Below are 52,884 nucleotides of genomic sequence, written 5' to 3'. Positions count from 1 at the left end.
GCATATCCACAAACCGCTTGTGGGGAATAGAAACAAAATGTTGATTATTGACTTTTCCCAGACAAACTGCTTGTTTCCACAAAGGATTCAAACCAATTACTAGCGTACCTATACGATGAGCCACCAAAGTTTCCACCACCAGTTTACTAGCATGGTGCAAATAATTATCTACTTTTTGGTTGCGCTTGCGTGTGAGACTTTTAATCCTCGAAGATGTGGTACGATTACCCCGCAGCGATGATTGTAACATTGAGCGATGCTTATTGTAAAAATAATTGATTTACTTGAGCGGTCGTCCGTTAATCAGTAGAGGGGCAAAACCCAACTGATTTGATGTTAACGTTGCCAAGTTATTCACTCCTAAATCTATTGCTGCTACCGCATCACCCTCAACAGTTGACGGGGTGGACTCTTGTTGTTCATAAACTACCTCAATTGTGTAACAATTGCATTTCGGAACTATCCGTACCTGACGAATAGCAGCAGTTTGCACTTTTGTTTTGACGCGGATGTTAGTCATTGATAGACTAATAATGCCGCGCCGCAGCTGAACTTTGCTGATGGCTTGCGCTGTATAAATTAGCATATTTCTCCCGGTTTTTTTATCTTTATACTTGGGCATTTTTGGTCGCCCTAAAAACTTTTGATTACCCGCCACATATGCAGAGATTGCTGACCAAAACGACTGCCAATTCTTGTCTATTAACATTAAAATTTGCTTACTTACTTTAGCTGGCAACGCTTTATATTGCGGCTGGGCTTGCATCAGTTTTTGCAGGGCATTGTAATTGAGATCCCCCCAGCCATAAAAATAATTCTTTCTCAGAATATAGCTCGCTGCATTATAAATATTTTTTGACTTAAAACTCAGGTCGTCTATTTCTGAAAATAGGGGATGGGTTGATTTGATAATGTGTCTTTCAACCAGTTGCATGGAAAACCTAAAAGCTGGTCAACCAAAACACTTATAATTTTACAGGTTTTAGTTACCGCGTTGGCAGAACTTTATTTAAGTTTTACAACGATTCTCCGCCGCCCCCCAACAGTAGCCGCCGCCACTCTTGCGTCATAAATGCTAATAATTGTAAATAAATGCTAAGATTTTAAGTGACTTGTTACAATACATTATCCCTGCTGATGTGCCGTTCCCGTCCTACCATCGTCAACAGAACGATCTGCCCAAACTCAAAGAGTCTTGGACAGCATTGAAAAACGTCGATTCTCAAGTGCTGCAAACGACGATTCGCCGCCTGCATGACACTTGGGAAGCTTTTCAAGCACGGGGGCATGGATTCCCACGCTTCTTGAAGTTTGGACAATTCAAGTATGCTTGTGTTTCCACAGTTCAAGACAAATCCCATTGCTGGGGACAACATCAATCTGCCGAAGATTGGCAATGTCCCCATGAGCTTGTCTCGTCCTATTCCTGATGGATTCAAGGTCAAGCAGGTGCGGGTATTGGCGAAAGCGCACAGAACGCAATGGTATGTGGTGATTTCGATTCAGTCTGATGTCTCTGTTCCTGATATCCCCTTCCACGGAAGATCTATCGGGATTGACTTGGGACTGGAACGATTCGCAACGGTGTCGGATGGTAGCTTTTTTGAGCGCCCCAAGTTTCTCAAGTCTCAACACCGCAAGCTGAAATTGCTGCAAGGTCGAGTAAGTAGAAAACAGAAGCGTTCTGCCAACTGGGAAAAAGCGCAAATCAAGGTCGCTAGATGGCATCATCACATTGCCAACACTCGCAAAGACTTCCATCTCAAAACCGCGCATAAGCTCTGCGATCAAGCTCAGACCATCTTTGCTGAAGACCTCAACACGGTTTTCCTCAATCGAGGAATGCTTCGCAAAGACTGTATTGATGCATCGAGGAGTGCGTTCCTAAGCTTGCTGGAATGGGTGTGTTGGAAACGAGGCGCATTCTTCATGCGTGTCAATCCCAACGGTACATCCCAAACTTGTCCACAGTGTGGTGCAACGGTGCGGAAATCTCTGGAGGTCAGAGATCATCATTGTTCTGAATGTGGTTATCAAACTCATCGGGATCATGCTGCTGCTGAGATGGTGTTATTGCGTGGATTGAACTTAGTACCCGTGGATATTCGGGGAATGGAAACTGTCTGTGCAGGCGTACTACCGGGGTCAAAAATGGCTAGGCAAGTGCCGAAATCTCGCAAGGGAGTAACCAGAAAGCCTAAGAAGTGATTCTTGGGAATCGCCATCATTACGGTGGGGAGGATGTCAAACTTTGTGAAGGGGGAAGGCTAGGTTGAAAGCTGCCCTATCTTGGGATAAGGACTCTTGTCCTTACTACGAACGGGGAAATTATTATGGCAGTTGGGAAAGATACTCTTTGGGAACGGTTCTTAGCGCCAGTGGTGCGGCTATTGATCGATGAGAAGGCGTTGCAGCAGTTCTATGAGAGCATTGATTGGGAGAAAGAAAGCTCGCGCATACGCAATCCGACTCTCACCTACCCTTCCTACTACAGCAGCCAAAACTTCCACGGTATCGAACGCGGATATCTCAACCCAGGCGCTGCGGTATCATACGATCCGGTTACCCAGTACGTCCTACCACCCAACGAAACCTGGGTGCGCCAAGGCTTAATCGACGCCATCGGGGGAAAACCGCGACGCATATTAGACTTAGGCTGCGGTACGGGTTCCACCACGCTACTGTTAAAACAAGCCTTCCCCCAAGCAGAGGTGATTGGTTTGGACTTGTCGCCCTACATGCTGGTAACGGCTGAATATAAAGCCAAAAAAGCCCAACTCGATATCCAATGGCGTCACGGTAATGCGGAGGAAACTGGGTTACCCAATGCTGCGTTTGATGTGGTGACGGCTGCGTTATTATTCCACGAAACGCCACCGGCGGTAACTAAGGCAATTCTGCGCGAGTGTTTCCGACTACTCGTCGCGGGGGGACAAGTCTTGATTTTGGATGGAAATCAAAAAACTCTGCGCTTAGTGGATTGGCTAAATGATATTTTTGAAGAACCTTATATTAAGGATTATGCGGCGGGTAGCGTCGATGCCTGGATGGGGGCGGCGGGATTTGAGGCTGTTTGCACCCACGATGTGTGGGGACTGCATCAACTCACCCAAGGAATCAAACCCATTCCCGGACAAACAGCATCAGCTGCATCTTCAACATACATCCCATTTGATTCTGAGGGTTTTGCAGCCCCAGCTTTTTAGCACATCGGCATGAGTTTAAAGGCGGTTTTATTCGATTTCAACGGTGTCATTATCAAGGATGAGCCGATCCACGAGCAGCTGATCGAACAGCTTCTGATTGAGGAGAATCTGCGACCTAAACGGGGAGAGTTTCGGCAATATTGTTTGGGTAGGAGCGATCGCGCCTGTCTCAACGATATCCTACTCCGTCGCGGTCGCTTCGTCTCGGATGCCGTCCTCAACGCCTTAATCGCCCGCAAAACTCAAGCCTACCAAAGTCTGTTACAGACAATGTCCCAATTACCCATCTCTCCGGGCTTAGAAGATTTTATTTTAAAGCTACAAGCGGCTAATCTTAAACTCGCGGTCGTCACCGGCGCTCTGCGTGCGGAATTAGAAATAGTATTGAATCGCACTAATATTGCTCAGTATTTTTCTGGAAGCGTGACGGGGGACGACCTAATGGTTAGCAAGCCCGCGCCGGATGGTTATCTGCTGGGAGTCGAGCGGCTGAATCAAATGTATCCCGATCTCAACTTGCAACCGTCCGAGTGTTTGGTAATAGAAGATACCCAAGTCGGGATTACAGCGGCGAAGCGTGCGGGGATGGATGTGGTTGGGATAGCAAATACTTACCCGTTTCACATGCTGCAACGTCAAGCTAACTGGACGGTGGATTATTTTTGGGATCTGGAATTAGACCGGATACAGGAAGTTTATTCCCGCCACGATCCGCAGCCCAGTATAACCGAGTGCTAGAATACAGAATGCCAGTCAGTTGATTTTAGATTGAATCTAAATTCGACAAGGGGGATTAGCTCAGTTGGTAGAGCGCTGCGATCGCACCGCAGAGGTCAGCGGTTCAAGTCCGCTATCCTCCATTGATTTCATACCAAACCATCTAAAGTCTACTAAAAGTCTACTAATGTAAGTATTAGCGACAAAAGAGCGTCGTTGTGCCAAGGGTTAATCCCAGTGGGAAGGGTCGGAATGTTTATGATTATGATTCTGACTTGCTGGGATTGACGGTGATGGAGTATTTGCTGGAATATCATCAGCTTGTAGACAAGGCTACCAGGCTATAATCAAACAACTTAAGGCTTAGCTCTTAATTGCAAGCGGAGAACTACAAAATGGCCGAATTGGTTTCTCAGCCGACGTCAATCCAGTCAGTCTATACGTTGTACAGGGAAGATAAGCTGTATGTAAACCGTCGGTACCAGAGAAAATTGGTTTGGACTCTCGAGGAAAAGCAGAAGCTAATCGAGTCAATTCTTAAAAAATACCCTGTACCAGCGATTTTAATTGCGGAGCGGGATAGCTCGCCGGGAACCTACGAAATTATTGATGGCTTGCAAAGACTGCAAGCTATTATGGCATTCATCGAAACGGCATTCTCTACTCCAGATGGAAAGTACTTCGATCTTCAGTACTTTCCAACAGCGAAGAGCCGTGCAGATGAAGGCTTGTTTGTACCGAAGAAGGAGGCAGATTCGTATCTCTCTCAGAGAGAAGTCAGCACGATACTGGACTACACTCTTGCCTTCTCAGTGATGCGTAATGCGACAGAAGCAGAAATAAACGACGTTTTCAATAGGGTTAACACGTATGGACGTCGCTTGAGTGACCAAGAAAGACGTCAGTCTGGTGTACAAAACGATTTTTCTAACATGGTTAGAGAAATTGCTTGCACTCTTCGAGGAGATCAGTCCGCCGATATTCTTCCACTTAAGTCGATGCCATCTATCAGTATCGATCTACCGATGACGAAGCACGGTTATGAAGTTCAGGCTAATGAAGTATTTTGGGTGAATCAAGGTATCCTGCGCTCAACTGACTTGCGAGACAGCATGGATGAACAATGCATTGCGGATATAGCTGCGTGCATTGTGGGTGGAAAGATCATCGAGCGCTCAAAAGATGCTCTTGATGAAATCTACAAGCTTGGAAGCTCGGAATCAGAACGAGTCACAGATGCGCTTGAGATATACGGCAGCAAAAAATTTGCTGAGGAATTCAAATACTGTGTTGATGAAATTATTAAGGTTTGTAATCAGGGTGGGACTGAAAAACTCAGGAGTATTGTATTTAGCACGAGAACAACTAACCCTTTTCCATCTGTTTTCGCAATCCTTGTAATTGCCTTTCACGAGTTAATAATTAAAGAGGGTAAGAAGATAATAGATTATTCAGGCATTAGAACAAACATTGTGGATCTGGCTGATAGGATAGCCACAAGCCGAAAGGGTACGTCACCTGACGAGCGGCGCAAAAATGTAGATCAAATCAAAGGGCTTATTGGAAAGTTTTTCATTGAATCAAATATTCGAGCTCAGATTTATGGAAATCATGCTACAACTGATATTGAGAGTGCCATCAGAAGAGCAGAGATTGAACTTTCTGATTATGAGCTAAAACAGGGAATGCTTTTGCTTTCTAATCAACGCAAAATTGATAAAGAAATTATCGATAAGGTCATCAAGACTATCTGTGCGATTGCTAACAATGGACCAAACAGAATCGGTAAGGTGATTATTGGTGTTACTGACAAAGATGCTGATTCGACTAGGATCAAGGCTCTGGATGGCATAGAGCCTAAGAAAGTAGGAAAGCGATTTGTTGTTGGAGTTAATCGAGAAGCAAAGGTTCTCGGAATATCGGTAGAAAACTATTTCTCGAAATGGAAGGATGCGATAAAAAATTCTGAAATATCTCCGTCGCTAAGGGATTCAGTTTTGTCAAATATGGATTTCAATTCATTTTACGGCTTAGGTATTATTATCATCACTATTCCGCCTCAGAAGGAACTTTCGTATGTTGGAGAAGAAATCTACTGGCGTAATGGTGACGCGACTGAGCTTGCAAAGACGCCAAAACAAATCGCTATGTTAGCGCAGCGCTTCTAAGATTCACATGAGTCCAAGCCAACCTAGTTTGGTTTATCCGAACAATAACCCTGAACTATTGAATCAGTAAAAGAGTTATGATCGCGCTTAATATTTCGCTTCCTGAGACAATTCAATCGTTTGTCGAGCAACAAGTCGCTAAGGGAGGTTACAGCAATGCTTCGGAATACATCCTGCACCTGATTCTGCAAGAACAAGCCAAAGCTGCACGAGTTGAGGCATTATTACTGGAAGGTTTGGATAGTGGCGACCCGATAGAAGCGACAGATGATTGGTGGGAGCAAAAACGCACTCAGTTGATGCAAGGACTTCAGGAAACTCAGGAATGACCAAACGCATTGTCATCACGCCAAGGGCAAGCCAAGATATAGACGAACACTTTGCTTACATTGCCCAGAACAACTCAGATGCAGCCTTGCGATTTTTTGATGCAGTACGTCAGACCTGTGCTAGATTAGCCCAAATGCCAGGGATGGGTCGGTCTTATCCAGTAACTAATCCTCGTTTAGAGGGCTTGCGGAAGTGGTCAGTTAAGGGATTTGAGAAGCATCTGATTTTTTATTTATCTTTTGATGACTACATTGAAATCGTGCGAGTTCTGCACGCCGCACGGGATATTGAAGCGATTTTATAACAACAGGAAGGTGAATAAATACGACAGTGGTGCGATGGCTTGTCGATCAAGAAGTATAGCGACTGTATAACTCAGTACGCCATCCGGTAATTCAGAACAAACGTACTTACTCTAGGAGTATATTATCCCATCTGCTGTAAAAGATGACATATTAATATTTTAAATAAATAAAAATAATTTTAGAACTTAGGCACGACGATCTTATCACCAAAGTTTCTTGCTAGGATCTCTCGTTGCCAAACCGACGATTTTTCATAGAAACTTTGGTGTTTGCGTAAGTCCTGAATTTGTTAAAGCCGAGCGGTAGCTTGAGTTTAAACAGCTATAATACTTACTGCGTAAGCATTCCAGCGATTTTAGCCTCAACGACATTAATGTGTTGGGACGACAAATAAGTTTAGGACTTACGCACCCTGCGCCAAAAACAAAGGTGATGCGTCAATCTCTAGTAGAGACGTTACATGTAACGTCTCTACAATTAAACCCAGGATTTTTCGGATCGCCCCTTGTTTTTTTGCGTAAGTCGTGAATTTGTTAAGCAACACCTACTCTGGCAAAAAGCATAGGACCGACATCCAGGGGCTGCTTACTTTCTCTTTCTTCCGATAGAAGTTAGAGTAAACAGCAATCGTTAATGTAACTAATGAAGACAACTAAACCAATGTTCCATAGCTCCCGACTTTAAACTGTCCGGGAAACCCTTCGCCATTCCTGGCGATAAAAACCGGCTAATTGTCAAACAAAAATAAATGAAGAACCAGTATGATTTCTGCGACGAATATACTTTAGCAGAAACAGCCGAAAACCTTGCTAAAAAAGCTGTGAAGTTAGGATTGATCCAGAGTTTTGTCGTCCGGGTTTTTGCCGATAGCTGGCAATTTTACATTCCCAAGGAAAACGAATCCGAACCCCTGACGCCAGAACAAGCATACCTATATCTGAAAAGATTAGTGGAACAGGCTATTGAAGAGGATGCACCGGATGCGGGGACACTAAGGACGCGGGGACACCACATGGTAGGAGGGAGGGGATTCCAACTTTGAACAATTTTCTGTTTCTAGCGCGTTTAAATTCAGGAGGATCGGAGCGGGAGCTTCGCTCTTGAGAATGGAGCACTCTTAGCGTTTCCCCAACTCCTTTGTCTGGGCGTCTTCTTGGTCAGGGAACTAAGGTCGGCGCTAATTCTAAAAATTAGAAAATTGCCAAAAATCGCGACAAAAATTAAGGTTTTGGAGAAGTATTGATGATGGAATTAAAGCGGATCGATCGGCAGGTTGTTGCAGTCGTTGGAGCTTCCAGCGGCATCGGGCGCGCAACAGCTTTTGAGTTTGCCAGTAGAGGTGCAAAAGTAGTCGTTGCTGCTCGCAACGAACAAGGATTGAAATCGTTGGTAGAGGAGATTCAAAGCATTGGCGGCGAAGCGGTGGCAGTTGTTGCGGATGTGGCGAATTTCGAGCAAGTAAATGCGATCGCCGACAAGGCCATCCATGCATACGGGGGACTCGATACCTGGGTACACTGCGCCGCTACCGGCGTCCTCGCCATGTTCGATCAGATAACCCCAGAAGAATTTCAGCGCGTTATCGATGTCAACTTGATGGGGCAAGTATACGGGGCAAAGGCAGCACTACCTTATCTCAAACAAGAAGGACGCGGCGCATTAATCTGTATTTCCTCAATGGAAGGTACGCGCAGTTTGCCGCTGCAAAGCCCCTATTCCGCCGCCAAACATGCTTTAGAAGGCTTTCTCGAATCTTTGCGCGTCGAACTGATGCACGAAAAAATTCCTATTAGCGTTACGACCATACGCCCTGCGGTAATTAACACCCCCTACTACAACAAAGTTCGCACCAAACTAGGCGTTAAACCTACAGGAATACCGCCCTATTATGACCCCAGATTGGTTACCGATGCTATCCTCTACGCCGCCGAACATCCAATTCGCGATTTTATCGTTGGAGATGTGGGCAGAATATTGGATGCATTACAACGAGTTTCGCCGCCACTCGTGGATAATTTGTTACTGCTAATCAGTTTTGCGGGACAGCGAACAAACGAGCCAAAATCCGAAGATGCGCCCGATAATTTATTCGAGCCAATTGATGGATACAACCGCATTTATGGTGATTTTGGTAAATTAGTAATACCGAGTTTGTCAGATTGGTTGGTTAAGCTAATACCGTAAAACCACAAATAAACCGGGTTTATCTATACTAAAAAACCCGGTTTATGGCTCTAAGCTAATACCGTAAAACCCATCAAAAAAGGAGAAAGAAATGAAAGCAGTTTGCTGGCATGGGGCGAACGATGTGCGGGTTGAAACAGTACCCGATCCAACAATTGTCAACCCGCGAGATGCCATTTTAAAAATCACATCGGCAACGATTTGCGGTTCGGATTTGCATATTTACGACGGCTACATTCCCACAATGAAAAAAGGTGACATTATCGGTCATGAATTTATGGGAGAAGTCGTCGATATTGGCAGGGAAGTCAAGCAGTTAAAGAAAGGCGAACGCGTGGTTGTTTCTTCGATTATCGGCTGCGGTCAATGCTGGTTTTGTCAGCAACAAATGTGGTCGCTGTGCGATAACTCCAACCCCAACGCCTGGATGCAAGATAAAATTTACGGCTTTGGCACATCGGGCATTTTCGGCTACTCCCATGCCTTTGGCGGCTATGCAGGTGCTTTCGCCGACTACGTGCGCGTACCATTTGCCGACTATGGTGCAATCAAAGTTCCCGAAGGCATTCCGGATGAAAAATTACTGCCTATTTCCGATGCTTTTCCCACGGGTTACATGGGGGCAGAAATGTGCGATATTCAACCCGGAGATATCGTAGCAGTTTGGGGTGCAGGCCCGGTGGGATTATTCGCGATGAAAAGCGCTTACATGTTAGGTGCAGAACGAGTTATCGCCATCGACCGAGTTCCAGAACGCCTGCAAATGGCTAAAGAATTCGCCCATGCAGAAACAATTAATTACGAAGAAATTGATGCAGGCGAAGCACTTAAAGAAATGACCGGCGGACGTGGCCCCGATGCCTGCATTGATGCCGTAGGATTAGAAGCACACGGCATGGGTTTAGAAGGATTTTACGACGAAGCAAAACAGGCGGTAAGATTAGAAACCGATCGCCCTACCGTACTGCGACAAATGATGGTAGCTTGTCGCAAAGGCGGCACTCTTTCTATCATGGGTGTTTACAGTGGTTTTGTAGACAAAATCCCGATGGGTGCAGCTTTTAATAAAGGCTTGACCTTCAAAATGGGGCAAATGTTCGGTCAGAAATACATGGCGATGTTGCTGGGTCGAGTTTTAGAAGGTGAAATCGATCCATCCCAAGTTTTTACCCATCGCTTATCCCTAGACGAAACGAAACACGGCTTTGAAATTTTTAAGCACAAAAAAGACAACTGCATCAAAGTCCTGTTGAAACCAGGCTTGTAGTAACCCTGAAGCGGTAATGGGTAATGGGTAATGGGTAATGGGTAATTGTCAAGAGTAAGCGCGGGTTTTACCTGCTAGAAACCGGGTTTCTGTGCAAAATTGTTGAGCAAGGAAAGAGATCTAGGTCGAAACTTTGGTGATGCTCTCGTTAAAGCGGTCCCTACTGCCAATGAATCCAATTACCAATTACCAATTACCAATTACCAATTACCGCTGTCACAACTATTAACTAGCAACTTGAGTTACTTACCAAAATGAGGAAAAATCTATGAATCGAATAATTTCCAGGTTACAAAGCGTTCTAGCCCGCGCAATTTTAACTACAGTTATCGTAGGAACTGCGTTTTTAATCAATGTTGCTCTTGGCTTTGGGAATCCTTTGCCAGCTCATGCTTTACCCTTGCTAACAATTGACAGCAGTTCTTATGCCGTCGATCCCGATAAGGAGCGGCTACCGACTTATGCCAAAGCTGATGGAAATCAAAAACCCGACCTGATTGAAAATTCCAGAGAAAAACTCAAAAATGCGGCTGATAACATCCGAGAAAAGCTCAATCTCGCTCAACCTCTGCCTGAGAGTAGGAAAGAATTTTTAAATGGGGATAAAGACACTACCGATTTGGGGATCAAGGGTCAATAAAATTTGGAATATCAGGGTGCTAAAACTGTGGGGGGAAACATGAAAGTCGAACCAGATACTGAAGTTGATAAAACGGTAACGATTGACAAATTGCTGGCAGATCTTTACCAATTTATCGAAGAACTTGAGCAGCAAGTCAAAAACAATACCTATCCGTTAAAACAACAAGTGACGCCGGTTGGTAACCTAGCTTCATCGCGCGATTCCGCGCAGATATGCTGATCGCACGAGTAGAGCGAACGCCCAAAGGGCGAATCCCATTGTCGGCGATTGATTAAGAAAATGGTGCGTTACGCTATCGCTAACGCACCCTACATTTTTTAACTACAAATTTACCTAAATTTTATATTCCATCTTGGGTTAGAAGTTAAGTAAACAAGTGAAGGTTAATGTTTTGACAGAAGCGGTGTTTTTCTGACAAGTCTTGCAAACATGGAAGTTTACGACGTTGTAATAATTGGTGCAGGACACAATGCGCTAGTTTGTGCTGCTTACCTACTAAAGGCTGGCTATAGGGTTTTATTAATAGAAAATCGGGCAATTCCTGGGGTGGTTCAACAACAGAAGAAAGCTTAAAAAAAGCAGATCCTGGCTTTAAATTTAACCCTTGCGCTATCGACCACATATTTATTCACTTGGGACCAGTTGTTCAAGAACTGGAGCTAAACAAATATGGGTTGGAATATCTTTTCTATGACCCCACTGTTTTTTGTCCCCATCCGGATGGGAAATATTTCCTCGGTTACCGTTCGGTTGAGCAAACTTGCGCTGAAATTGCCCGGTATAGTCCCAGAGATGCGCGTAAATACGCTGAATTTATAGACTTTTGGCAGCGGGTTTTGGGGATGCTGATTCCCATGTTCAACGCGCCGCCAAAATCGTTAATTGATATATCGGGAAATTTTGACTGGGCAAAGCTTAAAGACTTTTTTTCTTTGATGGGTCCCCCCGATAAAATATTGGACTTGGTGCGGACAATGTTCACCAGTCCGATGGATTTATTAAACGAGTATTTTGATGAAGAATTTGTCAAAGCTCCTTTGGCGCGTCAAGCATCGGAACTCAGTTTACCTCCTTCTCAAAAAACGGGTGCGGTTGGTTCTATTATGATGGCAATGCGTCACAATCCTGGCGCTGCTAGACCAAGGGGCGGCACTGGTGCATTGACGCAGGCATTGGTGAGATTAGTTATGAGTCAAGGCGGAGTCATCCTCACCGAACAACAAGTTAAAAAAGTTTTGGTAGATAATAATCGAGCGGTGGGGGTTCGACTGGCGAATGGTAAGGAATATCGAGCAAAGTGCGGTGTGATTTCTAGTATTGATGCTAAGCGTTTGTTTTTACAATTAATCGATGAAAGCGATGTGGATGGGGCAGATCCAGAGTTGCGCGATCGCATCTCTCGTCGCATCGTTAATCATAACGAAAGCATCCTCAAAATTGACTGCGCTTTATCGGAACTTCCTCGCTTTGTACATCACAATCATAAAGACGAATATCTCACCGGCGCTATTTTAATTGCCGACTCGGTTGACCATGTAGAATTAGCTCACACCGATCCAGACATTGGCAGAATTCCCGACGATCCCTCTATGTTTGCCGTCGTGCCTACAATCGTAGATCCGACGCTAGCACCGGAAGGCAAGCATACCCTGTGGATCGAATTTTTTGCCCCCTATCAAATTAAAGGTGCAGAAGGTACGGGATTAAACGGCACGGGTTGGACCGACGAATTAAAGCACAAAGTCGCAGATAAAGTCATCGATAAATTGGCAGATTATGCACCGAATATCAAAAAATCTATCATTGCCCGTCATGTAGAAAGTCCTGCCGAACTCGCAGAGCGTTTGGGTTTCCTGAAAGGCAATTACTATCACCTCGATATGACATTCGATCAGATGATGTTCTTCCGCCCCTTGCCGGAATTAGCCAACTATAAAACCCCGATTGAAAATTTATTTTTTACCGGGGCGGGAACTCATCCAGGCGGGTCAATTTCCGGAATGCCGGGGCGCAATTGCGCTCGCGTTTTCTGGCAAACTCAGCACCCAATTGCTCAGAAGTTCGCTGATGCTGGCAATGCCCTTAAATCAACGGCAAAATCTGTCTTCGGCACTTAGAAAAAGCGGGTTGGTGCGGTACTGGTAATGGCGTTCCCAGGCAGAATTACGACCTGTGGGAGCAATTAGCAATTACCAATTACCAATTACCAATTACCAATTACCAATTACCGCTTGAGTTACTAACTGATTCCCGCTCAATTTCATCAATAAAATCCGATACAATCACCGTAAATTTTTCGGGGAAAAACAGTATCCATTCGTGGTATACTCCATCCAAAACTAGCAGTTTGGCACCTTTTATCCCTTGGGAAAACTCTTGAGCAAATGGAAGAGGCGTCAGCAGATCGTTTGCTCCCCACAAAACTAAACAGGGAGATTCAATTTTGGGCAAAATGAGTCTGATATCTTTTTCTATTGCCACCCATGCTGCTTGGATAACCTTGTCTGGGTTGAATAAGCTGTTATACAACACACTTTTAAACATCTCAAGCACAGGATCAATCTTCATTTGCCCCATTTGTGCGGGCATTTCAATTGCCCTTTTCAACAATACCTCTACAGGGGAACCCAGAGGAATACCCGTACTATCAACTATTGTGATACTGCGGACAAGCGACGGTTTTAAGGCTGCTAATGCTAGGGCTATAGCTCCTGCTATCGAATGTCCAATAACATGAACTTTTGGCAATTTTAAAATGTTGATAAAATCTATCATCACCTCAGCATAGTCGCTGTAATCTTGAACGCAGTTAGGAGCTTTTGATTTTCCAAAGCCTGGTAAATAAGGAGCGATAACTTGGTAACGCTGAGCTAAGCTATTTAAGCTGTCTTGATAAGGTTCAACGCCTACGCTCCAGCCATGTAAAAACAGTATGGGAGATGCCATCGAAGCTTTCCCACCTTGGAAATAAGAAATGCTGCAATCTTCCCAAGCAACTTGCTTTTCTATAAAGTCCCCTTTCATTTCACTCTCCTTTGTTACAGGCGATGTTTCAATTTTTAAAATAATATCATGTCCGTTTGCTTCGTTATCGCGGTGGGGGCGGGTTTATTTTAGCGATCTGTTGTATTCAAATACGCAAATCGATGCCCCCGGAATTGATATGATGGAAAACAAAATCATTCTACCTATGGAGAGAGTTACTGCTGAGATTGAACGTTCAAAATCTAGATTAAATAATATAGAAGGTGCAATCATGTCTGCTTCAGAATCCGCCGTTCTTCTGCTGCTGCTGCTGTTATTATTTCCTTTCTCAATCGTGCAAATGGGATCTGCCCTTGAGCAAGAAGATCTCGAAGGCTTTTATATCTGGACTTGCGTCGCTTCTTTTCTTGCCGGGTTGCCATTTATGACTACTTTTTAGCATTAGGTTGTGGCGTTCTGTTGTTTTGTTTGTAACAAAATCCAGCCAATAGCTGCCAGCGCTACACCCAGGGCAAGAAAGCCGATATCCCATGCTAGCTGATTGGGGCCAGGTTTGACATGATGAATACCCAAAATTTGATGGTTGATAATACCTTCAATCAAGTTAAACGACCCTGCACCGATGAGCAATGACCCAACAAAAGTTTTTAAAGATAAGCGAGTGTTGCGATCGGACGCGGCGCGCCACAAGAATATTACACCCGCTACAGTAAGCGCATAATCAAAAGCATGAAATAAGCCATCCCAAAAGGTGTTTACTTCAAAATTAGGCATGGGTGTTGCGGGTCGAACGCTGGTTAGCATATGATGCCATTGCAGGATTTGGTGCAAAACTATTCCATCAAAAAATCCGGCTGCGCCCATACCCAGCAGTATCCCAGCAACGATCAAATTTCCCAGTTGATTGTGGTTTTTATCCATAAAGCGATCGCATGAACCAAGATAATCCTATACAAAGATATTTTTGTTTTACAAGTACATTACCGTTTAATATTTATATTGCCCTCTACCAAGCGAGCGACTTTATGGTTAACCCGGTTGCCAGTCTCAAACCGCCGAAATATAATGAATAATCCAAAAGCTTTGCATCTATCTAAAGTATTAACTTAATAACAAACCTAGTAAGCGCGACGCAGGATTTATCATGATACGACGGCTACAACTCTTGGCATGTACCTACAGACAGACGAGCAAAAAAAGTAACAGATATAGATTGATGACAGTAGATTTATAACGTTGGCGTTGCGCGCAGCACCCATGAGGATGAAAAAATGGAAACCACACAATCAGATATTGTCAAACGGGAAACGCCAAGCAATAAGGGCGATACCGCCAACTGGGCTTCATTAATTGGCGGTGGCGCACTCGTGCTTTATGGTTTATCGCAAAGATCTCTACGCGGTGCGCTAATGGCACTAGCTGGTGGGGGTTTAGTTTATCGCGGTGTGACTGCACAAAAAGAAGCAACCGATATCAACCAAACCATTAAAGTAGAAAAGACGGTAACGATTAACTCATCGCCAGAAGAACTATATCGCTTCTGGCACGACTTCGAGAACTTGCCCCGATTTATGAAGCATCTTAAGTTCGTAAAGGTGTATGATGAGAAGCGATCGCATTGGATCGCCAACGCCCCTCTAGGCAATAGCGTCGAATGGGATGCAGAAATTATCAACGACCAAGAAAACCGTTTAATTGCTTGGGCGTCGGTTGAAGGTGCAGATATTGATAACTCTGGTTTTGTGCGGTTTCAACCCGCACCAGCCCGACGCGGTACCGAAGTCAAAGTAGTGATAGAATATAACCCGCCGGGTGGCGCAATTGGCGCAACGGTTGCCAAACTTTTTGGCGAAGAACCAGAACAACAAATTGGAGACGACTTGCGCCGCTTCAAGCAAATAATCGAAGCAGGCGAAATTGCCACAACCGAAGGGCAACCCGTTGGCAGTCGTTAAGAAAATTGGGAATTGGTAATTGGTAATTGGTAATTGTATATAATAGAATACCCATTACCTATTACCTATTACCCATTAGCAATTAGCAAAAAATCTATGAAATTGCGTCCGATTGCGATTTTGCTTGCCTTAATTGTTGTCATAGGATTCTTAGCTTACCAAGTTGAAATTGCCTTTTCCGTAACGCCAAGCATTGGCAGTACTTTTACGCCATTGACCCAGCCGACACCGCAAGAAATCGGCTCGTTTGATGTGTTAGGCTACCCGATTGATAAACAGCAGGCGACGCGACTAAAACAAACCGAAGAAGGACGCGCATTACTATTGCCTGAAAATGGGGCGGTGGAGGTGACGGAAGATTTACTGACTCTGGGGCGCAGGGCATTTTACGGGGAAACTTTTAAGAATGAAATATTTCTAACGGATGTGGTGGGCGTCCTGGATGGCCCGATTAATATTTGGAGTATGACGCGCGCCATCGCCAGCCTTGGGGGCAAGTCTACCACAAATTTGCAAGTTCCCCTCGATAAAGATATCACGATTGGCGGACGCACATTTAAAGCAGGCACGTTATTGAATACGGGATTAGACGTGGCAGCAGGTTTAGCTATTCCCCTGGGAATTCGTCCCACCATCGGGCACGGGAAAGTGCGAGTTGGCATTACCTGCGCCATGTGCCACGCCACGGTTGATAAAAAAACCGGACGCATTTTAGAAGGCGCACCAAATAACGATATCAACCCCGGTTTAGTACTGGCATTTGCCTCTAATTCAGCGGCAATGTTTCGCCATACAAGTGTTAATCCGCTCCAAATTCCGCCGGGAGATCGAACTTATATTGACGCCAAAGGAAATGCATCTCGCTTACCAGATATTAAAACTTTAGAAGATGCCGTCGATGCACAATTTTTAACTTGGCCTCCGGGCAATTTCGATTCTACTGGAACTTTGGTAAATAATCCTTCCCAAAATCCATCTTCCTATACTTTTGATGCTTGGCCTTATGGTTGGAGCGGACATTCTGCGATTGGTTGGTTTCACGGACTGACAACGCTCAATAGCAACGTCCACGCTACCAACTCGGATGCTACCACTGGGGCAGATAGTAGTTGGCAAACCCTAGGCATCGATAAAGAAACTTATTTGGGCGTAATTTTGCAAAATGCCGCCAATCCCGCTTTTCGGTTGCCAGAAGCTGCAAAACCTTCTGAATTTTTTGCTCAAAACGATCCGACACCGGGTGAACCTGCACTCAACGAAGTGATTCGGATGCCCGGATATCCGAAAGGTTCGCCGTTTATGCTCGATGGATTGATGGCAAATTCTCCCAAATTTCCGGTGGCAAAACAACTCAATGCCATGTCTGCTTGGCAGAATACTTTGGCACCGCCGCCCAATTTTTCTACCGATAGCGAGTCGGTGGAGCGAGGTGGGGCGGTGTTCTTTCGCGCCGGGTGCGTTGATTGTCACAGCGGACGCTATTTCACCAACCACGATGTCATCCCGCAAAATGAAATCGGTACGCAACCATCCCGCGCCCCTACCCTAGCAGCGATCGCGCGTTCTTTCACCTATCCGATGACCTATCCGAGTAGCGCCGTAGCGCCCGTACCCCCCAACGCGCCCGAATTACCCGTCCCGACGGAGATTACACCAAAGAAAGCACAGCAACTTGCGTTTGGAATTAATAATCCGGCGGGAGGATATAAAGTACCCAGTTTGATCGGACTGCACGTAACTGCGCCTTATTTGCACGATGGTGGCGTGGCGGCGAGTGCGGAGGCGATTGAGATGGATGAGAGGAGCGAGCGCTTCGTCGTCGCCAAATCCGACGAAATCGGTCTGGCAGGCACGTTAATGCGCGGGATTTTACCCGATCCGGAGGCGAGTTTGCGCGTGTTGGTGGATCGGAAGTTGAGGAAAAGTGCGATCGCCAACAACCGCGCCAATCCCGATTTGCTTTTATCCAATGTAGACGGTAGCGGACACAACTATTGGGTTGACCCAGAAGCAGGTTTCACCACCTCGGATCAAACCGATTTAATCCAATTCCTGCTTTCCCTAGACGATAACCCAGAAGTGATTCCCACTTCACCGCGCTAAAAAATAGTAGCCGTAGTCGCACTAATTGAACAACTCGGTTATTAACCGAGTTGTTCTTTTTTTAGATAACTTGGATTATTTTATAGCTAATTTTTAAGTAAATAATTAAAATGGTAAATGTATAATACAAAACTTTTTTAGTTTTGTTTTTACCGTTTAATTGAAGGAATTTACCCCAACTATAGCAAGCAACCTTATGATGGAACAAAAGGACGGCGCTTGGAGAATCCAAGAAACTTCTGATAAATATGACAACGCATATATAAACGTTCGAGAAGACCAAGTTGTTCAACCCGATGGGCAGTCTGGCAGGTATGCCACCGTTGAGATGAAACCGGGGGTTGCTATTCTGCCACTAGATAACAACGGTATTGTATACCTGATTCAACAATTTCGCTATGCCCTGGGCAAAGAAAGTATTGAAGTCGTCTGCGGTACAATTGAGCGGGATGAAACACCCGTTGAAGCAGCGCTACGCGAACTTTTAGAAGCACAAGGTATCCAAGCTGAAGAATGGATTGAACTGGGCGTCGTCGATGTAGATACTTCAATTTTCCACTGTCCCGCCCATTTATTTTTAGCCAAAGAGTTAACATTTACCAAAACAAAAAGAACGGGAACGGAAACGATAAAAAACGTCAAAGTTCCCTTAAATGTAGCGGGACAAATGGTAATGGATAGCGCTATTACCCACAGCATTAGCTGCGTTCTGATACTCAAAGCAATTAATGCCTTGCAAAAGAAACACGAGAGCAATGATTAGCCGAAAAAAGCAATAATATCATGTCCTTAGGCATCGGTAGTGTATGGATGGCTAATTGCTAATTGCTAATTGCCAGACAGCAGCCATTAGCGATTAGCTATTAGCAGTTACACAACCGTTGCCTAAGGACATGACGCCCCAAATACTTTTGCCAGAAGTCTATTAACTAATTACCACCAAATCCGATTGCCATTTTCGTCAACTCGTGCTTGACGAATTACATCGGAGATTTCTTCTGCGTCTTTTACGTGGTGGAGTGCCTTTTTCGTCCCATCGGGTTCTTCTACAACAAAATAGGTAGGCACTTTAATATGGTCGCCCGTAATATCGGGAGCATCTACAGCGACTTGCTTAGCTTTTTCTTCAATTGTTTGAGGTTCGTCGGCAATTCTATCCCCCGGATTGGCGGTTAAATTTCTTTCTTTAACGGTTGGTTCTTCTTTGCTGTGATGATCGACGCTAACGGGTTGCCTAATTTCGTTTTCTTGAGCTTGAGACATGGTAACTCCAAAGCTTTATCAAAACTTTTGCCTGACAACCTTAGTCTAAAAAAGTAGAACGGGCGATTGGCTCTTTCAAGCGAGGTAAGTTTTTCAAATCAACCCTCGTTCTTTGGACTTATATAATGTGTGGATTGCAACCTGATCGAGGCGGGTTTAGATAAGATATTTGCAAATCCGGATGACAACCCCTCTTATCTTCTTCCTCTTCGTCTTGGCGTTCTACCCTACGGGAAGCCGCTGCGCGTCTATGGCGTCTTGGCGGTTCGTTTAAAAAGGGGGTTATCGAACCGGATTTCGTATTAGAGATAGATTGCCTGTAAAACCCGCCCCTACAATATCATTCTGCCTTAAGCAGCATCGGGATTGAGGTCAATCATCTGCCCAGTGGTATAAGTGCCAATCGGAGTCCAAATTAAATAAGGAACCAACAACAAAGCCGCCCATCCGGAAATAGGCCATACTGTTAGTGTCACCAGAATTCCAAAGATTACGCCAAGTATGCCTAGAACAGTGCCAACGGTGAGACTCCGCAGCCTTAAGGTAGCAGGAATGTAAGCAACGGTGACGATTTCGACTATCAGGTAAAAGCTCATGATTACCCAAGTTGTAAAACTACCTGGGTCTTTGTCCCAAACGATAGCCGCTGAGGCTGCTCCACAGGCGAAAATAAAAGTCCAGATCAAGGGGATTGCCGGTTCAAAAAATAGCCATTTTGGTCTGTCTAAACGTTTTGTCCAAGAGATATCGCGGGGTTTAATCAAGGCACTCCCTAGCGCGATTAAAAAGGTTATGGCTCCAATTATTATCCAAGATGCTTTCATATTTACTCCTTGGCTGAGTTCGCCAATAGTAGGTTAGGCATTGCCTGCCCTACTTTAATCGGTGCCAGGTTAATCAATAACTTTAATCTGTCTTTGGTGGGAATGTGTCGCTTTATTCTAACCTGGAGGCGGAGGTTAATTCAGCGCACCTGTAATATCTGCTTCATGGAGTAGGACAGTTGTTTCGTTGCCTAACCTGCCAAAATACGGTTCTGGTCCCATTTCCATTTCTACCGCGTAATTCCAAGTATTTGAATCTGGTTTGTAGTTTTTGATCGTTCCTATACCCCCAATAAAAGATACGGTTTGATTCTTGTCATACTTGGGTCTAGACATTATATTGAGCCGCATAATTTATCATCCTCCTATGAATGTTAGAAATAAACTGGGAGTTTGTACTCGCAGAAAACAAAGGCAGTGTTGACACTTGCGAGGACATGGCTCTAGCTTGGCGATTCAAAAGAATCTACCGCGTACAAACTCCCAGCGGTGTCTTTACTAAAAAAGTAACTGTTATTATTCGGCTCACCGTCTAACTGAAGAATGGGTTTGCCTTCTACCAAAAGGATTTGTTTTATGTTAAGTAAACCTGTAATCGTGAATACGTTGCATTGTTCGTGGTTGATGACGGTCTGACTTGGCAATTCTCGCCGCTAAAAAAGCTGGCATCAGTACGGGTTACGTGGAACCGCGTCCGGTGCGTGAGCTTAATCTAGCTGCTGTGCATCCATCCTACAGCGTTCTGGGTAGCGAACGCGGCGTACTGCTTCCCTGCCTCGATCGTGCCTTGTCCCGCTATTTGGATGAACGCCAGCAATTTTAGGGGCGCTTGGGTTAAGACCGCTGGCAAAAGTATCAAACCCGCCAGGTAATAAATTACTAGGGCTTTTAGCGAACGTCCGTTTTAACGGACGGGTTTCATTGCATTTAGTCGGTTTTAACCGACTTGAGATATGAGCAACGGAAATTTATTTCCGGGCGGGTTTGATACTTGTGGAAGAGGTCTAATAGACAACTACTGTATTCCACCAAGTCATACCAAATCCGCTGCCATGACGCCGTTTTTAAATGAACCGCCAAGACGCCATAGACGCGCAGCGGCTTCCCGTAGGGTAGAACGCCAAGAAGTTTTTGATGTTGTAGGGGCGGGTTTTACGAGAGATATTTGCTAGCAACGCCAAGAATATATAAACCCTTCCTTTGCTGACGCTAGCGATGCAACCGGACATGATATTACGGGTCTAATCAATGCGCTTGAGTAAAGCCCGTAATAGCACCAACTCGACTCCCAAAGTTTTATACCCAACTTTGTCGAACAAAACAACTATTTTATCGTTTTCGTAGCGCATGACTTCTCCTTTACCCCAGGATGTATGCACGACGTGACTGTTAAGAGGGAAGGGTTTCTTTTTACCATCATCTTGTACAATTATTCCCGCTTGACAGTTGTCGCATAAATTGCAGGTACGTTCTAGAGTTTCGCCAAAATAGTTGAGCAAGTACTTGCGGCGACAGTCGCGGACTTCGGCGTAACCGCGCATCATTTCTAAACGCGATCGCACAAATTTATGATAATTCTCTTGCGCCCTAATCGCCTTTTGCTGCATCGCCAATTTCGATACTTTCCTCGCAGGAAACTACCTCACCCGTCGGCAATGTTTCTACCACTCCCACTTCTTCTAACCGACTAATAACGGTTGTTAGTTTTGCCTGTGAAAGTTCGGTTCGCTCTTTTAAATCTTTGAGGTTAATCGGTTCATCTTGTGCTTGTATCGTTGCTGCGACTTGTTCTACCTGCTCAACATCTACTTTTCCCGAACTCGCCAAAAAGCGGCGGATATTCAGGTCTTTTTCCCAGTAAAATAACAGCGCTTTTGCTTGTTCTCCATCTCGTCCCGCCCGGCCGATTTCTTGATAATAAGAATCAACCGAATCGCTGATATCGTGGTGAAAAACAAACCGCACGTTTGGTTTATCTACACCCATGCCAAAAGCGGTGGTAGCAACAATTACCTCCGCCTCGTCATTCATAAACGCCCAAAAAGCTTCCTCCCGTTCCTTTGCTTTCATACCAGCGTGATAAAAAATCGCCTTAACGCCTTTATGCAAGAGTGCAGTTGCTACTTCTTCCGCTTTATTTTTAGTAGCGACGTAGACAATCCCCGGTTTTTGGACGCGCAGCACTCGCTCAATTAAAGTTTGTTGCTTTTCCGCTTCATCCTGAAATCTTTCCACTCCCAACCAAATATTAGGACGGTCGAATCCCTTTACAATAACTTCAGCGTCGCGCATTGCCAAACGTTCGATAATTTCTTTTCGCACCGGCGGTGCAGCAGTCGCTGTTAGCGCCAAGATTCTGGGATGACCTAACGCTTCAATTACCCCACCCAATCTGAGATAATCGGGTCGAAAATCGTGACCCCACTCGCTGATGCAATGCGCTTCATCTATTACAAATAGCGAAATGTGAGAATTTTGCAAGCGTTCCAGGGTTTCTGGATTATTAAATTGTTCCGGCGCTAGAAATAAAAACTCGATTTCTTCTGCTTCTAAATTTTCAAATGCTTCTTCCCTTTCGGCAGTTGTTATGGTAGAATTAATTACAGCCGCTCCACCTGCATCGCGGTTTTGAATTGATTCTACCTGGTCTTGTTGTAAAGCTAGCAAAGGTGAGATAACAATAGTCGTGCCGCCGAGCAAATTTCCAGCAATTTGATAAATAGCAGATTTTCCCGAACCCGTTGGCATTACTGCTAGAGTATCTTTACCATCTAGTATGGCGTTTATAGCGGCTTCTTGTCCGGATCTTAGGAATTCATAACCGAATTTAGTCCGAGCAATTTTATGGATTTGTTCCTGAGTTGAACGCTGGCTTTTTGGCATATTATTCCCTTGTTTCCAGGTAACGGAGGCAGATCCTCCAGGATGGCGTTCCAAGGAGCTTGCCTTGGAACGAGTGACGCTGGTTAATTAAAGTTAGCTTTTGGGCATTCCGAATAAAGCGATCGCACCCAAAGCCAACCCCGCTAATGCACCCCATTTCAATTGCGGATTCTGATCCAACCAATCGGAATAACTCGGTTGGGTGCGTAAGCGAAATTCTCCTGACACGGTGTCGTAACCTGAGATAGGTTGGTATAAATTATCGGGCGCATCTTCTGATTTTGGTTCTTTTGTTTTCTGCGCTTCAAAACCGCTAATCGCAAAAAAAGAATCCAGCAATTGGGGTGCAATTTTTTGCGCCGTAACGATGATTTTACCCGCATCCCCAACTACAATATCGCGGGTAGGATGTTCGGCAGCATACAAAATAGCATCGGCGACGATACTCGGTTCGTAAATTGGGGGTGCGCCTTGAGGCATAACGCCGATTTTGGTACGCGCTTTGCTAAATAGCGGCGTGTTGATAGAAGCAGGCATAATTTCTGTCACGCTGATGGGTGCTTTTTCGTGCATTAATTCGACGCGCAAAGCTTCTACAAAACCATTGATGCCGTGTTTTGATGCAGCGTAGGCGCTTTGCAGCGGAAACCCGCGCTTAGCTTCGACTGAGGAAATGTGAATTAACGCCCCCCGTCCTTCGCGTTTGAGGTGGGGTAATGCCGCCATTGCGCCGTGAACTTGTCCCATCAAATTGACATCGATAACGCGCTTGAATTCTTCTGGAGTTGTGTCTTCAAAAGTAGCGTATAGCGACACGGCAGCGAGGTGTACCCAAGTGTCGATGCGTTTGTATACATCGATGGCTTTGTTTGCGATCGCTTGAACTTGCTTAAAATCAGAAACATCGGCAGCAATAGCTACCGCATCGCCTTCAAAGCTTTTAATTTCACGTACTAGCGAATCTAACCCCGCCTGACTCCGCGCCGCCACGACGACTTTTGCTCCACGTTTGGCAAATTTCAGCGCAGTTTCGCGCCCAATACCGCTGGAAGCACCCACAAGTACAACAACTTGTTCGTTGATTGGTTTGAGTTGCATAATGATTCCTTCGCCTATACTTTTACCTTTGCAAGGTAACGAACCGAGTTTTGCCAAACGTCTATCAAAGGAATAGAGGTAACATCTAACCCTGGGAGGGTATGTGGCTAAATCGGTTTGTCAGGATAAATACTAGGATTGAACAAATATTTATCAACTCATATCTGCCACCATTGTCAACCTGCCTGGAAACCCTTGTTTCTTGAGCAAAAATCTAGGCTTTCAAGTTTAGCTATTTGCTAGAAACTAAGGTGTTAGCCCTGATGCAAGATGTGAGTCAAACTTGATTTATATCAAGAGGTTGCTTTAACTCGCAATTTGCCTGAGCATCGCCTGAGCGCCGGTGATATTGCGACTTTAGTTGATTTCGTTCCTCATCCCGCTGGTGGGGAAGATGGGTGCTTCCTGGAGGTATATAACACCGTGGGTGAGTCGATTGCAGTAGTTGCCGTGCCAATCTCTGCCGTTTCTGCCTTGGGTGCGGATGAAATTCTGACCGTGCGATCGCTCGCACCAGCTAGCTAAATTTGGTCGGTTTTCCCCCCATCAATTTACAGCACGCTCGACTTTAAATTAGTCAAAATCTAAATAGGTTGATTTTTCAAGCAAGGTTAAAACTATGTTTCCTTTCTTCTGGGGTAGTAGTTGCTACGATGGTGAACCCATGTCGCGCAGAAGCCGCCTAGAGCGCAAGCGTAAGTTCCTGCAATGGATGCGCGACGATTTGGAAACTAAACTAGCTGGTATCAATGCCGCTCTTACCAAGATTGACGAGCAATTGAACCAAGAAGACTCTCAAGAAACCGCCGCGTAAGTTTCCCTATTGAGATCTTGCACCTCAAATGTGTAGGACGGGCGAGACGCCCATCCCACAAGAGATTAGTTATTAATTTTTCTTGTGGGGTGGGCATCTTGCCCGCCAAAGTTGCCCCTCCCACAAGAGAGTAATTATTAATTTTTCTTGTGGGGTGGGACGTATTGCCCGCCAAAGTTTATCGCTCCAAGATGCCAGCCTAACTGCTATCTCGCATGGCGAAAGTGCGCCGGAATACCCACTGCATTAAACCGGGGAAAAAGTTATAAGCTGTCTTGGAGATTGTTGCAGAACCTACCAGCACGTCAGATTTGTGATGTTTAACTGCATCCCAAATTGCATTTGCTACCTGTGCGGGAGTTTCTAATAGCGGACTAGTGACCGCATTGGCGACAAAATCGTGACGCTGTTGAGCATCTTGCTCATCTTTCCCTCTAAAAATTGCCCGCTCCATTAAATCGGTTTTAATGAAATTCGGGTGAATGCCGCCAACTCGAATTCCTTTGGGTTCTAATTCCGCGTGCAGTGCTTCCGTTAAGCCAGTTACGGCATATTTACTAGCCGTGTATGGCGTTTGATAAGGAATGGGAACCTTACCGCCAATCGAACCTACATTCACAATTGTTCCCTTTCCCCGCTCTAAAAAATGAGGCAAAATGGCATAAATTGTGTGAATATAGCCCCAAACATTTGTGTCAATAACTGCGTGCCAGTCGTCTAGAGAAAATTTATCGACTGGGCCTAACATATAAATGCCCGCATTGTTAATTAGCACGTCGATGGCGCCATAATGTGCGAGCGCGAATTGAGCGAGTGCGCTTACTTGGTCGGGATCTCGGACATCGGTGGGGATAGCGATCGCATCCATTCCCATTCCTCGGATTTCTTGCGCCAAAGCTTCCAATCGCTCAGGCTGGCGCGCCGCCAGCACAAGATTGTATCCTTTCCGGGCAAATAGCAGCGATGTTTCTCTACCAATGCCTTGGGAAGCACCTGTAATTAGTACGGTTTCAGCCATAGTTTCTATCGGTTTTTCTCATCAGTCATTAGTCAGTCTTCTAGGGGCGGGTTTGACCAAATATTTTGGCAACAGACAGTCTAAATAAACCCGCCCTTCGTCATCATTAGTCCAAGTACCAATGACCAATTACCCATTACCTATTTACTTGGTTGATTTGGTCTTTGAGTTGCAGCAGGATTTTTCAAGCTTTCTTCTCTGGCTCTTCTCGCATCAACTCCTTCACCAAGAATTTCCTCCGGGCTTTGATCGAGGTCATCAGCCATATCAATGCTACCGTTAGTGTTGGTATTCGGTTTGGCTGAAGTTCCTTTATGACTGGCATGTCCGCTAGGCATGATTCTTTCCTCAATCAAGTGACTAAACATCAGCCTAGTCCGATATGCCGGGAAAAATACCCTATCTTTAGGCTTATATTTGATTGCCGATACCAATGGGTTATAATCCCGCATCCCGCCCGGAAATTAATCCCACATTCCGCACCCTCAACTGTCACATAGACAGTGGCAGAAGCGTCAAAGTGAATGATTGGGCTTTTTAAGCGGAAGTTGCCCCGCAGGGGGCAACTTCCGGCTAAAGACTGGTTCCCGCAATTGCAGATTAACTAAAAATCATAAAGTCGCCGTAATCAAGGGAAGAATTAATCTAAAAAATGTCAATAATCAGGGTTAAATTAACTGATTTAACCCTGGTAATTAAACAAACAATAAAGCTAAACTAATTATGCGTCAAGATTATGGTTTGACAAACTTTGAGAACTTTCGCGCCCGCCTTTTGTGTAGTTTTTTAGATGAGAAATATTGCTCGCAGCTCTATGGCAAGAGCCAGCGCCGGGGGACAAAAAGCGGTAAGCCAACCAAAGCTCACGTCTCGTGTCGCAAGTTCCATTCTGGGATCGGCATGGCTCCAAATCAAAGGAGTTCAAGAGAGAAAAAGGGCGAATTTATTAGCGGTTCGGGTGCTTGTCCCATGGCGCTTTGGAGGTTGGTTCATACAAGAATTGAAATTAGCTCACCTGGCACGAGGGAAAGTTTTCCGCCTGCGATCGGCACCGGGGACAATTGATGACAACGGCTCAAAAGCTCTCGCTGTCTACGATTGAGGAAAAATTGCCTGCGCGCTGCGCTTAAATTTTGGCGTAAATCATTATACTGAAAAAATCACCATAATTACCTTGAAAAAAATCACCAATTACCAATTACCAATTACCAATTACCAATGACCAAACCAGCTGTATTCCTAGACCGCGATGGCGTCCTCAATATCGAAGCAGGTTACATTCACCAGGTTGAAGACTTGCATCTGATACCAGGTGTCGCCAAAGCCGTGCGAAAGTTAAATGACCAACAAATATTTTGCTGTCTGGTTTCTAACCAATCGGGACCGGCGCGGGGTTACTACGGAGATAACCACGTACAAGCACTGCATCGGCGTTTGTGCGATCTGCTACACGCCGAAGCAGGTGCTAAATTAGACGCCCTGTATTACTGCCCCTATCTCAGTCCACCCGAAGGCGGAACAGATCCAGAATTTACCCGTTGGAGTACTTGGCGCAAACCCAACACCGGGATGCTGGTAGCAGCAGCTTGGGAACACGACTTGGACTTGCGCCAAAGTTTCGTCGTCGGGGATAAAGCAACCGATGTGGATATGGCACACAACGCAGGTTGTGTGGGAATTTTAGTCCAAACCGGGTATGGATCGAGCGTACTATCTGGCGCATATCAGCACCACACCCGCCCCGATTATATTGCCCCAGATTTAGCCGTCGCCGTTGATTGGATTTTTCAGCAAATGGGTACCTTAGAAATAGAACCACCTCAAAACAACAATTGAAATGCTCGCACAAGCAAACATTTCCCAAGTGAAAACTAGCCCAGAAGGAACCTGGACGATCGCATCAGCAAAAAGCACCACTGGAACACCCTACTCAGGTACGGTGCAAATCCATCCCATGGGCAAAATTTATACCATGTCTTGGTTGACCACTATCGGTGATTACTGTGGTCTGGCATTTGTTGAGGATGGTTATATTTTCGCTGGTTGCGCCTTTGATAATAACTACGGCATTACCCTTTATAAAATCAACCCTGACGGTACTCTCGACGGCAAGTGGATTAGTCCCTCGAATCAAGGTGTGATTGACTCAGAAACAGCGGTCAACGGAACCCCTGGGCAACTTGAGGGGACTTACAAAATCAATGGCACAAGTTTAAAAAGTGGAAATTACCAGGGTGAACTGAAAATTATTCAGTTAGACGAAACATATCAACTTACTTGGTCGATGGGAATAGAATATCAAGGCGTTGGTTTGCGTACCAACGATTGGTTGATTGTCTGCTGGGGAGGGGGTAATCTGTTCGCTCTCGCTTACGAAATTCAAGGGTACAAAGCACAGGGACGCTGGGCGCGTTTCGGCAAGTCATCCCTGGGAGAAGAAATCTTAGAGAGGATTTGTTGATAATTGGTAATTGGTAATTGGTAATTGGTAATTGGTAAACAGCAGATTTCAGACTTTAATTCCATAAAATCTGAAATCTAAAATCTAAAATCTGAAATCTAAAATTACCCTTTACCAATCAACTCAAATAAAACATCGTCGAATTCGTAACCCAGCATCTGCGCCATCGCCTTGAGGCGAGATTTGCTTTCAATTCCCTGCTGTTGCATCCAGTTCATTAATACAAAAAGCTTTTGCATCACGAAAATTTCTAACGCTTCTGGGTTGTACTGGATGCCTTCTTTTCTACTGAATTGATGGGGTACTAGCATAGCAGCATAGCGGGGGAGTTCCCCCGCTTTCCAATCGAGTAAAAATGGCAACCAAGGATATTTGGCATCGAGACGAATAAACCACAGGCGCACTTCTGGAATTTCTGAGAGTTCTCGCGGATCTTGGGGTTCGCGGGGATAGTCAACATCAAAGCGCAGTTGCTGTTCGGAAGATGCGATCGCACCCTCCTTAAGCAGTTTTTCCACTACCGTCACCGCAGGCGACAGATCCAAATTGTTCAGGTGGTCTAAATTGAGAGCGATCGTGATGGTCATCGCAACACATAAGAGTTTGAAGCCAATTCCTTATTCTCTCACTTGGATCGTCACCTCAAACCGTTCCACAATCGAACTATCCCCTTGCCAAGAACGCCATTTTTTCAATCGAATCTGGACAGTACCAGGTGTTTTGGCGCGAAATCTGACTATTCGCACTCCCCCACTACCGATTGCGGTTTCTGACCCAGGGGAAAAAACTGACTCTAACAGTTCTATAATTTCGCTATTGGTTTGGTCGATTGCCCATTGATAGCCCGTTGTCGGGTTTTCTGGCAGGCGAATTGCGATCGCATCCCCAGGGCGTACCGCAAACGACTTGCCATTATCTGCCTGTGCGAGCGTTAATTCTGACACAAAGCGCCTCCCTATCAAATGGATTGAATTTACCGACCCAGCGAACCCCAGATGTTCTGCAAAAATATAGATGACATTGTTTAATACTAGAGTAACTATTAAAAGAATCGATAACAATATTGGCAGCATAAGTTAGTGCAGATAATAAAACTGAAAATCGTTATGCTTGAGCATCCCGGTAACTTCTGCGAAACCGGGATTCTGTATCTTACATCACAGCGCCTTTAAAGTCCAAACATTCCGGTATTGATCCATTCGGACTCAATCAGCGACCACCAATCTTCAGCTAATCCGTTCAACACGTAGTCATAAGGGAGATAACCATAACCTTTATCGCCCCATGTTCCCAAGAATTTCTGATGATGAACGCTCCTGTGGTTTCCTTACCGCCACCATTGCTGTTTTTAATCTTCATGTTGTCGTCGTAACCAACGGCAACAATGGCATGACCCCCACTAATTTTTTCACCCATCGTTGGGTATGGAATCTTACCCGTTGATCCAGCTTGGGAGATCGAATTGTAAACAGTGAATCCGAACATTAAAGGCAACCCTGCTGCCAAATTAGTTTTGATTCGGTTCAACAGTTCATCTTTTAAAGTTCCTGGCGGATCTAGACGGTAATACTTAATTGCTTGATAACTCTGACCAAAGGCATAGCAAAATGCTGGTGGTTCTTTTTCAAAATCAGCAATATTATAAGGCCAGTATTCTTCCGGAGGAACGCCAAACATCGCCATCGCGCACATTGTTGTCCGCAGGAAAGCTCCCGTATCTCCCGTCCACTTTAACAAGTTTCGCGTGGTTTTATAGAGGAAAAGTCGGGAAGCATCGATATATTTTCCAAACGCCCGCCGCTCAAAATATTCCACCAGCGCAACACCAGCATTAGCAGTACAGGAACCGAGACGGCCTTGCTCTTCAATTGGAGAAAACCAAGCTCTTAAATCAACAGAAGTTGGCAGGGTTGCTTTTTCCGGTTCAGCCGCGTTTGCTAGGGCAAGTAAAGGCTGAATATTTGCATGTTCGGGCGTGTAGTCTCTCAAATCGGGATAGTCCGGTAACCACCCCATTCCTTTGACTTGATTACAATCTTGAGGGATAATTTATGCGTTCAACATAACGTTAATTTTCAATTTTTAAATGCAAGGGATTCATGGTACAAACATAACTAAGTTGATAAGTAAAATAACAGTCGCCTTTTTGAGTTAGCTTAAATTAGTGTCACTCATTTGAGGGACTGGGAGATTGATACGAGAAACCCGGTTTCTTTAAGAAACCGGGTTTCTGAGTAATTTGTCAACGCGCGATCGCTCCCAAAAATTTCCCCAGGGTTTAAGGGGTAATGTTGATTAAAATCATTCGACCGTTTTTAATCCGATACTGTAAGTGGTAAGTCGTACCATCTGCCCTCATAGTGACGTGAGGATTGGGATCGGCAGCACGTCCGCCACCACCCAAGCCGCCAGCATGACCGCCTGCTGCAATCGTCCAACCATTCTCCATTGCATTTAGTAAAGCTGTGGCTTTTCTGCCTAGTTCTCCCCTTCTACTTGTTGCATTTTCTAGTAACTGATAGACCTGTTCTGGGGTGATATTAAAATCAACTCCTTGCCAGTGGCGACCGCGTTGGAAGCTTCCTAACACGGTATTTTTGTCAAAATAATCTGCTTCTTCTTGTTGGGCACCCTTGCGAGCTGCCATCTGCTGATAGCGTTGGTTCATGGCTTGCGATCGCTTAATCGCCTGCACAGACCGCTGCGGGCTGCCAATCACGCCATAAGTCTGTTTTGCTAAGGTTTGCACAGCCGTTTTTGGCGTTACTGGCACGCCTTGCGCTTGTTGCTGATTCATACTGGCAGCCGTGCGGCGCACAATTGCCGGAATTGCTTGCACCAGCGGACGAGTATCGGGATTGCGGCGCAAGTTCTGGGTGGCAGCAGCCAACCCGCTAATCAAATTGGGCGCAGCGCGCATAATTGCAGGTGCAACGCGAGGAATCAGCTGTGCCGCCAGGGGCAGCAACGCCCCGATAAACGCTTCCGCCTCGGCTTCGCTCTCCGCTGCGGCGGCGGCTTGTCCCAAATGTTCCATCAGCGCCTCAGTATAGCGTTGCTGGTTCTGGTTCAGTTCCGCTTCCAGTTCCAACTCGAACTCATCTTCAAATTCTCGATCCGGTAATTGACGTGAGAGATAATCGCCTACAGCGGTGCCGATGGCTGCACCGCCAACCGCTCCCCTGTTTCCACCAAACCTATTTCCTACGATTCCGGTAAAGGCAGGCAATCCTCCTTGTAATACCCCTCTCGCAGTGGTTAAGGCTAGCTGCCTCCTTCTTGTCCCTTCGGGGAAGACCCTTTGTGCTACTTGCTTCACGTCATCCAAGAAATAATCACCTTCGAGTTCGCTTTCCCATTCATTTTCGTATTCGGATTCTGCTTCCAATTCTGCTAACAGTTCCCGTTCGTATGTCGATAAAGTCATGGTTTTTTCCTTTCAAGTTAAGGTTCAAAATCTACTGCATCTTTAGCCCTAGTCAGGACTGGCACTTCTGAGTTTTCTGCCACCGTTTCGACGGGGTTCAAAAGGCACTACCCGTTGAGTATGACCCCGGAAGGCAATGCCCAAAGTTTCGGCACTGGTGAGCCATTCTTCAACGTAATCAGCGATTTCTCGCAGTAAGGCTTCAAATTCAGCCCGCGAAGTATTGAGGATGTGTTTGTGAGCCAGCCAGCGGATGATACTGCGTCCTGAAACTGCCAGCCGATGGCGCTGCGACGCATTCACATCTTGCTTGAAGTAGCGCAGCATTACTTCTTCAACTACGTCCCAAGCATTGTCTGCACCAAACAGTTTTTTCACATCATCTGCACCCAAAATCTTGAAGGCTTCATCGAGTAATTGCAGCACTTCAATCCGAAACACATTGACGTGACCGTAAGATGACCATTTCAAGTTATTACGCAGATCTAACCCGGCGCGTCGGACTGTCGCAATGCTGCCGAAACTGGGATCGAAAGCCCTTTCTCGAATCACATCAGAAATGCGTTTGTCGCGCCAAAATTCAGCAACGTTGTTGATGAATTGGGTGAATAATGGGTGAAATTGTGTGTTGGGTTTAGCGCTGGGCATCGGTTCGACGGCGGTGTAGCCCAATACCCGGCGGTAAGTCTGCATTCGTTGTTTTTGCGTGTAGCGCAAGATGCTGCGGCGATCGAAGCGATACAAACCATAAGCACCATCGCCAGTAGATAATCTTACTGCCCCAGCATTAAATAATTCCTGGAGTTTCCACACAGCACGAAACACACCGACCTTTTCGTGTTGATAGAGATAGTAAAGGTCGGCAACTGCCAAAATCCGCTCGGAAGCAACTTGCTCGTCGTAATCTTCAACCCCTTGGGGCAAGCGCGTTTCTGTGACTTTTCGAGCAGCTTCGTTGCCAATTCCGATCAGTTCGGCAAATCCGCCATCGGGGGGTATGGGAGCTTTCGCATCCTCAGCAACTGTCTGAGTCAGCAGATCCTCAATTTGTTGGGTGAGGGCATCCGCGAGTTGAGGATTTTGGATCAGTTGCGGCCCGAGTTGGTCTACCAGAGTTTCTCTCAGCGCCGCAATGCGATCAAATAAACTTTGATTGTCTCCTGTTGTTGACATGATTCAGTCTCCTAGCCAAAAATTTCCAGCGATGTTTAGCGAATATTGCGTCTGAGGACTACCTCGTCATTACCTCGAGCAGGGGGAAGCAGTCTGTCCCCAACATCGTCTGGTTGACCAGAGATCGAGGGGGGAATCAATTCCTTAGCCAAGCGTTGGACTTGATAAGTCTGGTATGCTATGTCTCTCAAAGCACGCACTGCTCCTGCTCGTCTGAAAGCTGAGTTTCGGACTGGCACATAAGAAGCTGCTTGCAGGAGAATCATTAACCTTTCAGCCGTCTTGGCAATCACGTTGGCAATTCCCAGCTTGCCTCCTAAGCGAGCCACGGCGGGGCCTTCTTCAGTCGCAAAGCGCATTGCCCAAGAAAGCAACCGTTCCAGATCCATTGCAGGCAAGAGTTGCGAGGTGTTTTGAAGCGAGTACCCCGTGCCATCGGGTAAGGGGAAGGCTATACCAGGAGGCATATCAGTAGCCTTAGCTAGGGTGAAATCAATAAATACCGACTGTCTTTCTTCTGGTCCGAGGAAGACGAGATCCATAATCCGGTAGGTTTCTCGCACCGACTCCGCCATGACTGATAAAGCTTGGGACAAGAGAACCAATTGCGTCCCCACAAATGCTCCACCGCCACTTTGTTGAACTGACAGAAAGTCATTCCAGCTTTGTCTGAGGGAAACGATATAGTCTTTGACGATTAGGAAATTGCCAAAATTACGTTCCTCATCCACGGTATTGATCCGAGAACGTCTCAGTCCAAAAGCGTCGGCTAAATATTTGAGTTGTCCGCCAATCTGTTCTGGGAGTCTGGAAATATCTTCACTTCCAATCAAGAGTTGGAAAAGGCTATCCATTCGCTGGACGCGGGGTCCCTGGGGTATGCCTAATTCATTTACCAGTTCAATAATTTCTGTGCGGACAATCGACTTGACGGCTTCGCGATTTTGTTGATCCGCAGCCGGATCGATTGGGTAGAGTCCATCTAAAATGGGTAAGATTTCCTTGAGGGCTGCCTTAGCGCGATGGTAGAGGCTGGCTTGAGCGCCTGCGATTGCACCTCCCAGCTCGATCTGGGTTGTGGCATAGGAGCGAGGATTCCAGCTATAAGTTTTGTTGCCATTATTTTCTTGCAAGGTAAAAGCCCGATTGAGCGAGTCTTTGAACAGATTTCCATTCCCCGTTCTCACCGCTTGTCCCAAGACTCGATTTAAGGCATTATCTACAACTTGCTGCAACGATCCGCTACTGCTGTCGGTGGTAGCGATCGCACTTTGTCTACCTAACCCAACAATCTGATCTGATGTGGGTAAGACATCAACCACGCGATCGTGTTCAGGAAAGATTTCAGGCAGGCGATCGCGTTCTCTTTCTTCAGGGATTTCTTTCACAAATGCTTCGATTAACTCAAGTCTGTAGCAAGCTTTATCTGCTTCTACTAAGTAACCGTTTTTGCTTCGCTCATTCGGTCTATAAATCTGATCTGGAAGACTCAGGAAGGGTTGATCGTTATCATCTTCTTCTTGTGCCTCAGGCAGAAAGAAATCGCCACCCGATCGTACATTCTCAGGTATCATCTCTTCCTCTGTCGAAAACAGAAGTTGTCTTTGGCGAAATACCTGGAAGAACATATCTCCAGGTTCTACTGGTTCTGTCTCTCCAGGTTCCTGACGGAAGTCTTCGTCGGTGAAGCGAAGCTCGAAGAAACCCCTTAAATCAGTTGTTCCGGCGGCAAGGCGGTCATTAAATTTGACATCTGCGTCCCACACTTCAACCCGAAGACGTTCTCTGGTGGGCTTGTAATTATGATCTTGATCTGGAAATACCAGTTTGCCATCTTGTTTTGGTTGGCCATCTTGGCCTGTCTCAAGCTGTGCAGTCGTCTTTCTTATCCGACCACGGATATAATATTCCTTCATCGTTATTTCTCCCTATAAATGGTGCTGAGGTGATTAAGGTGCTACGGGTGAGGTAATAACTGCATCGATCAAGCTAAAAGCTGCATCTTTCGCGTTCTGAACTCGGAACTTCGAGTTCTGAACTCGGAACTTCGAGTTACTAGCTGCATCTTTCGCGTTCCGCACTCGGAACTTCGAGTTACTAGCTGCATCTTTCGCGTTCTGAACTCGGAACTTCGAGTTCCGCACTCGGAACTTCGAGCTAATAGCTGCACGCTTCCAGAAAAAAGCTCGATTATCCCGCCCAAGCCTTGACATTTTGGCTTTTATCTGCTACCTTCTTGCCAGTGCATTGTAAAAGTTTTGGGTAATTATTCCCGGTTCTGCCAGTTTCTGATCTAACGCCCAACGCGACGCTGGAATTAAGAACCGTTCGGGAATAATCCCCGGATCGTTTCCCGCTGCTAAACGCTTTCCGGCTTCTTCAATCATTCGCTGGTGTTGTGGTTTAAATCCGGTAACTTCGGCTAGGGTTTTATCGCCTAATTGCGGATATTTGGTAAAACAAATGGTATCCACGACCAAATGATTGGCTTCGCTAAAAGTTTTGAGTAATTCAGCCGGAATGTTGCCCGCGCGGGGATTGGGGTAAAGGCGCTGCCAAATTTGGCGATATCTTTCTGCGGTTTCTGGAAATCCCATCCGGCGCAGTAATTCAATGCTGATAAATACCCGGAGGTAGGGGATGGGATGGGGTGCGCCGGAGTGAAAGTGCAGGGTAGATTGGGGCGATCGCGCGGCAATATCCATCAAAGATGAGATAATCGCAGGGCCACCGAGTAACAATCCGCTCATATCGGCAAAGGTTTCGCTGTGCCACTGCGTCCAAGTGGCTGCTACCGTGCGACTCATTCCCGCTTTCAGCAGGCGTTGGGCGATCGCTCTGGGTATAGTTTCCCGCAAATTCAAATCGGTTTGCAAATTGTGGGCAACTTCGTGCAAAATCGCCCCCAGGGTCCAAGGATTCACCAAACGATGATAAGGTAATTGAATCAGCGGAAAAGGATTAATTTGTTGCCCCAATTTACTTAAGGGAATACCGCGCCGAAACGTAGCGGGAGAAAAGCCAGTTCTCATGTACGAAAACGGCGCTGGTGCTGGGATTGATTTGGCGATTCCCAAACCCATGTAGATGTCTTGGTAGCAGTCTAAGGCGATGCGATCGCAGCCTAAAAGCCACTTGCCAAATTTAGATTGTCTTTGTCCAAATAGCTCAAAATAAAAATCCCAAATTTGCTCAATTCCCCTTACCCAATCGTGCGCCCGATCTTTACGAATCAGCAGATATTGCAAATGTTTGGTATCGGGAGAACGCATCGCCGTTTTGGCATTTGTCCCCACTTGCTGCGACATCTCCATTAATTGCGATCGCAGCGAACCAATTAGTTCGTTTACCGCATCAATATGGGCATCAGAAGGACTGGCTGAATCCGTACCAAACTCATCGTGACGGAAGGGACGCAAAGCCGCCGCGTGTCTGGTCACGTTGAGCGCCTGTACCCTCAACCAAGAGTTTAAACTGGGTAGTTGTTTCTGTTGTTTGATTTCTGCTGTTTTTGGATACAAACCAGTCAGAGTGCTTAACTCGTCCGAGTCGTCCTCTGCGCCCAAAGGTGTCAGCGTTTCCAACAGTTTTTGCATAATATTTATCCCGATTGCAGAGTTACGACCGCAGCGAGTTTTAAGCGTAAGCGCGGCGGCGCTTACCATTCATTTTCCCTTGCAATTGATGCTGCGCTCGATGGGATTGCTTCATCACATTGGCAACTTGATTGGGATTGTCCAAAACTTTAGCTGTATTCGCTGCAAGCGCCCTCAAAGCCATTGTTTGCGAGAGCGGTTTCCCTTGTTCTACCTGATTCGCTAAACTTCCCATTGTTCCTTTCAAAACCTGCGGCACTGTCTGCAACAATTGTCGCGTATTCGGGTTCTTATACAAAGTGCGTCCCATGCGGGCTACACCTTGAACTAAAGAAGGAGCAACAGAAGTAATTGCTTTTGCTGCCGAGGGAATTAATCGCGCTGCCATTGGCACCAATGCGCCCAAAAATGCTTCTGCTTCCGCTTCACTTTCGCTATGCGCCGCTCTATAAGCCAGGTTTTCCATGACAATTTCATACTCAGTCATGGGAGCCGATTCAAATTCAAATTCCGATTCAAATTCGCCCTCACCTAATCCCAAAGCACCGCCTAATCCCTGGAGCAATTTGCCGATGAATGGATCGCCTTCATATTCGCCTTCGTACTCAAATTCAAATTCCCGCTGGCGTCGTCTGCGTCCGCCGCCAATTAAACTACCAACAGCTTTAATCGCCATCGGTGCTACGGCTTTAAGTGCGGGTAAAAGTAGGGGTAAAAATTCCTCGCTTTCGTATTCGCTGGCAAATTCACACTCGTATTCGCGATCGGTTTCGCTGTACTGACACATGATTTTTTCACCTTAGTTTGATTGGTAAAAAACCGCTAAACTCCCTCGGTTCTAGTAAAGTTCGTGTAACTCTCGATCGCCTCGGCGCTTCGCCGCTCTGGCACCGAGTGCTGCTGCACGAGCTGCCTCTTTTGCGGCTCTCTTTTCAACATTGGAAAGTCTTTGCCACTCTTCCCTGGAATAGCCAGGTGCTGGGACATCCAACCTCTTCTTATTCAACGGGGGAGCGATCTGGCGTTCGATTTCCCACTCACCTTCGTACTCATACTCTGACTGCTTAGCTGGTGTAGGTTTAGCAACTTTCTTCGCAGCTTCAGTCGAGCGCACCATCGCTTTAGCGCAAGCCATAGGATTGCTCAAAACTTTTTTGGTTTCCCCAGCCATAACTTGTGCGGCTGTTGTTGGGGTAACAGGCTTACCTTGAGCGGCTTGTTGTGCCAATTTCTGACCCGTGCGGGCAACAATTGTAGGTACAGTTTTTACTAGCGGACGAGTTGAAGGATGCTTGCGTAATGTACGAGTTAAAGTCGCTGCGCCTTTGACAACTTTGGGAGAAATGCGAGCCATAGAAGCTGTTTTAATCGGAATAATTCGAGCCGTAAAAGCGCCCGTATAAGCTTCGGCTTCGGCTTCGCTTTGCACTTGGCTCGCCATTGCTGCAAGAGCTTCTGCTAAAGCTTCTGGTTGCGGTGCGGCTTCGTATTCGTATTCGCTTTCAAATTCGTACTCGCTCTCAAATTCGCCGTTCAGTTCGTACTCAAATTCGCTTTCTCTTGCTAGCTGACCGGCAATATTCCCCACCATTGCGCCCACTTGCGGCCCGCCTATGGCTGTGCCTACTGCTCATGCAGCAATTGGGGCAACTTTTTTCAGTACCGGCGCTAATTTGCTAGCAATGCCACGAATTTTTCTGAAGAAAGCTTCACTTTCATACTCGCTTTCATACTCGCCTTCCCCTTCAAACATACCTAAAGCGCCGCCAACACCTTTGATAACGTCGCCGAGGAATTCCTCGCCTTCATACTCGCCCTCGTATTCGTTTTGTAATTCCGCCTCAAATTCGCTGGTTAATTCGCTCTCGAATTCATGTTGCATGGTTTCTCCGTCTAACATGACGCATCTCCTTATTTGATACTCTTTTCTAGCTATAACTGTTGACCCAAATAATTTCCTAGTCGCTTTTTTAAGTGACGCTCGTTTGGGGTAGCTCAAATGAGTGACACTCATTTTTGATCGGTGTAGGAATGTTAAGCGGTAATTGGTAATTGGTAATTGGTAATTGGATTCATTGGCAGTAGGGGCCGCTTTAACGAGATATCTCGTGGTGCCACAGATTGGTTGGTAAAACCCGCCCTTACGGTAAAACCCGCCCCTGCTCTTGACAATTACCCATTACCCTGGCGTCAGAAACCCGGTTTCTGAGTAGAGAGAAACCGGGTTTCTTTGGCTCGATGTAACTCTTTTGTGTGAGGCTCATGGGAGTGATAGCCGTCTATACTGAGCGAATGCTACCTGCAAGGGTGAAGGTTGCTCATTTATTTAGCCGAGGGTTATGGGTTGCCATATTGGTATGTCCATCAAAGTTGATACAGCTTTCCCAAAAATTATCCGTAATTTCTGTATTTTTTTGTGTAGGATAGAAGTATCAAGGGTCTGGTATTTCTGTGTTTTTTTGTCAAGAGTTTAGAAGAATTGTGTATCTACTCCCGATATTCTGTGTAGAATTACGAACTCTTCTTTTTATCCCCGATTAAGGAACGGCTAGATAACATGATTCCCCAAGAAGAAATTTTGAAGAATCTAGTGAAACAAGTTGATAATTCTGTTCCCTCAAAGGTGTTGCACCAAACTGAGGATACAGTAGACGAAGTTCTGTTTGAGTCTAATATTGATGGCACCTGCTATTACCTCGTCCGCAGCCGCCCCAGAGGCAATCATCCTACGCTTTTAAGTCCCCGCGAACGAGAGATTACTAAATTAGTGGCATTGGGTCTTGATAATAAATCAATTGGGAAAAAACTTGGCATCACTCACTGGACTGTGGCTACTTATTTGCGCCGTATTTTTAGCAAACTAGGCGTTAGTTCCAGAACCGCAATGATCGCTCGACTGTTAGAAGAAAACCTGCTCTCCTAATCGGGTGACGGTTTTTACTTTCCCAAGTGGTTGCTTTCTGCTACCGGGCCTTAAGCTAACCCAGCTCTACTTTACGCGCAGCGCCGCTGCTCAAACCCAGCTACGGCTAGACATTTTCAATTTGGCTAGGCTAAAGTTGTAATGAGTTTGTCTTAATTTAGGTAAAATAGTAAATAAACAGGATATGAGTAACTTACCAAAACCTCTTAGCTCTTCAAGTACGGAAAACGAAGGGATGGCTGCGGCGGTATCTATCGATACTATCAAACCGATTAGGTCTTTAGACGATGCTGTAGATCGGTGTCAAGCGCTGGGAATGCGGTTAAGCCGTCAGCGCCGTTTTATTCTGGAACTGCTGTGGCAAGCTCAAGAACACCTTTCGGCACGGGAAATCTACGATCGCTTAAATCAGCAAGGGAAAGCGATCGGTCATACGTCGGTGTATCAAAATTTAGAGGCGCTATCGAGTCAGGGCATTATTGAGTGTATCGAGCGCTCGGACGGTCGCTTGTACGGTAATATCAGCGACTCTCACAGCCATGTCAACTGTCTGGATACCAATCAGATTTTGGACGTTCATGTAGAATTGCCAAAGGATTTAATTCAACAAATCGAGCAACAAACCGGCGTCAAAATAACAGACTACACGATCAACTTTTACGGGTATCGGCAACCGAAAGCGAGTGATGGATGAGGGGGAATTGGGAATTGGTAATTGCTAATTGCTAATGGCTAATTGCAGATTTGATATGATGTCCGCCTAATTACTCTTAATAAAAATCTCTCCCTTGTCACCATGTCACCGTTCTCCCAAGTCATTCCTAACTATGGGTGAAGAACCGGACATCATATGAGATGGCAGATTCAAATCTAAAATCTAAAATCTAAAATCTAAAATTACCCATGACCTATTAGCTATTCCAAAAGTACTGTTTCGCCTTCCATCAGATCGGCATTAGTGGTGGTCGCTCCGACAACGGAACCTTGTCCGTGCTGAATTAAAAGCAGGGTTTGGTCGCCATCGTGGGATGCTTCAAAGCTGGCAGTTCTGGTATCTTCCAAACTAGCCAGAGCTTTTTGACAAGCTTGATATTGTTCGAGGGAAAACAACGCACCGTTTTTTTCCGCATAGTCTTTGGTGGCGTTGTCGAGTTGAGCTTGATACAAACAGGCGTTGGTGAGGCTGGCAAGTTGGAGGGTAGCACCGCAGAGATTAGCACCTGTTAGGTTAGCTCCTTCTAGCTTAGCGGCTGTAAGATTGGCTCCGGCTAGATTAGCGCCGGTGAGGTTAGCCCAAGATAAGTTGGCTTCTTGAAGGTTAGCATCTGTCAAATTGGCTCCTACTAACTCGGCTTTGAAGAAGCTGCTTTTCCAAAAGTTAGCTGCCGCCAGCATGGCATAATGCAAGCAAGCGCCATCTAAACTTAACTGATGCAGGCTGCCTCTGGCGCGCTGCCAGAAAGCTATGGGGGATAAGACGGTGGTGCGACCGATTAAAGTCAGGAGTTGGTCGGGATCGAACTCTTCCAGGATTGTTGGCTCGCCACAAGGGCAGAAGTCGAGCAACGCTTCTCGGTGACAAGCACAGAGCAACAAGAAGGTATTAAGACCAACAGCAGCATCGATTTGCAAGGCGTTGAGGGAGTTGTTAGCGCGCACCTTGTGGGCGATGCCGGTATCGAGCCACCTGCCGCGACAGTAAGAACGGTAGAAGCGATACAGGCGATCCGATAAAATTTCAAACGAGAACGCACTGCGCGATCGCGCTTCTTCCCGCCGCAGATACTCGATGGCGACTTGTTCCACCAGCGGTGGCAGAATGCCAAAGCAAAGCAAACTGTAAAGGTGAGACGCTACCTCATCAGGGGAATTGATGGCAAACTTGACTTCTCCATAGGGGTCTTGGACTTGTTGCGCCAGGATTTTGAGTTGTTGCGCGATCGCTACCCCAGCGAGATATTCTCCCAAACTGGGATGGGAGAATTCGATTTTTGTTGTCTGTCGATCATCGCTACTGATGCCAAAGTACAATGCTGGCAGCGTCATCTGTTCGGCAGGCTTTGTTGCTATTGACTTTTCACTACTTTGTATGATATTTAAAGCCGCGACTTCCATTTGCAGTAGCACAGCCCCAGGGGAGCGACCTTGGAGTAGATTAGCAATCGCTTCCGGACTGCGACAAGCATGGGCTAGACCTTCTCGCACTGGCAGGTGCATCCTTTCCGCTGCTGACATAGTGTCCGGTGGCTCGCCCAAAAGCCAACGACAAAGCCGGTCGTGGATTTCAAATTTTACTTTAGAACCGGGCAAGGGCAAGATACTTTCATCCAGCCAGCCGTCGCGGTGTAAAATCCCCGCCAGCAACATCATCAAAGGCTGGTGAACAAAGTTAGCAAAATCCTTCACGTCTGGTTTAAAGTGAAATACTCCGCTTTGTTTTAAAAAGTTAAAGTAACCTTGGGCAATGTATTTGGATTGCAGTTTCGACCACTGCTTAAACCACAGTTTTAATTGCTCCTGGTCTAAAGGTTGAATCACAATGCGCCGGAACTGCTGGGATAAACCCCGTGGTTGCAGGGGTTTGCTGCTGTAGGCACCCTCAAGGATACCAGAGCTTAAGGTCAAAACAATCTTGTGACGAGGTCGTCCAGAAGCGTTCGTGCTTTGAGCGATAAACTGACTTACCTGATCGAGGAAAGTAGAAAGGTGACGTTCGGTTTGGGGAGAGCGAGGCAGTTCGTCCAATCCATCTAAGATTAACAAGACTGGCGGGTGTGGCGGCACTAGCCAGCCATCGGCGTCGGTAAACTTTCCCAAAGGGAAGGCTGTAGCGAGGGTTTGTGCCAAACTGCGGCATAGACTAGCATCTCGCAAGCGGATCGATACGGGCATCCAAACTGGATAAAGCTCTTGGGCTACTTTTGCCGCGAAGAGTTGGCAAAAACTGGTTTTGCCTGCGCCTGGGGGAGCTTCTACTACAGCAACGGTTTCTAAATCTGCCAGTTGGTTGGTTGCCCATTCCATCAAGTCTACGGGTGAAGGCGCTTTTTCTCCCTTAGCGCTGTTGATTTCAATTCCCTTAAGCGGAATGTATAAATCTTTGAGGGCAAAGGGTTCTTCGAGTACTGGAGTCCCCAATGCTTTGAGGAGCGAGGCGCGGTAAGATTCGCGGTGCAAGTCAATCGCAGTGGGTGTTAAGCCAGGGGGAGCGAACTCAGTGGTTGGTTCGGTTTCTAGTTCTAGGTTGTCAGGTGAGGCGGCGAGTTGACCGAGTGCTTCCGGGGTGCTGGGGATATTTCCCAAGCGGACAAATTTTTGCAGTTGAGCTAAAGGCAGGGCATTAAAAGCGATCGCTTCCAGCAGGTAACCTGGAAGTGCGTAGACCAAGCGTTGTACGATCAGTTTGGCTTCGGTTTCTTCAGCACCGTTTGCCATCAGCCAAGCGATCGCCAGGTTATTCATTTGCTGACCGAGAAATGACTCACCTAGCAATGACAGCGCCTGTTCCGCTTGCGTATCAGATAGTCTACCCGGTCGCAGGGTTTTTAGCAGTCCTTGCAGTTGCGGATCGCCCAGAGCTTGCTTGCTGGGTTGTGTTGGTAGTTGCGCCAACAGACTAGCTCGATTTAACCAGGGTCTTAAAATCCGGTTTTCTTGCTCTAAAATCTGATGCAACGCCCGCAGATAGGCGATTTGAAACGCCAGCCAAGTTCCTTCATTGCGTTTGAGTGGCTTCTTGCGATGCCAAACTCGCAGCAATTCAACCGTCAGATCGGCAGCTGGCTGCATTTGTTGCCATGCTAGACTCCAAGGCAGTTCCAAAACTTCTGCGAACGGACAGATATCAAAAGTCGTTAGGCTTTTGACTTGCATATCTTGAACCAGGCGGAAGGCAATACCCGCAGTTTGGGCGCCTGGTGTTTTGAGCTGGGTCAACTGAATGTTATACTCTGCCAGCCACTGCCTAATGCTTAAGCTCATCGAACCTCTAAGGAAACGGCTCCCTATTAGGCCATTATGAGCTATGTTTTTGCTTGACTAACATCCCCCTGGCAAATCGGGAAAGTGGCTAACTTTTTCCGGTAAGTAGAGAGACTTGCGTGCTTCCGGAACATGGGGGAGATTGCCCAGATAACGAAGATAAAGGAGATTTCCCAGAGTGGTGAGATTGCAGAGACGAGGAAGCAATATTTTTGCCATTTTTCCTCACTTGCTTGTGTTTTTGACCCGGAAAAATGTTAAGAAAAGTCATAGCCTTGCTGGTGACCGATGACCACTGACCCAGATGCAATATCCGTGAGCGATCGCCAAATGCAAATACTGCTAATCGATGATGACCCTATTTTCCGACTGGGCCTGCGCGTTTTTGTCGAGCAATTTGGCGATCTGCAAGTCGTCGCCGAGGCAGATCGGCTAACTACAGTTTGGCAAATTCTCACTAGCGGTCAGCCCCCCGTTGACTTGGTCGTTTTAAACTTGGATTTGGGTCGGAGCGATTCAAATCTCGCGTCGGGTCTAGAAATCTGCCAGCAACTCAAAACTCAGTATCCCAATTTGCCCATATTGTTGCTCAGTACTTTAAGAGACAAAGACTCCCTAGCAGCAGCACGCCAAGCAGGCGTTGAGGGCTATTGTCCTAAAGGCACGGCTGTTTCAGAGTTAGTGAATATTATTCGTCAAGTTGCTGCGGGTGAACGTTACTGGCAAGAAACACCGACGACCAGACAAACAAGTCAGATCGCCTCACCCCCTCGCCTTCTCCCCCCTAACTCTACCTTATCCCTGTTGCGCCAGCGCCTCCACCAGTCTGGACTACGGCAAATTGACGCCGCTTTAGCCCAAGTAACCGCCGAATTACAAAATGTCGCACGATCAACTCTCGATCAAGCCATTCTCGCGGGACGACGGCGGGAGTTGCTCGCTTCCCGTTGGCTCGTAGAATGGCTTTTAGCACCCCGCGTCACAACGCCGCTAATGCTGGAAGGCGAGCAACGTAGCACAGGCGTCTCGCCTGTGGGAGCAGAGGAGCAGGGGACTCCGGCAGCAGAGGAGTTATATGCTTCTGCTATGTCCGGAGCGGAACTTAGTGCCAGTACTTGGCAATCTGTTTTATTTGATAATACTTTTGCCAAAATTCAGTATGGCGTCCAAAACCTTACCGACATTCCCCTAGAAATTGAGATTTTTAGGTCTGATAAAAAGCAGGAATTGCTGTGTTTAATTTTACGAAAATTATCCGAAATTTTGGGAGAATTGCGCTTTTCCCAAGTGCAGTCCGAGCAGTTATCCCAAAAGCGAACAGCTATTTTGCAGGATTTGTGGCGATCTGCGACTACTGATTTTTTTGGTAAGTATTATACCCTGCAAATCGGCTATCAGGAATTAGAAGTTGTGAATGTTTTGCTGCAAGATGCTTTAATCGTTCAAACTGCTATTCTCGATAAAATTCCCCTCGTTGCCGAGTGGTTCGACTATCTGCTATTTCAAACTCCTTTAACGATTGATAATGCATTGTACTCCCCTGGAAGTCCTGAAGCGCTGGCCAGAGGGGAAATTTTGATGCATAATTTAGTGATTCAAGTCGCTAATGCTGTCGTTCAACCGCTTTTGAATCGATTTGCTGATGTGGAAACGATTAAACAGAACTTCTATGACAGTCGGTTAATATCAACGCGGGAAATTGAGCGATTCAGGAATAATTTATCTTGGAGATATCGCTTAAGAAAATATGTCTACGAACCGGCAGAAATTTTTGAAAGTCGATATGTTTTATTTATTTTTGCCGGGCGGGGAATTAGAAAAATATCTATTTATGCCCCTCGCAGTCAAGAGCTAGAAAACTTAAGCGGCGTTCAACAAACGGTGACTTTATTGTTGGAAACGAGAGATGCGATATCGCCTCGTATCCGTTCAGTTGTTGCCTTCGTCGGTAAAGGTGTAGTTTATGTATTAACCCAAGTCATAGGGCGAGGAATTGGTTTAGTTGGTCGAGGAGTGATTCAAGGAATTGGAAACTCTTTACAAGATAATCGGTTTAAAAATAATAGCGATCGCCAGAAATAATTTTGGGAATTGGTAATTGGTAATTGCTAATTGCTAATTGCTAATGCTGCTTTTTCCATTACTCAGATCTTGCACCAGGGCTAACACCAAAGTTTCTGGCAAATAGCTAAACTTGAAAGCCTAGATTTTTCGTCAAGAAACAAGGGTTTCAAGGCAGGTTGAGAATGGTGCAAGATGTGAGATTAGCGATTAGCGATTAGCAATTAGCAAGCAGTCTATATTTTTAGACCTCCTGCTAATCCGATTAAACGTTGTCGGTCTAACAACTTAATTTTAGAGCCATTCGTGCTAATAATATCCTCAGCACTGAGTTTGGCAAAAACCCGCGATAGCGTTTCTGGAATTGTCCCCAAAAGCGCAGCTAACTGTGATTTAGTCATGTCAAGTTCGACGAGATCGCTGCTGTTATTTCGGTCGCTTAAATAGAGCAAATAAGTCGCCAGTCTTCCCGGAACTTCTTTTAAAGATAAATCTTCCACTAACTGAGCCATTATGCGTAAGTGACGCGCAAAAACCCCTAGAATTTTGATAGCTAAAGTAGGTTGCTCTTGCAGCAAGTTTAAAAAAGAGGTTCGCGGGAAGAATAACAACTCGCTTGTCTCCAGCGCCATAGCGGAAGCGGGGAAGTTTTGACCATCAAACGCGGGAACTTCAGCAAAATGATCGCCAGCGCCAAATAAGTGCAAAATCTGTTCTTTGCCTTCAGCAGAAGTTTTATAGACTTTAACCCGACCGGAAACTACAATAAAGAAACCGCTGCCTTCATCCCCCGCTTGGAAGATTATTTCACCTTTGGAATAAGTTTGAGCGATCGCAATCTTAGCCAACTGCTCAACTTGCTCTGCCGGTAGGCCGCGCCAAAGTTTAATATTAGACAAGAATTCTCTCAGTTGACTGTCTTGCTTGAGCATGGTTATTCTTACGTAAAGGAAAGGTTAATGAGTTACAAATTTCCCAACAATTTTATCTGGGGTGCTGCTACTTCTGCCTATCAAATCGAAGGGGCAGCAACAGAAAACAATCGCCAACCCAGCGTTTGGGATACTTTCTGTACTATACCAAATCGGGTTGTTAACGGCGATACAGGTGAAGTCGCTTGCGACCACTATCATCGCTACGAAACCGATGTCAAGCTGATGGGAGAACTGGGTATTAAAGACTATCGCTTCAGCATTGCATGGCCTAGAATTATTCCTGCGGGGCGCGGCAGTGTCAACGAGGCAGGTGTTGATTTTTACAAGCGGTTAGCCGATTGTTTGTTAGAACATGGGATTATCCCACACGCTACCTTGTTTCACTGGGATAGTCCGCAAGCATTAGAAGATTTATATGGTTCTTGGCAACGTCGCCAAATGGCACAAGACTATGCTGATTATGTTACTGCCGTCGTGAGTCGTTTGGGCGATCGCATCACCCACTGGATGACCCTCAACGAAATTTCCTGCTTTACCCACATGGGTTATGCTGTCGATGCAACTCCAGTACATGCCCCCGGTACGCAGCTTACCAGCAAAAAAGCCGTCTGGCAGACTTCTCACCATGCTTTACTAGGACACGGGTTAGGTTGTCAAGCCATCCGCGCCGCTTCCCCTCGTTCCTGTAAAGTATCGTTGGTGGATAATTTTTGTGTAACGGTTCCCCTCTACGAGTCACCGGAAAATATTGCTGCTACCCAAAAAGCCTTTCATACTTGCGGCTCTAATGGCGGTATTATTTTTCCAGCCTTGACAGGTGCTTATAGTCCCGCTTTGCTGGAAATCTTAGGCGAAGATGCACCGGATATTCAAGCTGGAGATTTAGAAATCATCCATCAACCTTTAGACTATTTAGGTCTGAATATATACAAGGGCGCTTACGTGCGCGCGATAGACAACGAACAAGGTTACGAGATACTTGACTTGCCCAAAGGGTATCCTAAAATGCACATGCCTTGGTTAAATATTGTCCCGGAAAGCATTTATTGGGGAATTCGTCACGTCAGCGACACTTTGGGACGGAAAGATTTACCTATATTGATTACAGAAAATGGCTGTGCGGCACAAGATGAAATTAATGCTCAAGGTGAGGTAATCGATAGCGATCGCATTCTATACTTGCGACAGTACTTAAAGTCGGCTCACCGTGCTTTAAGCGAGGGTTACCCTTTAACTGGATACTTTCTTTGGAGTTTGATGGATAATTTTGAATGGTCGTGGGGTTATGACCGTCGCTTTGGCATTATTTACATAGATTATCAAACGCAACAACGCTTACCTAAAGCCAGTTTCCATTGGTATCGCGAGTGTATTCGTCAAAATCGAGTTGTCTAATTTGACTTAAGTCAAGGCGCTATCCTTTGCACCGCCCTACAGTGGGGATAGATAAAGCAACGAGGAGACAGAACAATGTTTTGCGAACAATGCGAACAAACCGCCAGCGGACAAGGATGCCATCAATGGGGTGCTTGTGGTAAAAGTCCTGAAGTCAATGCTCTACAAGACTTATTAATTCACTGCTTGCGGGGACTGTCCCAAGTGGCGCTCAAGGCTCGCGAGTTGGGTCAAAATACTCATGAAGTGGATGTTTTTACTTGCGAAGCGCTGTTTGCAACGATGACTAATGTTAATTTTAGCACAAAGTGCTTTACCGAGTATATTCGTCATGCGATCGCGCTGAGAGAAAGCTTAAAAGCTCAACTCCAACCAATCGAATGGTCAGATTTGGCTAACTTTACCCCCGATTTCGACGACGACTTAGTGCAGCAAGGCAAAGATATAGAATATGAATTTATCAGCAAATCAGCCAGCAATGTAGATATTTTTTCCCTTAAACTGACCGTCACTTATGGCATCAAAGGTCTTGCTTCCTACGCCTTCCACGCTCAAGAATTGGGGCAAGAAGATGACAGACTTTACACCTTCTGTCACGCAGCTTTAGCCGCGATTAACCGCCAAGACCTCAGCCTCGATGATTGGGTAAATCTGGCACTTAAAGTCGGCGAAATGAACCTGCGGGCGATGGAACTTCTCGACGCTGGAAACACAGGAACTTACGGTCATCCCACGCCGACAGTTGTTCCCCTCAACGCCAAAAAAGGCAAAGCAATTTTAGTTTCCGGTCACGACCTCAAACAACTGGGAGAACTGCTCAAACAAACGGAAAATACTGGCATTTTAGTTTACACCCACGGCGAATTGCTGCCCGCCCACGGTTATCCAAAATTAAAGCAGAAATATCCCCATCTTTACGGTCACTACGGCACCGCTTGGCAGAATCAAACCAAAGAGTTTGCTAAGTTCCCCGGCCCGATTTTAATCACCACAAACTGCTTAATGCCGCCTCACGAATCTTACATTAATAAATTGTACTCCGTCGGCCCAGTTGGCTGGCCTGGAGTTACTCACTTGCCTTCACCAAATCTCGTCCCAGACTACTCACCCATCATCCAAAAGGCATTAGAAATGCCAGGATTTGTAGAAGATGGAGAACTGCGCCAAGTAACGACAGGTTTTGCACGCAATGCGGTATTAAGTGTTGCGGGGGAAGTAATTGAAGCAGTGAAACGGGGAGATATTCGGCACTTCTTCTTAGTTGGAGGTTGCGATGGTGCCAAACCAGACCGCAATTACTATACCGAATTTGTGGAAAAAGTGCCTAAAGATTGCGTCGTGCTAACTCTTGCTTGTGGGAAGTTCCGCTTCTTTGATAAAGAATTGGGCGATATTGGCGGCATTCCTCGCTTAATGGATGTGGGACAGTGCAACGATGCTTATTCGGCGATTCAAATTGCCCTGGCGTTGGCGAATGCTTTTAACGTAGGTGTGAATCAATTACCCCTATCGATGATTCTGTCTTGGTACGAACAAAAAGCCGTGGCGATTTTGCTGACGCTACTTCATCTGGGAATTCAGAATATCCGGTTGGGACCAACCTTACCAGCGTTTATCTCGCCGAACGTTTTCAAGCTGCTTTCCCAGAAGTATAATTTGAAATCGATCGCAACTCCGGATGAAGATTTAGCTGCTTGTCTCGGTTAAACCTCAGACTGAAGTCTGAGTCTACACAAACGAAGCCCGCCTGCGCGGGCTTTAAATTTCAGGACTTACCCAAAGTCTCTATATGTAGGGTGCGTTAACGCAGTGTAACGCACCATCTCCACCATATCTGGAGTTGCTGCGTAAGTCCTGAATTTATTACAGTAAAGTAAAACCAAATATTAAAAGTTGGAATTAAGTAGGTGCAGGTAAATAAAGTGAAAATAGCTATCCAATCCTATGGCGGGCGGGACGCCCACCCCACAAAACCTTCAATCTCTTGTGGGGTGGGCGTCTCGCCCGCCATTGTGGTGAGTTTATTTATATTCACCTACTTAATGCCTAATCTCTGAGATAAATCGGCGTTTTCAACAGAAAACACGCTTTCAGCAGGTGTTATCAATTGTGCCCAATCTTGAGACTTAACATATTGATGCTGCTGTCTGACAAACTCAGAAATATCTTCAATATTCACAATCCAATCCCGTGCGTAATGGGATAGAATTTCGCCACGCAACCCCAATTGAATTGCTCGTCGTTCTAACTTAGCACCCGATGGATCGCGATCTGGATCCCACTGCAACCGCACCAAGGATGTCGCAACTGCTTGTTTCCATTCCTTTTGACTAGAATAGACACCTGCTACAAAATTTGAATGAATAGCAGCTGCTAAAATATGCTCAAAAGCAGACCGTTTAATCCAAATGGCAAGTATCACTTCTTGTCCTATTTTAGTTCCCCACCCCGAACGATACATCATCCACAGAAAGTTGGGCTTAATCCAACTCATTCGGTTCAGGCTAAATTCACCACCAAAGTAACCATGCGACGCGGCAAAGTTACCGATTGCAGGTCGATAAGCTTGGTAGACAACAATCGATTCGTCGTCAAACTGCGCCAGAATATGACGCCCATTTTTAGGCCAACAATCTATTTGTGCTAAGTAACTTTCTGTTACCAGCTTCACAAAACACCTCTGTCATATCAATAATTGTGTCTTATATTGTAATACACGAGCGGTCAAATGTAGGCATCAGTAGGGTGCGTTAGCCGAGAGTACGGCACCGTTATATTTGAAGTTTTATATCAGAGCAATTTTTGTTTGTTCTACAATCAAAATAGGCAACATAGGAGGAACAAGCGATGATTTTGCGCTACGTTCTAGCATGGATTCCGATGGTGTTCATAGGCGTCATCAATGGCATACTTCGAGAGGTGACTTACGGGAAATATCTCAATGAGTTGCGCCCCCATCAAGTTTCCACCGCTACTGGAGTTTTATTGTTAGGTCTTTACATCTTTTTGGTAGCGCGCCTTTGGGGTTTTGAGTCACCCACACAGGCACTAATTATTGGATGCATCTGGCTGGCGCTTACTGTTGGCTTTGAATTTATCTTTGGTCACTATATTGCAGGTCATTCATGGAGTAAGCTTCTTGCCGACTACAATATATTCGCTGGAAGACTTTGGAGTATAGTTTTGCTCTGGGTTGCTGTTGCTCCAGTGCTGTTTTACCGTCTTCTAGGTTAAGGCATCAGTAGGGTGCGTTAGCGTTAGCGTGACGCACCTTATATTTGAAGCATCTGTAGGGTGCGTTAGCGTTAGCGTGACGCACCTGATATTTGAAGTTTTATATCAATGGGAGCGCAGCGCCGGTAGCACAATTATTGATATAAATTAAATTTAGTTAAATTTCTGAAAAATTACCGCCATCTTTCCAGAGTTATAAGCATTCCTAGTAAATAAGATTCAACGAAGCAATAGGAATCTCTGGAGGAAGGGATGAAACTAACGCGGCGCGAAGCACTCAAACTCGGATTAGTTGGAAGTGGAGTACTTCTGTCACCTTTTGGATTTGCAAAAAGTGCTTGGGCGCAATCTTCTAATTGTACTAAAGAAATGCTGCCACCGAGTACGCAAACCCCCCAGTTGAGTCCACTCATCAAGCGCTTCGACCAACCCCTCCGCATCCCGGAACCACTCAAACCTTCTCTCAGCAAAACCTACCAAGTTGTCCACGAAGGGCAAACCTTTGACCAGCCAATTGATTACTATCAAATCGAGATGCGGAAGCAGACAGTAGAAATTGTCCCAGCTAAAGATGGGAAACCTGCAATTACCGCTGAAGCTTGGACTTATAACGGTTCTTTTCCCGGCCCCCTCATCCATCAACAAAAAAACCGCCAATCCTGCATTCGCTTTATCAATAATTTGGGAAAAGATGCAGCAGGAAAAGAAATTTGCACTTCGGTTCACTTGCACGGAATGGCTTCGCTTCCCCAATACGATGGCTATGCAGAAGACTTAATTCCCGTCGGCTATTACAAAGATTATTACTATCCCAACAACCGCGCTTCTATTCTTTGGTATCACGACCACGCCGTCCACAAAACTTCCCGCAACGTTTACATGGGACTGGCGGGCATGTATATCGTTGATTATGCCAAAGAAGACTTCTGTAACCCGAAGGATTTTGGCTGCTTACCCAAGGGAGAATTCGAGATACCGCTTGTCATTCAAGATAAAACATTCGAGATTCCCAACAAAAGTAACCCAAATCAGTGGAAACTTGTATTCAACGATCGCAGACAGCGGGGAGTGTATGCCGATGCTATCCTAATCAATGGCGTACCCTGGCCTCACATGAAAGTCAAGCGGCGGAAATACTACTTCCGACTCTTAAATGCTTCGGCTTCTCGCACTTATCAATTAACACTAAGCGGCGATCCTGTCAAGTTAACAACCGATGCCGATAAACTGACCAAAAATAACGAAAAAGTTCAAATAAAGGTCATCGGTACGGATGCGGGACTGTTAAGCAAAGCGGTAGATCTAAATGCACCAAATCAATACTTGCGGATAGGAGTTGCAGAACGCTACGGCATCATTATTGATTTTTCCGTATTCCGCCCGGAAGTGAAACAGGTTTATTTGAGGAATATTGTTTTTCCCGGTAATCTTGGTGCTGAATCTCAAGCATTGATGCGCTTTGATTTAGAAGATGGGGAAGTAGCAGATGATAGCTTCATTCCTGACAACTTAGGTATCCTAACTCGGCGGGAAGAATTAGAAAAACGGGCTGTACAAACGCGCACATTTCAGTTTGGGCGGGGCGGACAGTGGACAATTAACGGCAGAACTTGGAGTCCCACCCGCGTAGAAGCCAATCCCAATCAATGCGATATTGAAATTTGGAACTTAGTTAATACAGGAGGTTGGACCCATCCAGTCCACATTCACTTGATCGATTTTCAAATTATCGATCGCAACGGACGACCTCCCCTACCTTACGAACGAGGGTGGAAAGATGTTGTCATCCTGGGTGATTTGGAGACAATTCGAGTCGTAGCGAAGTTTGCGCCCCACCGAGGCAAATATATGATGCATTGTCATAACATCGTCCATGAAGACCACGATATGATGACTCAATTTGAAATAGGTGAAGGCGGACAAGATCCGCTTTCT

Annotated in this window: 57 protein-coding genes, 1 tRNA gene and 2 pseudogenes (1 of these 60 cut by a window edge); 33 read left to right on the top strand and 27 right to left on the bottom strand. The window is 45.9% G+C overall.

Translation table 11 applies throughout. The annotated features are described in order from the left end of the window. Together ACE1CM_RS45515 and ACE1CM_RS45510 are read right to left on the bottom strand one after the other, a co-directional pair. Positions 1–250: pseudogene (locus ACE1CM_RS45515) on the bottom strand (RNA-guided endonuclease TnpB family protein); the annotation flags it as partial. Positions 251–280: 30 nt separating this feature from the next. Further along, complete coding sequence (locus ACE1CM_RS45510) at positions 281–934, bottom strand: RNA-guided endonuclease InsQ/TnpB family protein (RefSeq protein ID WP_374886197.1); 654 nt, start codon at positions 932–934, stop codon at positions 281–283. A 178-nt stretch (positions 935–1,112) separates the two neighbouring features. On the opposite strand from ACE1CM_RS45510, the gene ACE1CM_RS45505 reads away from it, so the two are divergent. The 15 genes from ACE1CM_RS45505 (at position 1,113) to ACE1CM_RS45435 (ending at position 12,937) form a co-directional block, all read left to right on the top strand. Continuing rightward, on the top strand, positions 1,113–1,430 hold the full coding sequence (locus ACE1CM_RS45505; RefSeq protein WP_374886195.1) for a hypothetical protein: 318 nt from the start codon (positions 1,113–1,115) through the stop codon (positions 1,428–1,430). Continuing rightward, on the top strand, positions 1,405–2,208 hold the full coding sequence (locus tag ACE1CM_RS45500) for an RNA-guided endonuclease InsQ/TnpB family protein (protein WP_374886194.1): 804 nt from the start codon (positions 1,405–1,407) through the stop codon (positions 2,206–2,208). The genes ACE1CM_RS45505 and ACE1CM_RS45500 overlap by 26 nt, the downstream gene beginning before the upstream one ends. A gap of 125 nt (positions 2,209–2,333) precedes the next feature. Beyond that, a complete protein-coding gene (locus ACE1CM_RS45495) occupies positions 2,334–3,206 on the top strand; it encodes a class I SAM-dependent methyltransferase (RefSeq protein WP_374886193.1) in 873 nt (290 codons plus the stop codon). 9 nt (positions 3,207–3,215) lie between these two features. Further along, a complete protein-coding gene (locus ACE1CM_RS45490) occupies positions 3,216–3,944 on the top strand; it encodes an HAD family hydrolase (protein WP_374886192.1) in 729 nt (242 codons plus the stop codon). A gap of 49 nt (positions 3,945–3,993) precedes the next feature. Then, a tRNA-Ala gene (locus ACE1CM_RS45485) sits at positions 3,994–4,066 on the top strand. Between the two features lie 252 nt (positions 4,067–4,318). After that, positions 4,319–6,091 carry a DUF262 domain-containing protein gene (locus ACE1CM_RS45480; protein ID WP_374886190.1) on the top strand — a complete coding sequence of 591 codons (1,773 nt, stop codon included), beginning with the start codon at positions 4,319–4,321 and terminating at the stop codon, positions 6,089–6,091. A gap of 77 nt (positions 6,092–6,168) precedes the next feature. Beyond that, positions 6,169–6,420 (top strand): type II toxin-antitoxin system ParD family antitoxin, encoded by a 252-nt coding sequence (locus ACE1CM_RS45475; RefSeq protein ID WP_374886189.1) that lies wholly within the window; start codon positions 6,169–6,171, stop codon positions 6,418–6,420. Further along, positions 6,417–6,725 (top strand): type II toxin-antitoxin system RelE/ParE family toxin, encoded by a 309-nt coding sequence (locus ACE1CM_RS45470; RefSeq protein ID WP_374886188.1) that lies wholly within the window; start codon positions 6,417–6,419, stop codon positions 6,723–6,725. Before ACE1CM_RS45475 ends, ACE1CM_RS45470 begins: the two co-directional genes overlap by 4 nt. A gap of 749 nt (positions 6,726–7,474) precedes the next feature. Further along, positions 7,475–7,768: a hypothetical protein gene (locus tag ACE1CM_RS45465; protein ID WP_374886186.1), complete on the top strand. Its 294-nt coding sequence runs from the start codon at positions 7,475–7,477 to the stop codon at positions 7,766–7,768. A gap of 200 nt (positions 7,769–7,968) precedes the next feature. Beyond that, entirely contained in the window at positions 7,969–8,910 is a 942-nt protein-coding gene (locus ACE1CM_RS45460; protein ID WP_374886185.1) for an SDR family oxidoreductase, read from the top strand. Positions 8,911–9,001: 91 nt separating this feature from the next. Beyond that, positions 9,002–10,177, top strand: a complete 1,176-nt coding sequence (locus ACE1CM_RS45455) for a zinc-dependent alcohol dehydrogenase (RefSeq protein ID WP_374886184.1) — start codon at positions 9,002–9,004, stop codon at positions 10,175–10,177. Between the two features lie 268 nt (positions 10,178–10,445). Continuing rightward, positions 10,446–10,817 carry a hypothetical protein gene (locus tag ACE1CM_RS45450; RefSeq protein WP_374886183.1) on the top strand — a complete coding sequence of 124 codons (372 nt, stop codon included), beginning with the start codon at positions 10,446–10,448 and terminating at the stop codon, positions 10,815–10,817. Positions 10,818–10,820: 3 nt separating this feature from the next. After that, positions 10,821–11,039, top strand: a complete 219-nt coding sequence (locus tag ACE1CM_RS45445; RefSeq protein WP_374886181.1) for a hypothetical protein — start codon at positions 10,821–10,823, stop codon at positions 11,037–11,039. 210 nt (positions 11,040–11,249) lie between these two features. Continuing rightward, positions 11,250–11,393: an FAD-dependent oxidoreductase gene (locus tag ACE1CM_RS45440; RefSeq protein ID WP_374886180.1), complete on the top strand. Its 144-nt coding sequence runs from the start codon at positions 11,250–11,252 to the stop codon at positions 11,391–11,393. Between the two features lie 59 nt (positions 11,394–11,452). Continuing rightward, entirely contained in the window at positions 11,453–12,937 is a 1,485-nt protein-coding gene (locus tag ACE1CM_RS45435; protein ID WP_374886178.1) for a phytoene desaturase family protein, read from the top strand. 100 nt (positions 12,938–13,037) lie between these two features. Here the strand turns inward: ACE1CM_RS45435 and ACE1CM_RS45430 are convergent, their stop codons facing one another. Next, entirely contained in the window at positions 13,038–13,844 is an 807-nt protein-coding gene (locus ACE1CM_RS45430) for an alpha/beta fold hydrolase (RefSeq protein WP_374886177.1), read from the bottom strand. A 139-nt stretch (positions 13,845–13,983) separates the two neighbouring features. Here ACE1CM_RS45430 and ACE1CM_RS45425 point away from each other — a divergent pair, with 139 nt between their 5' ends. Continuing rightward, on the top strand, positions 13,984–14,244 hold the full coding sequence (locus ACE1CM_RS45425; protein WP_374886176.1) for a hypothetical protein: 261 nt from the start codon (positions 13,984–13,986) through the stop codon (positions 14,242–14,244). Positions 14,245–14,246: 2 nt separating this feature from the next. On the opposite strand, the gene ACE1CM_RS45420 is transcribed toward ACE1CM_RS45425, so the two are convergent. Next, the gene (locus ACE1CM_RS45420; protein WP_374886175.1) at positions 14,247–14,726 is read right to left on the bottom strand and encodes a DUF2243 domain-containing protein; all 480 of its coding nucleotides are present in this window, start codon (positions 14,724–14,726) and stop codon (positions 14,247–14,249) included. Positions 14,727–15,076: 350 nt separating this feature from the next. On the opposite strand from ACE1CM_RS45420, the gene ACE1CM_RS45415 reads away from it, so the two are divergent. The 3 genes from ACE1CM_RS45415 to ACE1CM_RS45405 all read left to right on the top strand — a co-directional run bounded on the left by ACE1CM_RS45415 (position 15,077) and on the right by ACE1CM_RS45405 (position 18,626). Beyond that, the gene (locus tag ACE1CM_RS45415) at positions 15,077–15,760 is read left to right on the top strand and encodes an SRPBCC family protein (protein WP_374886173.1); all 684 of its coding nucleotides are present in this window, start codon (positions 15,077–15,079) and stop codon (positions 15,758–15,760) included. Between the two features lie 96 nt (positions 15,761–15,856). Continuing rightward, positions 15,857–17,863, top strand: a complete 2,007-nt coding sequence (locus ACE1CM_RS45410) for a hypothetical protein (RefSeq protein WP_374886171.1) — start codon at positions 15,857–15,859, stop codon at positions 17,861–17,863. A 196-nt stretch (positions 17,864–18,059) separates the two neighbouring features. Continuing rightward, positions 18,060–18,626: an NUDIX domain-containing protein gene (locus ACE1CM_RS45405; protein WP_374886170.1), complete on the top strand. Its 567-nt coding sequence runs from the start codon at positions 18,060–18,062 to the stop codon at positions 18,624–18,626. A gap of 170 nt (positions 18,627–18,796) precedes the next feature. On the opposite strand, the gene ACE1CM_RS45400 is transcribed toward ACE1CM_RS45405, so the two are convergent. The 3 genes from ACE1CM_RS45400 to ACE1CM_RS45390 form a co-directional block, all read right to left on the bottom strand. After that, positions 18,797–19,126: a hypothetical protein gene (locus tag ACE1CM_RS45400; protein WP_374886169.1), complete on the bottom strand. Its 330-nt coding sequence runs from the start codon at positions 19,124–19,126 to the stop codon at positions 18,797–18,799. Positions 19,127–19,476: 350 nt separating this feature from the next. Beyond that, a complete protein-coding gene (locus ACE1CM_RS45395) occupies positions 19,477–19,950 on the bottom strand; it encodes a TspO/MBR family protein (RefSeq protein WP_374886168.1) in 474 nt (157 codons plus the stop codon). 135 nt (positions 19,951–20,085) lie between these two features. Next, complete coding sequence (locus ACE1CM_RS45390; RefSeq protein WP_374886167.1) at positions 20,086–20,301, bottom strand: hypothetical protein; 216 nt, start codon at positions 20,299–20,301, stop codon at positions 20,086–20,088. Between the two features lie 286 nt (positions 20,302–20,587). Here ACE1CM_RS45390 and ACE1CM_RS45385 point away from each other — a divergent pair, with 286 nt between their 5' ends. Both ACE1CM_RS45385 and ACE1CM_RS45380 read left to right on the top strand, forming a co-directional pair. Further along, positions 20,588–20,773, top strand: a complete 186-nt coding sequence (locus tag ACE1CM_RS45385) for a hypothetical protein (protein WP_374886166.1) — start codon at positions 20,588–20,590, stop codon at positions 20,771–20,773. A 130-nt stretch (positions 20,774–20,903) separates the two neighbouring features. Beyond that, complete coding sequence (locus tag ACE1CM_RS45380; RefSeq protein ID WP_374886164.1) at positions 20,904–21,122, top strand: hypothetical protein; 219 nt, start codon at positions 20,904–20,906, stop codon at positions 21,120–21,122. Between the two features lie 69 nt (positions 21,123–21,191). Here ACE1CM_RS45380 and ACE1CM_RS45375 read toward each other — a convergent pair whose 3' ends face one another. From ACE1CM_RS45375 to ACE1CM_RS45365, 3 genes are read right to left on the bottom strand one after another with little or no spacing between them, the layout of a single operon-like run. Next, a complete protein-coding gene (locus ACE1CM_RS45375; protein ID WP_374886200.1) occupies positions 21,192–21,557 on the bottom strand; it encodes a RecQ family zinc-binding domain-containing protein in 366 nt (121 codons plus the stop codon). Continuing rightward, positions 21,538–22,887, bottom strand: a complete 1,350-nt coding sequence (locus ACE1CM_RS45370) for a RecQ family ATP-dependent DNA helicase (protein WP_374886163.1) — start codon at positions 22,885–22,887, stop codon at positions 21,538–21,540. The genes ACE1CM_RS45375 and ACE1CM_RS45370 overlap by 20 nt, the downstream gene beginning before the upstream one ends. Before the next feature lie 39 nt (positions 22,888–22,926). Further along, complete coding sequence (locus ACE1CM_RS45365; protein ID WP_374886161.1) at positions 22,927–23,931, bottom strand: SDR family oxidoreductase; 1,005 nt, start codon at positions 23,929–23,931, stop codon at positions 22,927–22,929. 300 nt (positions 23,932–24,231) lie between these two features. Here ACE1CM_RS45365 and ACE1CM_RS45360 point away from each other — a divergent pair. After that, positions 24,232–24,456 (top strand): annotated as a pseudogene (locus ACE1CM_RS45360) (DUF4926 domain-containing protein); the annotation flags it as partial. Positions 24,457–24,550: 94 nt separating this feature from the next. Further along, entirely contained in the window at positions 24,551–24,745 is a 195-nt protein-coding gene (locus ACE1CM_RS45355) for a hypothetical protein (RefSeq protein ID WP_374886160.1), read from the top strand. Positions 24,746–24,944: 199 nt separating this feature from the next. On the opposite strand, the gene ACE1CM_RS45350 is transcribed toward ACE1CM_RS45355, so the two are convergent. Together ACE1CM_RS45350 and ACE1CM_RS45345 are read right to left on the bottom strand one after the other, a co-directional pair. Next, positions 24,945–25,763 (bottom strand): SDR family NAD(P)-dependent oxidoreductase, encoded by an 819-nt coding sequence (locus tag ACE1CM_RS45350; protein WP_374886158.1) that lies wholly within the window; start codon positions 25,761–25,763, stop codon positions 24,945–24,947. Positions 25,764–25,903: 140 nt separating this feature from the next. Further along, complete coding sequence (locus tag ACE1CM_RS45345; protein WP_374886156.1) at positions 25,904–26,101, bottom strand: hypothetical protein; 198 nt, start codon at positions 26,099–26,101, stop codon at positions 25,904–25,906. Positions 26,102–26,577: 476 nt separating this feature from the next. Between ACE1CM_RS45345 and ACE1CM_RS45340 the strand changes: the two genes are divergently transcribed. The 3 genes from ACE1CM_RS45340 to ACE1CM_RS45330 all read left to right on the top strand — a co-directional run bounded on the left by ACE1CM_RS45340 (position 26,578) and on the right by ACE1CM_RS45330 (position 28,224). Next, on the top strand, positions 26,578–26,865 hold the full coding sequence (locus ACE1CM_RS45340) for a hypothetical protein (protein WP_374886155.1): 288 nt from the start codon (positions 26,578–26,580) through the stop codon (positions 26,863–26,865). Positions 26,866–26,981: 116 nt separating this feature from the next. After that, a complete protein-coding gene (locus ACE1CM_RS45335) occupies positions 26,982–27,599 on the top strand; it encodes a D-glycero-alpha-D-manno-heptose-1,7-bisphosphate 7-phosphatase (protein WP_374886153.1) in 618 nt (205 codons plus the stop codon). A 1-nt stretch (position 27,600) separates the two neighbouring features. Beyond that, the gene (locus ACE1CM_RS45330; RefSeq protein WP_374886152.1) at positions 27,601–28,224 is read left to right on the top strand and encodes a hypothetical protein; all 624 of its coding nucleotides are present in this window, start codon (positions 27,601–27,603) and stop codon (positions 28,222–28,224) included. Positions 28,225–28,328: 104 nt separating this feature from the next. Here the strand turns inward: ACE1CM_RS45330 and ACE1CM_RS45325 are convergent, their stop codons facing one another. From ACE1CM_RS45325 to ACE1CM_RS45275, 11 genes are all read right to left on the bottom strand, one after another. Continuing rightward, positions 28,329–28,811 (bottom strand): CRR6 family NdhI maturation factor, encoded by a 483-nt coding sequence (locus ACE1CM_RS45325; protein ID WP_374886150.1) that lies wholly within the window; start codon positions 28,809–28,811, stop codon positions 28,329–28,331. 30 nt (positions 28,812–28,841) lie between these two features. Continuing rightward, positions 28,842–29,168 (bottom strand): protease inhibitor I42 family protein, encoded by a 327-nt coding sequence (locus ACE1CM_RS45320; RefSeq protein WP_374886149.1) that lies wholly within the window; start codon positions 29,166–29,168, stop codon positions 28,842–28,844. Between the two features lie 295 nt (positions 29,169–29,463). Then, on the bottom strand, positions 29,464–30,240 hold the full coding sequence (locus tag ACE1CM_RS45315) for a C1 family peptidase (protein ID WP_374886147.1): 777 nt from the start codon (positions 30,238–30,240) through the stop codon (positions 29,464–29,466). 262 nt (positions 30,241–30,502) lie between these two features. After that, entirely contained in the window at positions 30,503–31,651 is a 1,149-nt protein-coding gene (locus ACE1CM_RS45310) for a hypothetical protein (RefSeq protein ID WP_374886146.1), read from the bottom strand. Positions 31,652–31,699: 48 nt separating this feature from the next. After that, complete coding sequence (locus tag ACE1CM_RS45305) at positions 31,700–32,824, bottom strand: hypothetical protein (RefSeq protein WP_374886144.1); 1,125 nt, start codon at positions 32,822–32,824, stop codon at positions 31,700–31,702. A gap of 35 nt (positions 32,825–32,859) precedes the next feature. Further along, a complete protein-coding gene (locus tag ACE1CM_RS45300; RefSeq protein ID WP_374886143.1) occupies positions 32,860–34,740 on the bottom strand; it encodes a hypothetical protein in 1,881 nt (626 codons plus the stop codon). Between the two features lie 33 nt (positions 34,741–34,773). Next, positions 34,774–35,037 carry a hypothetical protein gene (locus tag ACE1CM_RS45295; RefSeq protein WP_374886142.1) on the bottom strand — a complete coding sequence of 88 codons (264 nt, stop codon included), beginning with the start codon at positions 35,035–35,037 and terminating at the stop codon, positions 34,774–34,776. 15 nt (positions 35,038–35,052) lie between these two features. Continuing rightward, complete coding sequence (locus ACE1CM_RS45290; protein ID WP_374886140.1) at positions 35,053–36,420, bottom strand: hypothetical protein; 1,368 nt, start codon at positions 36,418–36,420, stop codon at positions 35,053–35,055. A 40-nt stretch (positions 36,421–36,460) separates the two neighbouring features. Then, entirely contained in the window at positions 36,461–37,207 is a 747-nt protein-coding gene (locus tag ACE1CM_RS45285) for a hypothetical protein (RefSeq protein WP_374886138.1), read from the bottom strand. Positions 37,208–37,258: 51 nt separating this feature from the next. After that, positions 37,259–38,011, bottom strand: a complete 753-nt coding sequence (locus ACE1CM_RS45280) for a hypothetical protein (RefSeq protein ID WP_374886137.1) — start codon at positions 38,009–38,011, stop codon at positions 37,259–37,261. A gap of 39 nt (positions 38,012–38,050) precedes the next feature. Then, positions 38,051–38,320, bottom strand: a complete 270-nt coding sequence (locus ACE1CM_RS45275; protein WP_374886136.1) for a hypothetical protein — start codon at positions 38,318–38,320, stop codon at positions 38,051–38,053. Positions 38,321–38,977: 657 nt separating this feature from the next. Between ACE1CM_RS45275 and ACE1CM_RS45270 the strand changes: the two genes are divergently transcribed. Then, on the top strand, positions 38,978–39,343 hold the full coding sequence (locus ACE1CM_RS45270) for a response regulator transcription factor (protein WP_374886134.1): 366 nt from the start codon (positions 38,978–38,980) through the stop codon (positions 39,341–39,343). 262 nt (positions 39,344–39,605) lie between these two features. Beyond that, positions 39,606–40,037 carry a Fur family transcriptional regulator gene (locus tag ACE1CM_RS45265; protein ID WP_374886199.1) on the top strand — a complete coding sequence of 144 codons (432 nt, stop codon included), beginning with the start codon at positions 39,606–39,608 and terminating at the stop codon, positions 40,035–40,037. Positions 40,038–40,258: 221 nt separating this feature from the next. Here ACE1CM_RS45265 and ACE1CM_RS45260 read toward each other — a convergent pair whose 3' ends face one another. Continuing rightward, positions 40,259–43,324: a pentapeptide repeat-containing protein gene (locus tag ACE1CM_RS45260; protein ID WP_374886132.1), complete on the bottom strand. Its 3,066-nt coding sequence runs from the start codon at positions 43,322–43,324 to the stop codon at positions 40,259–40,261. A gap of 57 nt (positions 43,325–43,381) precedes the next feature. Beyond that, complete coding sequence (locus ACE1CM_RS45255) at positions 43,382–43,543, bottom strand: hypothetical protein (RefSeq protein WP_374886131.1); 162 nt, start codon at positions 43,541–43,543, stop codon at positions 43,382–43,384. A gap of 69 nt (positions 43,544–43,612) precedes the next feature. On the opposite strand from ACE1CM_RS45255, the gene ACE1CM_RS45250 reads away from it, so the two are divergent. Next, a complete protein-coding gene (locus ACE1CM_RS45250) occupies positions 43,613–45,406 on the top strand; it encodes a DUF3685 domain-containing protein (RefSeq protein ID WP_374886130.1) in 1,794 nt (597 codons plus the stop codon). Positions 45,407–45,621: 215 nt separating this feature from the next. On the opposite strand, the gene ACE1CM_RS45245 is transcribed toward ACE1CM_RS45250, so the two are convergent. Continuing rightward, positions 45,622–46,317, bottom strand: a complete 696-nt coding sequence (locus tag ACE1CM_RS45245; RefSeq protein ID WP_374886128.1) for a Crp/Fnr family transcriptional regulator — start codon at positions 46,315–46,317, stop codon at positions 45,622–45,624. Positions 46,318–46,344: 27 nt separating this feature from the next. Here ACE1CM_RS45245 and ACE1CM_RS45240 point away from each other — a divergent pair, with 27 nt between their 5' ends. Both ACE1CM_RS45240 and hcp read left to right on the top strand, forming a co-directional pair. Continuing rightward, positions 46,345–47,715: a GH1 family beta-glucosidase gene (locus ACE1CM_RS45240; RefSeq protein ID WP_374886126.1), complete on the top strand. Its 1,371-nt coding sequence runs from the start codon at positions 46,345–46,347 to the stop codon at positions 47,713–47,715. A 75-nt stretch (positions 47,716–47,790) separates the two neighbouring features. Then, positions 47,791–49,422 carry a hydroxylamine reductase gene (gene hcp / locus ACE1CM_RS45235; protein WP_374886124.1) on the top strand — a complete coding sequence of 544 codons (1,632 nt, stop codon included), beginning with the start codon at positions 47,791–47,793 and terminating at the stop codon, positions 49,420–49,422. A gap of 328 nt (positions 49,423–49,750) precedes the next feature. On the opposite strand, the gene ACE1CM_RS45230 is transcribed toward hcp, so the two are convergent. Next, complete coding sequence (locus ACE1CM_RS45230) at positions 49,751–50,386, bottom strand: DUF4291 domain-containing protein (protein WP_374886122.1); 636 nt, start codon at positions 50,384–50,386, stop codon at positions 49,751–49,753. A 176-nt stretch (positions 50,387–50,562) separates the two neighbouring features. Between ACE1CM_RS45230 and ACE1CM_RS45225 the strand changes: the two genes are divergently transcribed. Both ACE1CM_RS45225 and ACE1CM_RS45220 read left to right on the top strand, forming a co-directional pair. Then, complete coding sequence (locus ACE1CM_RS45225; protein ID WP_374886121.1) at positions 50,563–50,949, top strand: hypothetical protein; 387 nt, start codon at positions 50,563–50,565, stop codon at positions 50,947–50,949. 252 nt (positions 50,950–51,201) lie between these two features. Beyond that, positions 51,202–52,884: the 5' portion of a multicopper oxidase family protein gene (locus tag ACE1CM_RS45220; protein WP_374886119.1), read on the top strand. The gene runs 177 nt beyond the window's last position; 1,683 of the gene's 1,860 nt are visible here — the first part of the coding sequence; the start codon lies at positions 51,202–51,204; its stop codon lies off the right edge, out of view.

The organism is Microseira sp. BLCC-F43 (genome assembly GCF_041929235.1).
Lineage (GTDB): Bacteria > Cyanobacteriota > Cyanobacteriia > Cyanobacteriales > Aerosakkonemataceae > Microseira.
This window is presented reverse-complemented; position numbering and strand designations above follow the sequence as displayed.

Excerpts from the sequence above, each read along its gene's own strand:
- ACE1CM_RS45510 (WP_374886197.1), bottom strand. The coding sequence starts at position 934 with ATGCAACTGGTTGAAAGACACATTATCAAATCAACCCATCCCCTATTT.
- ACE1CM_RS45500 (WP_374886194.1), top strand. The coding sequence starts at position 1,405 with ATGAGCTTGTCTCGTCCTATTCCTGATGGATTCAAGGTCAAGCAGGTG.
- ACE1CM_RS45495 (WP_374886193.1), top strand. The coding sequence starts at position 2,334 with ATGGCAGTTGGGAAAGATACTCTTTGGGAACGGTTCTTAGCGCCAGTG.
- ACE1CM_RS45490 (WP_374886192.1), top strand. The coding sequence starts at position 3,216 with ATGAGTTTAAAGGCGGTTTTATTCGATTTCAACGGTGTCATTATCAAG.
- ACE1CM_RS45480 (WP_374886190.1), top strand. The coding sequence starts at position 4,319 with ATGGCCGAATTGGTTTCTCAGCCGACGTCAATCCAGTCAGTCTATACG.
- ACE1CM_RS45475 (WP_374886189.1), top strand. The coding sequence starts at position 6,169 with ATGATCGCGCTTAATATTTCGCTTCCTGAGACAATTCAATCGTTTGTC.
- ACE1CM_RS45470 (WP_374886188.1), top strand. The coding sequence starts at position 6,417 with ATGACCAAACGCATTGTCATCACGCCAAGGGCAAGCCAAGATATAGAC.
- ACE1CM_RS45465 (WP_374886186.1), top strand. The coding sequence starts at position 7,475 with ATGAAGAACCAGTATGATTTCTGCGACGAATATACTTTAGCAGAAACA.
- ACE1CM_RS45460 (WP_374886185.1), top strand. The coding sequence starts at position 7,969 with ATGATGGAATTAAAGCGGATCGATCGGCAGGTTGTTGCAGTCGTTGGA.
- ACE1CM_RS45455 (WP_374886184.1), top strand. The coding sequence starts at position 9,002 with ATGAAAGCAGTTTGCTGGCATGGGGCGAACGATGTGCGGGTTGAAACA.
- ACE1CM_RS45450 (WP_374886183.1), top strand. The coding sequence starts at position 10,446 with ATGAATCGAATAATTTCCAGGTTACAAAGCGTTCTAGCCCGCGCAATT.
- ACE1CM_RS45440 (WP_374886180.1), top strand. The coding sequence starts at position 11,250 with ATGGAAGTTTACGACGTTGTAATAATTGGTGCAGGACACAATGCGCTA.
- ACE1CM_RS45430 (WP_374886177.1), bottom strand. The coding sequence starts at position 13,844 with ATGAAAGGGGACTTTATAGAAAAGCAAGTTGCTTGGGAAGATTGCAGC.
- ACE1CM_RS45425 (WP_374886176.1), top strand. The coding sequence starts at position 13,984 with ATGATGGAAAACAAAATCATTCTACCTATGGAGAGAGTTACTGCTGAG.
- ACE1CM_RS45420 (WP_374886175.1), bottom strand. The coding sequence starts at position 14,726 with ATGGATAAAAACCACAATCAACTGGGAAATTTGATCGTTGCTGGGATA.
- ACE1CM_RS45415 (WP_374886173.1), top strand. The coding sequence starts at position 15,077 with ATGGAAACCACACAATCAGATATTGTCAAACGGGAAACGCCAAGCAAT.
- ACE1CM_RS45410 (WP_374886171.1), top strand. The coding sequence starts at position 15,857 with ATGAAATTGCGTCCGATTGCGATTTTGCTTGCCTTAATTGTTGTCATA.
- ACE1CM_RS45405 (WP_374886170.1), top strand. The coding sequence starts at position 18,060 with ATGATGGAACAAAAGGACGGCGCTTGGAGAATCCAAGAAACTTCTGAT.
- ACE1CM_RS45400 (WP_374886169.1), bottom strand. The coding sequence starts at position 19,126 with ATGTCTCAAGCTCAAGAAAACGAAATTAGGCAACCCGTTAGCGTCGAT.
- ACE1CM_RS45395 (WP_374886168.1), bottom strand. The coding sequence starts at position 19,950 with ATGAAAGCATCTTGGATAATAATTGGAGCCATAACCTTTTTAATCGCG.
- ACE1CM_RS45390 (WP_374886167.1), bottom strand. The coding sequence starts at position 20,301 with ATGCGGCTCAATATAATGTCTAGACCCAAGTATGACAAGAATCAAACC.
- ACE1CM_RS45380 (WP_374886164.1), top strand. The coding sequence starts at position 20,904 with ATGAGCAACGGAAATTTATTTCCGGGCGGGTTTGATACTTGTGGAAGA.
- ACE1CM_RS45375 (WP_374886200.1), bottom strand. The coding sequence starts at position 21,557 with ATGCAGCAAAAGGCGATTAGGGCGCAAGAGAATTATCATAAATTTGTG.
- ACE1CM_RS45365 (WP_374886161.1), bottom strand. The coding sequence starts at position 23,931 with ATGCAACTCAAACCAATCAACGAACAAGTTGTTGTACTTGTGGGTGCT.
- ACE1CM_RS45355 (WP_374886160.1), top strand. The coding sequence starts at position 24,551 with ATGTTTCCTTTCTTCTGGGGTAGTAGTTGCTACGATGGTGAACCCATG.
- ACE1CM_RS45350 (WP_374886158.1), bottom strand. The coding sequence starts at position 25,763 with ATGGCTGAAACCGTACTAATTACAGGTGCTTCCCAAGGCATTGGTAGA.
- ACE1CM_RS45345 (WP_374886156.1), bottom strand. The coding sequence starts at position 26,101 with ATGCCTAGCGGACATGCCAGTCATAAAGGAACTTCAGCCAAACCGAAT.
- ACE1CM_RS45340 (WP_374886155.1), top strand. The coding sequence starts at position 26,578 with ATGGCAAGAGCCAGCGCCGGGGGACAAAAAGCGGTAAGCCAACCAAAG.
- ACE1CM_RS45335 (WP_374886153.1), top strand. The coding sequence starts at position 26,982 with ATGACCAAACCAGCTGTATTCCTAGACCGCGATGGCGTCCTCAATATC.
- ACE1CM_RS45330 (WP_374886152.1), top strand. The coding sequence starts at position 27,601 with ATGCTCGCACAAGCAAACATTTCCCAAGTGAAAACTAGCCCAGAAGGA.
- ACE1CM_RS45325 (WP_374886150.1), bottom strand. The coding sequence starts at position 28,811 with ATGACCATCACGATCGCTCTCAATTTAGACCACCTGAACAATTTGGAT.
- ACE1CM_RS45315 (WP_374886147.1), bottom strand. The coding sequence starts at position 30,240 with ATGGGGTGGTTACCGGACTATCCCGATTTGAGAGACTACACGCCCGAA.
- ACE1CM_RS45310 (WP_374886146.1), bottom strand. The coding sequence starts at position 31,651 with ATGACTTTATCGACATACGAACGGGAACTGTTAGCAGAATTGGAAGCA.
- ACE1CM_RS45305 (WP_374886144.1), bottom strand. The coding sequence starts at position 32,824 with ATGTCAACAACAGGAGACAATCAAAGTTTATTTGATCGCATTGCGGCG.
- ACE1CM_RS45300 (WP_374886143.1), bottom strand. The coding sequence starts at position 34,740 with ATGAAGGAATATTATATCCGTGGTCGGATAAGAAAGACGACTGCACAG.
- ACE1CM_RS45295 (WP_374886142.1), bottom strand. The coding sequence starts at position 35,037 with ATGTCAAGGCTTGGGCGGGATAATCGAGCTTTTTTCTGGAAGCGTGCA.
- ACE1CM_RS45290 (WP_374886140.1), bottom strand. The coding sequence starts at position 36,420 with ATGCAAAAACTGTTGGAAACGCTGACACCTTTGGGCGCAGAGGACGAC.
- ACE1CM_RS45285 (WP_374886138.1), bottom strand. The coding sequence starts at position 37,207 with ATGTGTCAGTACAGCGAAACCGATCGCGAATACGAGTGTGAATTTGCC.
- ACE1CM_RS45280 (WP_374886137.1), bottom strand. The coding sequence starts at position 38,011 with ATGGTGGGGAATATTGCCGGTCAGCTAGCAAGAGAAAGCGAATTTGAG.
- ACE1CM_RS45275 (WP_374886136.1), bottom strand. The coding sequence starts at position 38,320 with ATGTTAGACGGAGAAACCATGCAACATGAATTCGAGAGCGAATTAACC.
- ACE1CM_RS45270 (WP_374886134.1), top strand. The coding sequence starts at position 38,978 with ATGATTCCCCAAGAAGAAATTTTGAAGAATCTAGTGAAACAAGTTGAT.
- ACE1CM_RS45260 (WP_374886132.1), bottom strand. The coding sequence starts at position 43,324 with ATGAGCTTAAGCATTAGGCAGTGGCTGGCAGAGTATAACATTCAGTTG.
- ACE1CM_RS45255 (WP_374886131.1), bottom strand. The coding sequence starts at position 43,543 with ATGGCAAAAATATTGCTTCCTCGTCTCTGCAATCTCACCACTCTGGGA.
- ACE1CM_RS45250 (WP_374886130.1), top strand. The coding sequence starts at position 43,613 with ATGACCACTGACCCAGATGCAATATCCGTGAGCGATCGCCAAATGCAA.
- ACE1CM_RS45245 (WP_374886128.1), bottom strand. The coding sequence starts at position 46,317 with ATGCTCAAGCAAGACAGTCAACTGAGAGAATTCTTGTCTAATATTAAA.
- ACE1CM_RS45240 (WP_374886126.1), top strand. The coding sequence starts at position 46,345 with ATGAGTTACAAATTTCCCAACAATTTTATCTGGGGTGCTGCTACTTCT.
- hcp (WP_374886124.1), top strand. The coding sequence starts at position 47,791 with ATGTTTTGCGAACAATGCGAACAAACCGCCAGCGGACAAGGATGCCAT.
- ACE1CM_RS45225 (WP_374886121.1), top strand. The coding sequence starts at position 50,563 with ATGATTTTGCGCTACGTTCTAGCATGGATTCCGATGGTGTTCATAGGC.